Source organism: Pseudomonas sp. P4795, assembly GCF_048822895.1.
In the GTDB taxonomy this organism is placed as follows: domain Bacteria; phylum Pseudomonadota; class Gammaproteobacteria; order Pseudomonadales; family Pseudomonadaceae; genus Aquipseudomonas.
In genome coordinates this window covers 228,965-286,635 of the sequence record NZ_JBMFBT010000008.1, presented here as the reverse complement: position 1 = coordinate 286,635, position 57,671 = coordinate 228,965, and the positions used below count along the sequence as shown (strand labels likewise).

General features: G+C 56.1%; 47 protein-coding genes, 1 tRNA gene and 1 pseudogene (2 of these 49 running past the window's edge). 22 read left to right on the top strand and 27 right to left on the bottom strand.

Annotated features, from left to right (window positions below):
- Positions 1-1,284 carry the 5' portion of a phospholipase D-like domain-containing protein gene (locus tag ACOI8A_RS22740; RefSeq protein WP_420650963.1) on the bottom strand. The gene continues 906 nt to the left of window position 1, outside the view, so 1,284 of the gene's 2,190 nt are visible here — the first part of the coding sequence; it begins with the start codon at positions 1,282-1,284; its stop codon lies off the left edge, out of view.
- Between the two features lie 17 nt (positions 1,285-1,301).
- Positions 1,302-3,659: a type VI secretion system tip protein TssI/VgrG gene (tssI, locus tag ACOI8A_RS22735; RefSeq protein WP_420650962.1), complete on the bottom strand. Its 2,358-nt coding sequence runs from the start codon at positions 3,657-3,659 to the stop codon at positions 1,302-1,304.
- A gap of 517 nt (positions 3,660-4,176) precedes the next feature.
- On the opposite strand from tssI, the gene ACOI8A_RS22730 reads away from it, so the two are divergent.
- Entirely contained in the window at positions 4,177-5,268 is a 1,092-nt protein-coding gene (locus ACOI8A_RS22730; RefSeq protein ID WP_420651524.1) for a hypothetical protein, read from the top strand.
- A 1,295-nt stretch (positions 5,269-6,563) separates the two neighbouring features.
- Here ACOI8A_RS22730 and istB read toward each other — a convergent pair.
- From istB to ACOI8A_RS22715, 3 genes are all read right to left on the bottom strand, one after another.
- Entirely contained in the window at positions 6,564-7,313 is a 750-nt protein-coding gene (gene istB, locus ACOI8A_RS22725; RefSeq protein ID WP_420651523.1) for an IS21-like element helper ATPase IstB, read from the bottom strand.
- Positions 7,310-8,860, bottom strand: coding sequence for an IS21 family transposase (gene istA / locus ACOI8A_RS22720; protein ID WP_420651522.1), 1,551 nt, complete (start codon positions 8,858-8,860; stop codon positions 7,310-7,312). Before istA ends, istB begins: the two co-directional genes overlap by 4 nt.
- 240 nt (positions 8,861-9,100) lie before the next feature.
- Entirely contained in the window at positions 9,101-9,352 is a 252-nt protein-coding gene (locus tag ACOI8A_RS22715; RefSeq protein ID WP_420651521.1) for a hypothetical protein, read from the bottom strand.
- A 124-nt stretch (positions 9,353-9,476) separates the two neighbouring features.
- On the opposite strand from ACOI8A_RS22715, the gene ACOI8A_RS22710 reads away from it, so the two are divergent.
- Complete coding sequence (locus ACOI8A_RS22710) at positions 9,477-10,517, top strand: hypothetical protein (RefSeq protein WP_420651520.1); 1,041 nt, start codon at positions 9,477-9,479, stop codon at positions 10,515-10,517.
- A gap of 161 nt (positions 10,518-10,678) precedes the next feature.
- Here ACOI8A_RS22710 and ACOI8A_RS22705 read toward each other — a convergent pair whose 3' ends face one another.
- Positions 10,679-11,515 carry a DNA-binding protein gene (locus tag ACOI8A_RS22705; protein ID WP_420651519.1) on the bottom strand — a complete coding sequence of 279 codons (837 nt, stop codon included), beginning with the start codon at positions 11,513-11,515 and terminating at the stop codon, positions 10,679-10,681.
- Between the two features lie 78 nt (positions 11,516-11,593).
- Between ACOI8A_RS22705 and ACOI8A_RS22700 the strand changes: the two genes are divergently transcribed.
- The 3 genes from ACOI8A_RS22700 to ACOI8A_RS22690 all read left to right on the top strand — a co-directional run bounded on the left by ACOI8A_RS22700 (position 11,594) and on the right by ACOI8A_RS22690 (position 17,449).
- On the top strand, positions 11,594-12,742 hold the full coding sequence (locus ACOI8A_RS22700) for a site-specific integrase (protein ID WP_420651518.1): 1,149 nt from the start codon (positions 11,594-11,596) through the stop codon (positions 12,740-12,742).
- 385 nt (positions 12,743-13,127) lie between these two features.
- Positions 13,128-15,497: an AAA family ATPase gene (locus ACOI8A_RS22695; RefSeq protein ID WP_420651517.1), complete on the top strand. Its 2,370-nt coding sequence runs from the start codon at positions 13,128-13,130 to the stop codon at positions 15,495-15,497.
- Positions 15,494-17,449, top strand: a complete 1,956-nt coding sequence (locus ACOI8A_RS22690; RefSeq protein WP_420651516.1) for a UvrD-helicase domain-containing protein — start codon at positions 15,494-15,496, stop codon at positions 17,447-17,449. The genes ACOI8A_RS22695 and ACOI8A_RS22690 overlap by 4 nt, the downstream gene beginning before the upstream one ends.
- Before the next feature lie 276 nt (positions 17,450-17,725).
- On the opposite strand, the gene ACOI8A_RS22685 is transcribed toward ACOI8A_RS22690, so the two are convergent.
- Both ACOI8A_RS22685 and ACOI8A_RS22680 read right to left on the bottom strand, forming a co-directional pair.
- Positions 17,726-18,880: an ATP-binding protein gene (locus tag ACOI8A_RS22685; RefSeq protein ID WP_420651515.1), complete on the bottom strand. Its 1,155-nt coding sequence runs from the start codon at positions 18,878-18,880 to the stop codon at positions 17,726-17,728.
- 106 nt (positions 18,881-18,986) lie between these two features.
- Entirely contained in the window at positions 18,987-19,700 is a 714-nt protein-coding gene (locus ACOI8A_RS22680; RefSeq protein ID WP_420651514.1) for a hypothetical protein, read from the bottom strand.
- 470 nt (positions 19,701-20,170) lie between these two features.
- Here ACOI8A_RS22680 and ACOI8A_RS22675 point away from each other — a divergent pair, with 470 nt between their 5' ends.
- A complete protein-coding gene (locus tag ACOI8A_RS22675; protein WP_420650696.1) occupies positions 20,171-20,452 on the top strand; it encodes a helix-turn-helix domain-containing protein in 282 nt (93 codons plus the stop codon).
- A gap of 511 nt (positions 20,453-20,963) precedes the next feature.
- On the opposite strand, the gene ACOI8A_RS22670 is transcribed toward ACOI8A_RS22675, so the two are convergent.
- The 4 genes from ACOI8A_RS22670 to ACOI8A_RS22655 all read right to left on the bottom strand — a co-directional run bounded on the left by ACOI8A_RS22670 (position 20,964) and on the right by ACOI8A_RS22655 (position 25,863).
- Entirely contained in the window at positions 20,964-22,019 is a 1,056-nt protein-coding gene (locus tag ACOI8A_RS22670) for a hypothetical protein (protein ID WP_420650697.1), read from the bottom strand.
- Positions 22,019-22,657 carry a TniB family NTP-binding protein gene (locus ACOI8A_RS22665; RefSeq protein WP_420651532.1) on the bottom strand — a complete coding sequence of 213 codons (639 nt, stop codon included), beginning with the start codon at positions 22,655-22,657 and terminating at the stop codon, positions 22,019-22,021. The genes ACOI8A_RS22670 and ACOI8A_RS22665 overlap by 1 nt, the downstream gene beginning before the upstream one ends.
- A 220-nt stretch (positions 22,658-22,877) precedes the next feature.
- Positions 22,878-24,692, bottom strand: a complete 1,815-nt coding sequence (locus tag ACOI8A_RS22660) for a transposase (protein ID WP_420650698.1) — start codon at positions 24,690-24,692, stop codon at positions 22,878-22,880.
- A 508-nt stretch (positions 24,693-25,200) separates the two neighbouring features.
- Positions 25,201-25,863 carry a TetR/AcrR family transcriptional regulator gene (locus ACOI8A_RS22655; RefSeq protein ID WP_420650699.1) on the bottom strand — a complete coding sequence of 221 codons (663 nt, stop codon included), beginning with the start codon at positions 25,861-25,863 and terminating at the stop codon, positions 25,201-25,203.
- Positions 25,864-26,005: 142 nt separating this feature from the next.
- Between ACOI8A_RS22655 and phlG the strand changes: the two genes are divergently transcribed.
- Positions 26,006-26,884, top strand: coding sequence for a 2,4-diacetylphloroglucinol hydrolase (gene phlG, locus ACOI8A_RS22650; RefSeq protein ID WP_420650700.1), 879 nt, complete (start codon positions 26,006-26,008; stop codon positions 26,882-26,884).
- Positions 26,885-26,943: 59 nt separating this feature from the next.
- Here phlG and ACOI8A_RS22645 read toward each other — a convergent pair whose 3' ends face one another.
- A complete protein-coding gene (locus ACOI8A_RS22645; protein WP_420650701.1) occupies positions 26,944-27,540 on the bottom strand; it encodes a TetR/AcrR family transcriptional regulator in 597 nt (198 codons plus the stop codon).
- A 447-nt stretch (positions 27,541-27,987) separates the two neighbouring features.
- On the opposite strand from ACOI8A_RS22645, the gene ACOI8A_RS22640 reads away from it, so the two are divergent.
- From ACOI8A_RS22640 to ACOI8A_RS22615, 6 genes are all read left to right on the top strand, one after another.
- Positions 27,988-29,076: a hydroxymethylglutaryl-CoA synthase gene (locus ACOI8A_RS22640; RefSeq protein ID WP_420650702.1), complete on the top strand. Its 1,089-nt coding sequence runs from the start codon at positions 27,988-27,990 to the stop codon at positions 29,074-29,076.
- A 29-nt stretch (positions 29,077-29,105) separates the two neighbouring features.
- Complete coding sequence (locus tag ACOI8A_RS22635; RefSeq protein ID WP_277757822.1) at positions 29,106-30,302, top strand: thiolase family protein; 1,197 nt, start codon at positions 29,106-29,108, stop codon at positions 30,300-30,302.
- An 11-nt stretch (positions 30,303-30,313) separates the two neighbouring features.
- A complete protein-coding gene (locus ACOI8A_RS22630; RefSeq protein WP_420650703.1) occupies positions 30,314-30,754 on the top strand; it encodes a Zn-ribbon domain-containing OB-fold protein in 441 nt (146 codons plus the stop codon).
- A gap of 193 nt (positions 30,755-30,947) precedes the next feature.
- Positions 30,948-31,997: a type III polyketide synthase gene (locus ACOI8A_RS22625; protein WP_420650704.1), complete on the top strand. Its 1,050-nt coding sequence runs from the start codon at positions 30,948-30,950 to the stop codon at positions 31,995-31,997.
- Positions 31,998-32,129: 132 nt separating this feature from the next.
- On the top strand, positions 32,130-33,401 hold the full coding sequence (locus ACOI8A_RS22620; protein ID WP_420650705.1) for an MFS transporter: 1,272 nt from the start codon (positions 32,130-32,132) through the stop codon (positions 33,399-33,401).
- Between the two features lie 5 nt (positions 33,402-33,406).
- Positions 33,407-34,345 carry a fumarylacetoacetate hydrolase gene (locus ACOI8A_RS22615; protein WP_420650706.1) on the top strand — a complete coding sequence of 313 codons (939 nt, stop codon included), beginning with the start codon at positions 33,407-33,409 and terminating at the stop codon, positions 34,343-34,345.
- Positions 34,346-34,471: 126 nt separating this feature from the next.
- Here ACOI8A_RS22615 and ACOI8A_RS22610 read toward each other — a convergent pair whose 3' ends face one another.
- On the bottom strand, positions 34,472-35,080 hold the full coding sequence (locus ACOI8A_RS22610) for a dTMP kinase (protein ID WP_420650707.1): 609 nt from the start codon (positions 35,078-35,080) through the stop codon (positions 34,472-34,474).
- A gap of 183 nt (positions 35,081-35,263) precedes the next feature.
- Between ACOI8A_RS22610 and ACOI8A_RS22605 the strand changes: the two genes are divergently transcribed.
- Positions 35,264-36,559 carry an OprD family porin gene (locus tag ACOI8A_RS22605; protein WP_420650708.1) on the top strand — a complete coding sequence of 432 codons (1,296 nt, stop codon included), beginning with the start codon at positions 35,264-35,266 and terminating at the stop codon, positions 36,557-36,559.
- Between the two features lie 50 nt (positions 36,560-36,609).
- Here the strand turns inward: ACOI8A_RS22605 and ACOI8A_RS22600 are convergent.
- The 3 genes from ACOI8A_RS22600 to selA all read right to left on the bottom strand — a co-directional run bounded on the left by ACOI8A_RS22600 (position 36,610) and on the right by selA (position 40,034).
- Positions 36,610-36,705: transfer RNA gene (locus ACOI8A_RS22600), tRNA-Sec, on the bottom strand.
- 6 nt (positions 36,706-36,711) lie between these two features.
- Complete coding sequence (gene selB, locus ACOI8A_RS22595; protein WP_420650756.1) at positions 36,712-38,631, bottom strand: selenocysteine-specific translation elongation factor; 1,920 nt, start codon at positions 38,629-38,631, stop codon at positions 36,712-36,714.
- Positions 38,628-40,034, bottom strand: coding sequence for an L-seryl-tRNA(Sec) selenium transferase (gene selA, locus ACOI8A_RS22590; protein ID WP_420650709.1), 1,407 nt, complete (start codon positions 40,032-40,034; stop codon positions 38,628-38,630). The genes selB and selA overlap by 4 nt, the downstream gene beginning before the upstream one ends.
- A 367-nt stretch (positions 40,035-40,401) precedes the next feature.
- On the opposite strand from selA, the gene ACOI8A_RS22585 reads away from it, so the two are divergent.
- The gene (locus ACOI8A_RS22585; RefSeq protein ID WP_420650710.1) at positions 40,402-40,806 is read left to right on the top strand and encodes a hypothetical protein; all 405 of its coding nucleotides are present in this window, start codon (positions 40,402-40,404) and stop codon (positions 40,804-40,806) included.
- 160 nt (positions 40,807-40,966) lie between these two features.
- Here ACOI8A_RS22585 and ACOI8A_RS22580 read toward each other — a convergent pair whose 3' ends face one another.
- Both ACOI8A_RS22580 and ACOI8A_RS22575 read right to left on the bottom strand, forming a co-directional pair.
- On the bottom strand, positions 40,967-41,653 hold the full coding sequence (locus ACOI8A_RS22580; RefSeq protein ID WP_420650711.1) for a DUF3313 domain-containing protein: 687 nt from the start codon (positions 41,651-41,653) through the stop codon (positions 40,967-40,969).
- Positions 41,653-41,964, bottom strand: coding sequence for a hypothetical protein (locus ACOI8A_RS22575; protein WP_420650712.1), 312 nt, complete (start codon positions 41,962-41,964; stop codon positions 41,653-41,655). The genes ACOI8A_RS22580 and ACOI8A_RS22575 overlap by 1 nt, the downstream gene beginning before the upstream one ends.
- A 130-nt stretch (positions 41,965-42,094) precedes the next feature.
- On the opposite strand from ACOI8A_RS22575, the gene ACOI8A_RS22570 reads away from it, so the two are divergent.
- The 3 genes from ACOI8A_RS22570 to ACOI8A_RS22560 all read left to right on the top strand — a co-directional run bounded on the left by ACOI8A_RS22570 (position 42,095) and on the right by ACOI8A_RS22560 (position 44,768).
- Positions 42,095-42,838 carry a response regulator gene (locus ACOI8A_RS22570; protein ID WP_420650713.1) on the top strand — a complete coding sequence of 248 codons (744 nt, stop codon included), beginning with the start codon at positions 42,095-42,097 and terminating at the stop codon, positions 42,836-42,838.
- A complete protein-coding gene (locus ACOI8A_RS22565; RefSeq protein WP_420650714.1) occupies positions 42,835-44,169 on the top strand; it encodes an ATP-binding protein in 1,335 nt (444 codons plus the stop codon). The genes ACOI8A_RS22570 and ACOI8A_RS22565 overlap by 4 nt, the downstream gene beginning before the upstream one ends.
- Positions 44,170-44,402: 233 nt before the next feature.
- Positions 44,403-44,768: a hypothetical protein gene (locus tag ACOI8A_RS22560; protein WP_420650715.1), complete on the top strand. Its 366-nt coding sequence runs from the start codon at positions 44,403-44,405 to the stop codon at positions 44,766-44,768.
- Between the two features lie 43 nt (positions 44,769-44,811).
- Here the strand turns inward: ACOI8A_RS22560 and ACOI8A_RS22555 are convergent, their stop codons facing one another.
- Positions 44,812-45,696, bottom strand: a complete 885-nt coding sequence (locus ACOI8A_RS22555) for a LysR family transcriptional regulator (protein WP_420650716.1) — start codon at positions 45,694-45,696, stop codon at positions 44,812-44,814.
- A gap of 104 nt (positions 45,697-45,800) precedes the next feature.
- Here ACOI8A_RS22555 and ACOI8A_RS22550 point away from each other — a divergent pair, with 104 nt between their 5' ends.
- Positions 45,801-47,768 carry an alkyl/aryl-sulfatase gene (locus ACOI8A_RS22550; RefSeq protein ID WP_420650717.1) on the top strand — a complete coding sequence of 656 codons (1,968 nt, stop codon included), beginning with the start codon at positions 45,801-45,803 and terminating at the stop codon, positions 47,766-47,768.
- Between the two features lie 20 nt (positions 47,769-47,788).
- Here ACOI8A_RS22550 and fdhE read toward each other — a convergent pair whose 3' ends face one another.
- The 4 genes from fdhE to fdnG are packed head-to-tail and all read right to left on the bottom strand — an operon-like array spanning position 47,789 to position 53,376.
- Entirely contained in the window at positions 47,789-48,715 is a 927-nt protein-coding gene (gene fdhE, locus ACOI8A_RS22545) for a formate dehydrogenase accessory protein FdhE (RefSeq protein WP_420650718.1), read from the bottom strand.
- A 1-nt stretch (position 48,716) separates the two neighbouring features.
- Complete coding sequence (locus ACOI8A_RS22540; protein ID WP_420650719.1) at positions 48,717-49,364, bottom strand: formate dehydrogenase subunit gamma; 648 nt, start codon at positions 49,362-49,364, stop codon at positions 48,717-48,719.
- A complete protein-coding gene (gene fdxH / locus ACOI8A_RS22535; RefSeq protein ID WP_420650720.1) occupies positions 49,361-50,296 on the bottom strand; it encodes a formate dehydrogenase subunit beta in 936 nt (311 codons plus the stop codon). Before fdxH ends, ACOI8A_RS22540 begins: the two co-directional genes overlap by 4 nt.
- Before the next feature lie 14 nt (positions 50,297-50,310).
- A complete protein-coding gene (gene fdnG / locus ACOI8A_RS22530) occupies positions 50,311-53,376 on the bottom strand; it encodes a formate dehydrogenase-N subunit alpha (protein WP_420650721.1) in 3,066 nt (1,021 codons plus the stop codon).
- Positions 53,377-53,662: 286 nt separating this feature from the next.
- Between fdnG and ACOI8A_RS22525 the strand changes: the two genes are divergently transcribed.
- Both ACOI8A_RS22525 and ACOI8A_RS22520 read left to right on the top strand, forming a co-directional pair.
- Positions 53,663-54,805: a MalY/PatB family protein gene (locus tag ACOI8A_RS22525; RefSeq protein ID WP_420650722.1), complete on the top strand. Its 1,143-nt coding sequence runs from the start codon at positions 53,663-53,665 to the stop codon at positions 54,803-54,805.
- Positions 54,806-54,984: 179 nt separating this feature from the next.
- Positions 54,985-56,339, top strand: a pseudogene (locus ACOI8A_RS22520) (cation:proton antiporter).
- Here ACOI8A_RS22520 and ACOI8A_RS22515 read toward each other — a convergent pair.
- Positions 56,314-56,514 carry a hypothetical protein gene (locus ACOI8A_RS22515; protein WP_420650724.1) on the bottom strand — a complete coding sequence of 67 codons (201 nt, stop codon included), beginning with the start codon at positions 56,512-56,514 and terminating at the stop codon, positions 56,314-56,316. The pseudogene ACOI8A_RS22520 and the gene ACOI8A_RS22515 overlap by 26 nt on opposite strands.
- Here ACOI8A_RS22515 and ACOI8A_RS22510 point away from each other — a divergent pair.
- Positions 56,513-56,809 (top strand): hypothetical protein, encoded by a 297-nt coding sequence (locus ACOI8A_RS22510; RefSeq protein WP_420650725.1) that lies wholly within the window; start codon positions 56,513-56,515, stop codon positions 56,807-56,809. The genes ACOI8A_RS22515 and ACOI8A_RS22510 overlap by 2 nt on opposite strands.
- 54 nt (positions 56,810-56,863) lie before the next feature.
- Here ACOI8A_RS22510 and ACOI8A_RS22505 read toward each other — a convergent pair whose 3' ends face one another.
- A complete protein-coding gene (locus ACOI8A_RS22505; protein ID WP_420650726.1) occupies positions 56,864-57,400 on the bottom strand; it encodes a hypothetical protein in 537 nt (178 codons plus the stop codon).
- Positions 57,401-57,474: 74 nt separating this feature from the next.
- On the bottom strand, positions 57,475-57,671 hold the final stretch of the coding sequence (locus tag ACOI8A_RS22500) for a PAS domain S-box protein (protein ID WP_420650727.1). The gene runs 1,726 nt beyond the window's last position; 197 of the gene's 1,923 nt are visible here — the last part of the coding sequence; the start codon falls outside the window, past its right edge; its stop codon occupies positions 57,475-57,477.

The following is a 57,671-nucleotide window of genomic DNA, read 5'->3' as shown; positions in this document are numbered from 1 at the left end:
CACGTTGCCCAAAGCCTTGTGGTACAGCTCCAGAATCGAGGTCTCTGCACTTTCTTGCGGTTGCGTACGGCAAATCTGCGCCGTGGTTGAACCGGCGGCTTTGAAATTGTCCGGTTTGATGGCCTGGCGTTGATCGCGCAGGCCATCGGCAAACCATTTCTTAACCCAAAAGGTTTCCCGATCCCAGGCGGTGCTGAAGTTGTGGTTCAGGTCATGCAGGGCGGGGCCCTGTACTTTCATGGACAAATCCTGCCATGGACCGAAGCCTGGGCTACGCCGAGCGGCTTTGTCGTCATACAGGTGCGCGCTGGTATCCCAGTAATTGCGATGCATGTTGTGCCCCATGACGAAGCCAACCGCGTTCGCGGTGTCTTCATAGTCCACCAACACCATCTTCTGGTGGTGGCTGGCAAACAGGGTCAACAGCATCATGTGCGCAAAGTTTGTATCGGGTGCTTCCCCTTTCATCAGTCGATAAAGGGTCGCCAGACGTCCTTTTTCATTGCGCATCTGTGGCCCGCGTATGGCGGCATTCAAGGGTATTTCAGTGGAAAAATCTCGGGTGCGGAACTCAACGTTCTGCATCCGCCCATCGTGGACGCGGCTGAACCACTCCCGTGTATATTCCTCATCCTGCGGGGAATATTTGGGCGCCCCCGATCCTTTGAGTTTGTTGTAGCCTCCTTGCCCGCTCAGTTGTGCTTCGATGTCGGTCAGAATGTCCTGCAGCTCCTTTTCCCGCTTATCGTAGCGATAGCCGCTGGTGCCGTACTCAGGGATTTGACCGGCGCGAAGTTTGGTCAATTCATGTTGGTGAATTGTGCGGCGATACTCCAGTTGCTGGCGAGCCTGCACAGAGCTATCAGACGCTGCGCCCCCTCTAGCCATACCCGACCCCGCAGCAGTGCCTCCCGAGCCCGCCAGACCATCACCAATGATGGTGTTTTCAACAAAGTTGGCCAGCGGGTTCTTCCAGATCAGCACACGGGTCTTTACGCCATTGCGACCTCGAACATCCAGTAGCTCACCGATGCGATCGCTGCCGGGCTTGAAACGCATCGCTGGGTCGAATCCCCAGCTGATGATTTCGACACTCTTTGTCGCGGCCTGAATGGCATCGTAGACAGCACCAAACGCCTTATCACCGTTGATCAACGGGGTGATCTGGATGCCGGCTCGTGGTGGGTACAAGGCTTTGGCCGCGAACCAGTCCATGGTCAAGGCAGTGGACTTATGCTCTTTGGGCGTCAGCTGGATCACTTCTTTGCTGTAATCAGTCGTCATTCGATTGCTTCCTGCACTCAAAGGCTCGTCGGCTTGTTTGCTGGGTTCAAAGCGGCGCCGCGGTAATCTTCCGTTGAGCCCAAAGGTTCAAGTTGATCGGCTTGCGCGTGGTAGTCGCGATAGCCTTGACGCGCCAATTGCTGATTTTGTGAGCCTGCTTCGCCGCTGACTTCCTTAGGCTCGATCTCGAAGCGATGACCGTTCACCAGTTCAACTGCATAAGTCTGGGTGCCTGGGACGTGATCAAACTTGATCACGCCGTCTTCGCCGGTCAGGCCTTCCTGAATCACGGCGCCATCGGCGAACAGCGTATAGGGTTCATCTTCGTAACCAGGATGACCGGGCACAGCACTGATGGTTGCGCTGAGTTTGTGAATAACTTCCGGCGCCGGTTGCGACTCGCCACGCTCGGGGACTTCACCGGCTTTGTCAGAGGCGGCGGGTAGGGGCACCAGCGGCAAGAGCGCGGCATTTCCGGTCCCAACACCAGCCGCACCTCCGGCATTCAGCTTGATGACCGGCCCCACGACGGTAATGCCGCCCGCATCGAGCTTGATGAAGCTACCGCCGGCTTTCACGGTGAGTTCCATGCCTGCTTCGATGACCATTTTCTGCCCGGCCTTGAGATGAATTTCTTTGCCTGCCGCCATCAACTGCGCGGTGCCCAGTTTGATGTGTTGGTTTTGGCCTATCACCAAGTGGTCATCGGCTTTGACTTCAACCTTGCGATCCGCAATCGTGGTGCGATGTTCTTCAGCCTTCAACTCGGTGTAGGTGTTCTTCTCCACCGTGTCGTGGCGTTCATTGCCGACCCGAATTTTCTGATCATGCTCAATGTTTTCATCCCAATCGCGCTGGGCATGCAGGTAGATCTGTTCCGCGCCTTTCTTGTCTTCAATCCGTAGTTCGTTGTATCCGCCGCCGCCCGGTGAGCTGAGGGTTTTGAATACGGTGCGAGTTTTGTTGGCCGGCAGGTCGTAGGGAACCTGGTTTTCCTTGTGGTACAGGCAACCGGTCACCAGTGGCTGATCGGGGTCGCCTTCAAGAAAAGTGACCAGCACTTCCATGCCGATGCGCGGGATGGCGATGGCGCCGTAGCGGTCGCCGGCCCAGCTCGATGAGACGCGCATCCAGCAGCTGGTTTTGTCGTCGGCCAGGCCTTCGCGGTCCCAGTGGAATTGCACCTTGATGCGGCCGTATTGGTCGCAGTGGATTTCTTCACCTTTGGGGCCGGTGACGAGGGCGGTTTGGCTGCCGAGGACGCGGGGTTTTGGATGTTCCAGCGCCGGGCGGTAGAACACTGCCCATGGGGTGGCGAGGAAGCGGTTGCGGTAGCCCTGATGGAAATCGTCTTTGTTGCTTGTGGTGTCGCTGGTAACCGCCTCTTCCAGGACTTGCGGTTGTTTGCCTTCGTGGAAGATTTCGGTGAGCAGCCAGAGGTCGTTCCACTCTTGACGCGGGTGGTCGGAGAGCTCCAGGAAGTGGCCGCTGTTGAGAGTAGTCTGGTCGCCGTGGCCTTCGGCTTGCTGATAATCGGCGCGATGGCGTTCCAGCACCCGTTGGCTGAGGAATTTGCCCCGCGCACGGTCGATGAAGCGGCCCGGATAATCGTAATCCTCCAGGTCCGGCTCGGTGCTTTCGCCTTCAGGTTTGTAGGCAGATTCCAGTATCAGACGCGGCTTTTCAAAGTCGTAGTCGCGACGGGTCGTGCGGCTGGTGCGGGTTTCCAGGCGCAGCTTGAAGCCTTTGATGACCGGTTCGTCCGCGACCATACCGCTGCCTTGTACATAAGCTGTCGGCTGGCCGAGTTTCGGAAACACAGTCTGGTCGTCGCCGAAAATCAGCAGGTGGGCTTTTTCGCTGTGTTGGAAGTGGTAGTGAATCCCCTCCTCTTCGCACAAGCGTTGCACGAAGTGCAGATCCGTTTCGTCGTACTGCACGCAGTAGTCACGGTCCGGGCATGGTTGGCTCAGTTGGAAGCTGTAGGCGTTACTCCTGATGCCATGCTCGTCGAGGATCAGCGCGATGATCTTCGGCGCCGACATCTGCTGGTAGATGCGCTGGTTGGTGCGGTGCTTCAAGTAGCTCAGTTGCGGCACCAGCGTTAGGCGGTAGCGTGTCAGGCGTTTGCCAGCGTCGCCCTGGGCGATGCGATAGATCTGGCCGTGGATGCCGCTGCCGTTAGTGTCCAGTGCCAGGAACGCCTGTTTGTGCAGGAGCTTTTCCAGATCCAAGTCAGGATTTTCGCTGACCAGTTCCACATCGAATGCGTAGGGTTGGCTGATACCTTCGGTGCCGGTAAACGAAAGCACTTGAAGATCGTGCTCATCATCGATGGTCAGACCGAATTGAGCTTGGTTGGCAGGACTGAACATCTAGTGTCGCTCCTTGATGTGGTGTAGATCTTCCGTAAAAATCCAAGCTTACCTGTAACGCGTGGGGCTCAGTGCGAGCGGCAGTTTATGTGGTGCGCAATGATAGCGTGCTTGAACTGCGCAAGAAGTTGCGCAGTTGCCCGGAGAGAGCCAGCACGTGGGAGATTCAAAGAATTGAAACAAAATATTTCTTGGTTTCGTTAATTATCACGTACTCATCCATCGAGCGTCCGTTTCTGGCCCAGAGTGTGTAAAAACTCTTCGCCAAAGTTGAAGTATGCGCGTCTACGTTAAATCTGAAATTTATCGGCACGTCAGCAGATGTGGATTTAGTGTAGATGCGCCATTTCCAGGCCAGTTTTGAGTACCTGTCGCGCTTAAAAACGTTTTTACACACCCTCGGCCGACAACTGCCTTCCACCAACGGCAGCTTTGGATCGATGACTGTGCCCCGCCGCCTGCAGCAGTCGGGGACAAGCAATAACGCCGTATCATTATCTAGCAGAAGGAAACTGCCATGCCACGCACTCAGATGTCGCAGTTGTTCAATATCGATTCGTTGCTCGAGGAGCTTCGAGACGAAATGGTCACGGGCGAGACCCTGGATCTATTCGTCGCGTCACTCGCCTTTAAGAACTTCGATGGCTTTGCCCGGCGACTACCATTCATGCTTGAAAGCGTGACCTATAAAGCCGCGACTTGGCAGACGTTGGTGGAAGCTGCGCCCGCGAAGTTCAGGATCCGCCAGACTCAAGAAGAGGTGCTGGTCTTTACACAGACCGAACATTGCGGCTGCGTGCGAACCTATCGATATCGGCGTGCACATGGCGTCGGCGAACATGATTCGATAGGCACGGGCTGGTGCGCTGTATCGACCCCTGAGGCGTTTTACGCACAGCTCGACACGCCGGCAGCTGCGGCTGTGTTCTATGCCTGGCAGGCCTGGATGACTCGCACCACGGCAGAACAGGCTGCGATGGCTGAAGGACGCTTTGAGAACACCGCAGTCTCCCGATCGGTAATTTTTACTGGGGTGGGCAATTGTTTGGCTTGTAAGGCGCCTGCCGTCGCCAGCGCGCGCACTACTTTGAGCAACGCCATCGACAATGGTCTGCTGATTCAATTGCCCTTATGTGCTCAACACCTGCAGGCCGCACAAGAGTATCCGTGCGTCGCGCTTTTTCTAGAAACTTTGTTATCGATCTCGCTAGGACTGCCGGAGATCGAACGAAGGGAGACGATCCCGGATGAGCTGATCGTATCATTGCACGCCATGGTCGCCGAGGCTTTGGGCGGCACGGTTGGCACTGCGCTGAAACGCAAGCGCGGCTGGCACCTGCGCATCGCTCTATTGGATGGCTGGCATTGGTTGCTGCGCCTGAATACGCTAATGGACTACGCGTACATGTTGTACCCGCCGGGTGCAAGCAAGGAGATTTACCGTGCCGACTCGGCGCCCGATCATCCTGACTTGCCATTTTTTCCCGATCATGAACATGAGCGGCCCTCGAAAAAAAACGAGGAGATCGCACCAAGCTTTCTTTACGGCAACCCGCTGTTGGATCTGAAACGCTTGCAGCGCGTAGAAAAGGACCTACGCCGTGCCTGACGGCACCGAGACTATGTCGGAACTCGAGGAAACGCTCAAGGCTATCGGTTGGGCTCTGCTATCTAGAAGGTTCGGGGCGATTTTTATCGCCCGGATTTCTTAGTCGATTGGAGAAGTTTTCTACATCAACAGTGAGCCGGAATCCTTAGTCGTGGAACGTTACGAAGCCTCAAAGTAGCTCAAGGCATCATAGAGAGGCTGGATGCCGCTACGATCTGCCAAACGGAAGACGAGCGGTTTTCACCATGAGCGTGTTGAATAGCGCTACCGGTCTACTGGAACCATACAATGTATGCCCAGCGTTTTATCGCGAACGCCGCTTGCTTCGGATTCACGTCTCCAGCGCATATGCCGCACGCACTGGCGAAGGCTCTCCGGATACCCCGATCAACAAAAAGGGTTCAGCGCCTTCAAGGTCGCGAGGGATTCGCAAAGAAAGCCAAAGGGGCAATGCCCCAAGGAAGTGCAGAATTGGGGGAGGCCGCAAAAGTGAAGGGCCAGAAAGGCGAATCCCGCTCTAGGCGGGATTCTCAGCCGTCTGTTATATACGTTCGACGGGGCAGAACGCTGTTACCTGGCACTGGGCCATCTGACTTTCATCAGAAGCGGGGTGCGATCCGAAGATCCCTGTAGCCACCCTTTGGTTCACGCCTAGGCGCACATGAATAATGGTCAATCTATTATCACTATGTCAATCATGCTGTCACATCCTGGATTAGCTAGGTAACCGCCGGTCATCCTGAGCCCCCCGTTCAGAACTGCCTTGACCGCGTCCAGTCCATCGACAAACTGAGCTGATGGGATATGGCGATTGGACGGGCCTCGCGTCCGCCACCTTGATCGGGGTACCCCAAACCGCCCGGGGTGTGGTCAGGCAAGTTCAAGTATATATTTCTGCAATAGTCTCAGCATCAGGGCGCCAAATGAGCATCGACAAAACGACAGAATTGATTAGTACCCGCGGTGAAGAGAACGCAACCTATTACCCCGGGTTGGTGGTTGCTTTTGCTCATAGCTTATTGTCAGGAAGGTGCATACCAATGGCTGCGTTATCAATTTGGATGGCAGCGAGAAGGCGAGCCCCCAGAAATCACTTTTACCGGCATTGAAGGTGGGCCAGAGCCGTCCTGATAGAATTGGAACGACGGAGGAAGCGAACAGGCCTAGCATGGCAATGGGCTTTTCGGAAGTTGATAAGTCCTTCAGAACAATTGATTGCATCGCACTTGCCCACCCATTTGCATTCGACTTGACCATTTGCTTCCACGTTGCCCAGCCGAAGCTCGCGCCGGAATCTAAGGCGTGCGTCTACGACTTTTTACCCTGCGCATCGATTCGCCTTTTAGCTCAATGATGTGAGACTTGTGAACGATACGGTCAAGAATCGCATCGGCAATCGTTGGGTCGGAAAACAAGTCATACCATTTCTCTTTCGGGTACTGGCTAGTGATCAGCAACGATCCATTCTGGGACTGTTGGTCAATAACGTCGAGGAGAAAAGGGCCAAGCTGCGCGTCAATGCCACCGATACCCAGATCGTCGATAATCAGGAGCTCCGCGCGTATCAATTGCCGGCGAAGCTTCGGCATGGTGTGATCGGCATAAGAAAGAGAGATTTCTTCGAAAAGCTTGGTGGCAGTGCGATAGAGCGTTTGTCGCCCAAGACGGCAAGACTGGTTTCCAAGAGCACAAGCGAGCCAAGTTTTACCCGTGCCTGTGGCGCCGGTGACGATCACGTTCTGACGCCGCGCCAACCATTCACACTCTCCAAGGGCCATGACGGTGTTTCGGTCAATGCCACGTGTCGCTTTGAATTCAATGCTGTCCATAGTGGCTTCGCTTTCACGAAGCCTCGCCCCCTTCAGCAAACGTGCAATCTTTCTGCTTTCACGCTCGCTACTTTCGGCATCAACCATCAATCCGAGCCTTGTATCGAACGCTTCCTTTAGCAACGCTGGGCTTTCGAGTTGTCGCTCGTAAGCGACGGCCATGCCATGAAGGCCAAGAGTCATCAAATCCTGAATGGTGTTGAAAATTGGTTTCATAGCAACTCATCTCCGTTTGAGGCGTAGTACTCAGCGCCACGTATGTTGGCGTGTTCGACCAAGGGGGCTGCTCTTTGAAAGCTGGGACGCAGGTCAGATTCGTTCCGTATGATCGAACGTAATCGCTCTGAGCTGAGGATGTTTAGACTGTTGGCATACGTGCAGGCCGACTCCAAACGAGCGGGTGATATATCCCCTTTGCGAACGTCGCGCTTTAATGCAATCACAGCCCTTAAACCAGTTGCAAAGTCTCTGCGCCGAGCGAGGTTATCCTTCACATACCTGAGCGTTTCCTGGCCAATGCCTTCAGCCCAAGCCAGCAGTGCTTCGGGCTGAGAGTCTTGAAAATGACTATGATTCGGTGCCAAGTGTTCGCTCAGCGTACTGAAGCCGCGCTCTAGGTCTAATTTGTGAGAACTTATGATGCGCCGCTGGTGAACGATGTCGAGCCAGTCATCACGCACTCGTAAATCTACGAGAAGGTTCGCAAAGTGATAGGGCACCGAGTAGAAGTGCTTTTCAAACTCGACGTGATAGTCGCTGCCCACCCGAACCTGATAAACCCATTGGCTATAGCTATATCGCTGCTCAGGGAGCGGATTTAGGGCCGGATAATCAAGTTCAAGGAAGCGACTGGTTCTGCTCTTTGGGTAGGTCCGAGTGACTCGATCATTTAACTGATCAACCCAGAACATAATTTTTTCATTCAGCTCATCCAAGGAGAAAAAGGTGCTTGCTCTCAATCTTGCAAGAACAAACCTCTGTACTATCTGAACGGCAATTTCACCCAGCGACTTATCTTTTGGTTTGCGCGGTCTGGCAGGGTAAATTTGAAACCCGTAATGCTCCGAAAGCTCGGCGTAGGCACGATTCAAGACTACCTGATCCTTCGTATTTTTGGTTACCGCCGATTTCAAATTATCTGGCACTACGAACCGGGGAACACCATCGAAAAACTCTAGAGCTAAAACGTTGCATTTGAGCCAGTCCGGTGTAGTTTGACTTTCCACTGCCGTGGCAAAAATATATCCGGAGGCGCCGAGCGTGGCCACAAACACTTGAGTTCGGATAATCGTTCCAGTGTCCGGGTTTGTCACAGGCATTGTTCTGCCGCAAAAATCCACGAAACACTTGTCTCCAGGGATGTGGATCTGTCGCATGCTCAATTTTTGTTTATTGACCCACTCGCGATAGACCCGCGTAAACTGAGCGTAGGACACTCCCTCTGGCTCGGCAGTACGAAACTCTTGCCAGAGGAGTTCAAGGGTGACGTCAGGGAGCTTCAGCTGTTCGTGGACAGCGAGCCAGGACGGGTAGACCTTCCTTTGCGTGCCGACTTGAGATTGAATACGTAAGCATTCCGCCAGAGCTTTATCGTCAAGGTGCTTAAGCTCCTCCCAGTTTTGCCCGCAATGGGCTAACTGATCGCGAAGAGTGCGAACTGTGTTGTGGGAAACGTTGGTCAGCCGTCCGATTGCTCTGTTTGACAGCTTGGGGTCGCAAGCGAGACGTAGCACCTCGCGCTGCGTGTATGTTGGCAGCCTCATTGATTCTCCTCGCGACAGGCGTGGTTACGCCTCACAAATCGCGCCGTGTATAAATTGCAGACAAACGGAAGGTGGCCGGCTTGACGCCGAACGCGAGGGAACACAGAATGATAGGGCATAGGGCTCAAAACCTAACACCATCAAAAAAGCCTAGGGCTCCACCCCTGGGCTTTTTTGTGTCCCAAATCCACCGGCTAATTCTTAGCCTGGTCTCATGGCAATACTCCTCATCTGCTTAGATTACATAGCTTGCTGCCGAGCACAGCGCTGCGCTGCGATCCAGCATGCGACTTCCTTGGACAGGGCGAAGAAACCACGTCGATTGGGTACTTCAAAAAGAGGCACCTCAATTCTTCCCCGCTGTTTTGCTTTACGAAACGCATCGTAGGTCGTGTACCCCAGTTCTCGCCACAGCGCGCTGCCACCCACCATCAGGCCATACCGATCTTTGAGGTCGCTCTCTAATTCGGAAGCTAGGATTTGGATCTGCATGGGCTCATACATCGCACTAAATGTCCGGCTTGGTCACAGTTAATAGTAATAAACCGCCACCTTGCACTCCAGCCGTAAGACCTCTACATTTTTTACGGTACAAAGATTTGTCACGGATTTTCAAATGTCTGATTTTAAAAGACTTGCAGAAATATATTCGGACTTCGCAATGAGCTTGCGGAACGAAATTCCGGAAAATAGTAGTCCTAGGAGCGACACCGTCGAAATGCTCGCCGTAAACTATTGGTTTGAAGGTTTAAAGCAGAGGACAGGGCTCAAAACTGCTTACGCGCTAGAGCTTTATTTTGAGAAGGAATCCTTTCGAAGGAATAGCAACGGCACGATCGTGCATTACAGAAGCAAATGGGCAAGGTACGAGCAGAATCTGAACTCGCCCAAGGCCAAGACTTTAAGCAGGGTTGAGTTATTGGCACCAGGATCGACACGTGAGCTGAATCATCCGCTATGGACGTTGATCACACTACTCATTAAGAAAAAGAGAATCGATTTCGAAGGCTATTTGAGGACGCTGAGCATCGATATCCAGTTGGTTCTGTTCTGCGATGGCAGCGACATGTTTTGGGACAACTCACGACGAGTACCAACCAGTCAGATATTGCTCGATAAACTCGAACGCAGAGCGAGTCTTGATTCCTTGGCTGCACTGATCGCAATTGTTGTCGAAGCCGATCATTTGGGTCGGAGGTCTCTTGCTGTAAAGGCAGCAAGCTCGCTGCACAACGTTCTTCTAATGCTAGCGATTGAGCTCCAGGCGCGCAGGGTTGCCATTCGGCTGATCGATTGGTTGGCAGTGAACGTCCTATCTCTAGGCGTCCCTACGCACTTGCAGGTATGGATGACTAGCATCGACTACATCCACTCGTCAGCGCATCTAAACACTATGGTTTACCAACATCCGCAACGGCGCGGAACAAGCTTGCCCTGGAAGCAACGAACGAAACTGATGGCCAAACTGATTGCTGGGGATATGGGGTTTGACGTTATGCATGCCATGCGCCCGCAGTACGAGCTGAGGACGGATATAGGGGACATTGCTGATGATCTGGTTCAAGAGTTCAAGAAAATGTCCGCACTGAGGACTTGGGGCTGGAAGTGCATTATCGATGGCACGCCACAAGTGATGCCGCCTACCTCGTTGTTCTAGAAGTCGACGGCAGCTTGATCACTTCGATCAAAAAAACCACCTGACCAAAAAGGGACTTTCCGGGTGACGTAGATCTGCCATCGAACGGGTACGCGTGTGGTCAAGTGCAATGCAAACGCCTGGTCAGATCTAATGCAAACGACTGGTCAGCGCAAATGCAATCAGATGGTCAGGTGGGGTGCAATTTCCCAGCGTATCTGAATCAACTGCTGCTCCAGGGTGTCAGCCCGTGCCAGCTGTGCTGCGACACTCTGTTGTGCATGGCTGAGTTCGCTCTGCGCTGACTCCAGTTTTTGTTGCAGCTCGTCATGTTTTCGGCTGGCGGCTTTTAACTGGTTTACTACGGACTTCCCCTCTTCCCGGGCCCGATCAACCTCGCGATGAGCCCGATCCTCAACTCCACGCAAATAGTTCTCCTGCGTGATTCGCTCCTGCTCGGCCTTGATTCGCATCGAGTGGAGTTCGTGTTGGAGAGTTTGATTTTGCTGCTGGGCAGCATGCCGCTCACGCTGTAAGACATCACGCTGTTGCTGCAGCTCCTCGATCTGCGCCTGCCGCTGTATCAGCAGCAGATCCAGGTCAGCTAACCGCGATTCGGCCGCCTGACGCCCGGCCACGGCTTCTGAAACCTGTTGGCGCCCCGTTGCCAGATCCTGACGCGCTGTATCCTCAATTGCTGCGAGTCGCTCGCGCTCAGTGTCCAGTACCTGGCGCCGTTCCGCTAAGCCCTGTTCCGCCACCCTCTGCGCCAAGTGGATTGCCTGCTGCCATACAGCGACAAACGCCTGCGACACCTCGCCAGGCAATGCCGGCAGGCGGGTCTCGCCATTCAGGCGTTCGGCCAGGCGTGCCCACCATTGATCAAGCAAACCGCCAACTCGCGCAGGGCTGCCCCGCCCCAACTGCAGGCGTACGCGTTCGACTGTCGGCCGCTCGCCACGCGCCAGCACCGCATCTGCAGCAGCAAACACATCGTTTTCCGGCACCCCTACTGCCATGGCCCACCTCAGCGTATATTAGGTCTGATAATAGAATGTTATCCGACGTTATTTTTTGAATATTGGAATTACCATACGTTGAACGTATTAAATATTACAGATCAGTTGACACTGGTCGACGAAACGCCGCTGGACCCGCAATCCCTGGCGCTCCAAGCCCAGGAAGCCGCGGCGGCGTTTATCGCCGCCGGCACCGCGGCCAATACCGTGCGCAGTTATCGCAGCGCCCTTGCCTACTGGTCGGCGTGGCTGCAGTTGCGTTACGGCCAGGCGCTGGGCGACGCACAGCTCCCTGCCCCTGTGGCTTTGCAATTCGTCCTCGATCATCTTGCGCGGCCGTTGGCCGACGGCGGATGGGTACACCTGTTGCCGCCCGGCATCGACGCGGCGCTGGTCGCCGCTCGGATCAAGAGCAAGCTGGGGCCACTGGCGTTCAATACGGTGAGCCATCGCCTAGCCGTCTTGGGCAAATGGCATCGAATCAATCAGTGGGACAGTCCGACCGAAGCGCCGGCGCTAAAGACCTTGCTGCGCGAGGCACGCAAGGCCCAAGCACGCCAGGGCGTGAACGTGCGCAAGAAAACCGCGATTGTGCTCGAACCGCTGCAGGCGCTGCTCGCCACCTGCGACGACGGCGTGCGCGGCATTCGTGACCGCGCCCTGCTCCTACTGGCCTGGAGCGGTGGCGGCCGGCGACGTTCGGAAGTGGTGGGTCTGCAAGTCGGCGATGTGCGCCAACTGGATGCCGACACTTGGTTATATGCCTTGGGCGCGACCAAGACCGATACAGGTGGCGTACGCCGAGAGAAACCTCTGCGCGGGCCGGCCGCCGCTGCGCTGACCGCTTGGCTAACCGCGGCGCCGGCCGAGTCGGGCCCGCTGTTTCGCCGGCTGTATAAAGGCAATACGGTGGGACGCACAGGATTGTCGGCCGACCAGGTGGCGCGCATCGTTCAGCGCCGGGCGAAGTTGGCAGGCTTGGAGGGCGATTGGGCGGCGCACAGTTTGCGTTCAGGCTTCGTCACCGAGGCTGGGCGCCAAGGAGTGCCGCTCGGTGATGTGATGGCCATGACTGAACACCGTAGCATCGCCACAGTGATGGGGTACTTTCAGGCAGGGTCCCTTCTGAGAAGCAAAGCCACTACCCTGCTGAGTTCCCCCACCGACCATACAATCGAGCAATCCAAGCACGTTGAATTAACCGACGACGACAAACCGTCTCAATGACTGATAAAAGATAATTCGGCTAAATAGAACTGAGCTGCTAGCACTCCCGAGAGACACGCGGTGCCCTTGGGGGCCATAAAAGTCCTAGGCGGAGGCAATTCACAGTTCGCACATTTTGCGAGATACAGAACAACCTTGACGCTGCCTGTTGATGAATCCTCTGCTGGCCGCTCATGTCGCAACCGTCCACTGTCGTAGTTTCAACTGAGTATCTAGCATTGGCCACGTGTAATCCGGAGGAATTGCTTCGCGTTGATCACGCGTAGATGGTCAGCAAAATCTTCTGACAGTATGCTCATTTTTCCGATCTCTTAGCTTCCACGCTGGGAGTTGGCCAAACAATAAAAATAGCCGTCGACTAACGAGGCGGCCGCACGGAGGCGCTATGGCTACGCATGGGTTTACTTCTTCGTCTCACCTCGTGGATGCAACTGGCAGCGCCATACTCGCTGAGTCCACGTTACCCCCCCAGGAATCTCCTGCGCCTCCATGCGTCGCACCGATCCGATTAGCTTGTGTCGAGGTTTCCAACTTCCGCCGCCTTGCCAAAACCCGACTCGACCTTGACGAGATCACCACCATTCTGGTGGGCGCAAACAACAGCGGCAAAACCTCGCTGCTTACCGTTCTTCGAAACTTCCTGGGTGAATCGCCCGCCGTTCGCGCGTTCGACATCAGCCTTTCGCGGTGGGCGACAATTCGGGAATTAAGCCTGCTCTGGGAGGCGCTCGAAGACGACCCCATGACGAACTCCAGTGATAACGAGAAATGGCAGGAGCAGTATCAACAGCTACAGGGCTGCATGCCCGTTATCGACCTTTGGTTTGATGCACAAGAAGGTGCGTACAATCATGTCGCTCCCTTTATCACATCGCTGAAGTGGTCGGGTGGCGCGGTCGGAGTAAGGGTTCGACTCGAACCCGCAGCAAATGCTGAAGATCTACGTAAGCTGGCCTGGCGCTACCGCGAGGCACGCTCTCCCGTACGTGACTTGCCCAAGGACGGGCACGCCTGGCCCATCGATCTCCTTGACTACTGGCTTAGGCATTCCGCAGATCTTCGCCGTATCGCGGCTTATCGCCTAGACCCTATGAAGGGGCCACTTGCAGAAAAGAAGCGGTGTGACATGCAGGAGCTGCCAGTTGGTTCGCGACCTGTCGAGATACAATTCTTGCGCAAGCTAATCCGAGTAGATTTCATCCCGGCTCAACGAGGTCTCGGCGCAGAAGAAGACGAGGCAAGATCTGAATCGGCAAATACTCGTCCTGGTTTGTTCTCTAGTCAGCTCTTAAAATTCGCAAGACAGCACTTGAATGTTGCGCCATCGGGGCAAGGACATCGAGAAGACTTGGTCAAGGCGATCGCAAATGCTCAAGCCGATCTCGACAAATCGATATATAAAGCGCTCAAGCCAGCGATGGAGGATGTTGAAATCCTTGGTTATCCGGGCTTACATGATCCTCAACAATTTAACTTCCGCACCAGAATCCAGACCGCTGATCTTCTTGCCCATAGCACGGCGGTTCAATACCAGCTGGACGAGACCTGCGTCGACGAGTCTCTTCCAGAACACTCCATCGGTCTCGGCTATCAGAATTTGCAGTCGCTGAGCTTTATGCTTGTGTCATTTCGCGCCGCGCGCCTAAGCCCTCCCCACGGCGCCCCGGCGGCGGTGCATTTAGTGATGGTTGAAGAACCCGAGGCTCACTTACACGTTCAGGTTCAGCGCAACTTCTCCGCGAGCGCTTACGACTTGATTCGTCCAAAGGAAGTGGTGCATAGCAATCTTCGCAGCCAGTTACTTATCAGCACGCACTCTAGCCATATGGCACATGGAGATAGCTTTACGCGTCTAAGGTATGTGAAGCGTGTAGCAGCTACCGGCGCAGGGAAGAAGCCAAGCACGGAGGTCATCAATCTTGGAGACGCGTTCGGGGAGGACATTCAAACCCGGACATTCGCTGAACGCTATTTTCAAGTCCAACATACAGACCTCCTCTTTGCTGATGCGGCCATTTTTGTGGAGGGCACCGCTGAGCGGATGCTGGTACCGCTTTTTATCGAGCGCGATTTTCCCAAACTTGCCAAAAATTACGTGTCCTTTCTAGATATCGGAGGCAGCCACGCGCACCGCCTCCGACCATTGGTGGAGCGGTTAGGAATTCCGGCAATTGTTATCACTGATCTAGACCCAGTGATACCAACAATTAATGCAAAGGGGCGCGTAGTACGAGCGGCAGTGCACATTGCCGGTCAGGCAGAACTTGAATGCGGTAACGACACGTTGACATCTTGGCACCCCAAGTTAACCGAGTTCCAAGCTTACGGTAAGCCTACGCTCGCCGACCTGGAGTGGACCTCCGATTCGGGTTTCAAAGTCCGTTTCGCTTGGCAGCTCCCCATTGCGGCCGTAAGCAAGCAATGGCCCAGCTCGTTCGAGGACTCTCTCGTGCTGACCAACACTGACTGGTTTAAAGCTTTAGACCAGGAGACGGAGCCCACGACGGGAAAGAAAGTGGTTCATCACGGTACATTGGCAAAAGTGATTGGCATTGTGATCGACAACCCAGACCACGCTGCTCTGCTCGAGGAGCTCCACACAATGCTGCGTGGTAGGTTCAGCAAGGGTGACTTTGCGGCAACTTTGTTCGAACAGCTCAACGCTGGACAAGCTTTACAATGTCCAGCCTACATCGCTGATGCGCTTACGTGGTTAAGCGGCCAGCTTAACGTCGCGCAAGGAGAGAAACCTTGAGCGCATTAACGCAGCCTCTCGGAAACGAGCGCGATGCGCATATCGTTGAAGACATCTGCGGCTTCATCACAGCGGTTCCACCTCGCAGCTTCTTCTTATTTGCCGGCGCAGGTTCAGGGAAAACCAGAACGCTAGTTGAGGTGGTACGCCGAATTACAGGCGTAGTGGCCCACGAAGCGGGAAGCCAATATGCGCAGCAACTCCGCTCTCGGGGACAATCCGTCCGAGTCATCACCTTCACCAAGAATGCAACCGCGGTAGTCACCGGGCGACTCGGTGACAACTACCTGACCGCGGTGTCAACCATTCACTCCTTTTGCTGGGAGCTTATCAAAGGTTTCGACGAGGACATCAAAGATGCGTTGCTGTCACGCTGTCTCGGAAAACTTGAAGAAGCCAAAGCCTATGCATCTGGCAAGGCAAGAGGAGAGTCGGAAACCGATCGGAGAAAGTATGCTGAAATTGAGGCGCAGGCCGAGGTAATACGAAACACCGAGGAATTCATCTACCATCCGGACCGAAACACCTATGGACCAGCCGCTCTGTCGCACACAGAGGTTTTGGAGGCGACGGCTTGGCTTATCCGTGAGCGCCCGACGCTTCAGCGCATTTTAGAGGATCGGCATCCGTTAATACTCGTCGATGAGTCTCAGGATACGATGAAAAAAGTGTTGGACGCCCTGCTCGAGCTCTCGGAAAAACGTCCGGGTCACATCACGCTGGGATTGCTGGGTGACCATCGACAGCGCATCTATCCCGATGGTCACGACAACCACCCCTCACATGTACCTGAGGGGTGGGCTCGTCCGGCACTCCAGATGAACCATCGCAGTCAGCAGCGGATCGTCGACCTTATCAACAAAATTTGGGACGCGGATATCAAGGGTCGAACACAGCCCAAAACTGGCGTACCCCAGCATCCTCGCACGGAAAAAAACGGCGGCACCGTTCGTATTTTTGTTGGCGATACTAGCGTCACTACCGCCGAGAAAATCCGAATGGAAGCCGACTGTGCGCGGATAATGGCGGTGCAGTCAGCTAACGCCGCCTGGGAGGATAGTGCGCACGGATATAAAACGTTGGCGCTTGAACACAAATTGGCTGCCAAGCGAGGTAACTTTTTCGAAACGTATTACGCAATGGAGCTGCTTGATAAGGATGCCGCTACGCCAAAGAGCAACGGTGAGCGAACCGGTCCCTCCATGGTCAGGCCCCTCCTCGGACCGATGCTTGAACTTGCCGAATGCTTAAAACCGGATGGCTCAATTAACGAGTTTTTCACTATGGAGATTTTACGAAGCAACGCTTCACTAGCAAATTTGCCACAGCTCAGTACAGAACGTCAGTCCATGCTGGCTGATATTCATGCCTCAGTGATGAGGTTCTCGGTTGCCGCTTCCAAACCGGAAGCAACTGTTCGGCAGGTTTTGGAACCGGTCCTTGATGGCGCGATTTTTGAGGCGGATGCCCGCTTGGTAGAAGCTTATAAGGATGCTGCGCCGCCTCCCCCGGATCCTATGCCTAGAGCAAAGGAAAACAAGGAGGATCGCCGCAGGCGCGGATGGCACGCACTCTTCAATACCCCGTGGCAACAACTGGCCCGATATCGTGCGTATCTGGGAGGAGAAACCGAGCTCGCGACACATCAAGTTGTTAAGGGATCGGAGTTCAAACACGTAATGGTTGTCATGGACGATGAAGAAGCCGGCGGAACATTATTCTCCTACGACAAGCTTTTCGGTGCCGAAGATTTGAGTCCAGGTGACTTAAAAAACGTGGCCGAAGGTAATGAGACCGCAATTGACCGGACCCTACGACTGCTTTACGTCACCTGCAGTCGTGCAGAGGAAAGTCTGGCATTGGTACTTTGGGCTAAGGATCCCAACGCAGCACTTGTTGCAATCAAGCACACGGAATGGTTTTCCGCGAATGAAGTGGCAGTTATGGGTTAGTCATCATTCGTCGCCGGACTCGACGCTGGCAGCCTATCTAGCGTTTGCTAAGTGGATTGCGGCAGGCCTAATGCCGTGACAGTGCCGCATCCGGTCGAGGCAAACGCAGCGAACGGGCGCTCATTATGGCGAATGCCGCCAGGACAGTTAATTAAGAGTAAGTACCCGCATATTCTGAGCTCTGCGTCTTCCAGCGTGATGGCCAGGATTGTTTCGCACCAAAGTGCGCAGATCGGTCAAAAGTGTTCCGGTCTCCCCAGCGAAACTCATCATTGACTACGTTCCCTCGTCGTCTGGCAGTGCCCGCTCCATGAAGTCACAAAAAAACGGTATCGCGAAAGCCGTCTCCCCAATACTGGGGCTGCAGATGAGCCCTTTTGCCATCAGGCTATTGCGAACAGGTGTGACCGCTCGAACTTGACTCCCCTGGTGGTCGGCAATATTGGCCGTGAGGTGTGGCCCAGGGCCAAGGTCAGCCAGGGCCCGCAGGAACTTTTTTTCCATAGAAGTGAGGCGGGCAAAACGGCCTCGAAAAAAACCTTCGTCCAGAGTTGCGATGATTTGAGCCGAAGCCTTTTGTACATCAGCAACCGTGATGGGGCTCTCACAGGCCGTATCCCATGCGTGCTTGCACCACTCCTGCAGAAAATATGGATGGCATCGAGACTCTTCCACGATGAGAGCGACGGCCGCGGCCTCGAAGGCAATACCCAACTTCTCGGCTGGCTGGATTACGGCAAGAACGGCGTCCATGTCAGACAGTGCGCCGATGTCCGGAAAGTTAAACAGCCGCTCGGCGTAGGACTTGGCGTTGCCCGCACGCTTACGGAGGTGTGGCAGCCCGGCGCCGACTAACATTACTGGCAGGCGTGATTGTGTACAACGGTGCAGGGCGGCGATAAGCGCCCCCAATTGGGTCTCTTCCATAAGATGAAACTCGTCGATAAAGATCACGAGCACCGAACTAGCTGCTTTCGCAGCCAATCCGGCGAGCTCGAGCACTCTGCTCAAATCTCCGTGTAGATCGCCATTGCCGGCAAGTTCCCCTTCCCCCTTCCCTTCACCATCCGCATCAAATTCGAGGTCGACCGGTATGTCGGTGACTTGGCCCTTTAGCGCCTGTGCGAAACACCCCAGAGCGTGAGAGGCGCGCTGTGCGCTAGCTCTCGCGGCCTCTATGCAACTAAGACGCTGCAATACGACGTGCAGCTGGGTAGCCAGCATGGCGGGCAATGACAGCGTCTGAGGGTTCGCCAAAAGGAGGGTGTGAACGCCTACGCCTTCTGCGTCGAGACGCATTTGCTGAAGCAATACCGTTTTACCTACTCCCCAGTGGCCGACCATCAACACGCTCTTGCCTGACCGCCCAATACGCAATCGAGCAATGGTAACTACCACCCGATTAAGCAACGCATCTCGTCCCGCGAGCATGGGGGGAAACCCGCCGGCGCCGGCGACGTACGGGTTATTAACGGGATTCACTGAGCACCAAAAAAGCATACTGTCGCGGTGTGCAAATTAAAGCGTGCGGTCGAGTTCAACTACTACGCTCAGGGGACTCGTTTTCGTCACCATAATAGCCTTCTCCTTTATTACGTTCGTTTTTCCAGTAGCGGATAACCTCGGCGATACTTTCTCCATCATGCGACTCCAACTCCCAAGAATCGGAACGGCGCCAACCATCGAATATTTGCTCTTGCAGGGTGGATACAACTTCCGTGGGGTCCATGCGAGGATCAATCAATTCGTCATGTCCTTGGCCGCCATTTAACCATTTGTTTGTGCTGTACTCATTGGGCAGATGGCAAAATCGCCACCACCCGCGGTAGGTTTCTGAAGAGCGACGAGCGCAATCGACTCGGAAATCTGCCTCATCCTGCTCCGACCAGGCGCCTTTTTTAATCATAGATTCGCGATCTGCATCGCGATCCAAGAAAAAAATCTCATGCATCAAAGGATCATGTTTAGCCCAATCATAAAATTCGCAGTTAATGCCAGACTGTCCCCAGCGCAAAACCGTGCCTACCACCGCTGCCTTGGTGGTGCCAAACACCCATTCGTACTCGTTCAGAAAGCTCGGTTTTGTTGAGCTTTTACCCTCGCAAGCAAAGGTAAATTCGTCCCGATGCGTGCTCCAAAATTCTTCCAGCTCATTTAACGTTCGTAAGCGGACAAAAAACGTTCCACCCTCAAGGAGCGTGCGCTCAGGCAATTCAATGGAGACCGGTAATCGTGGCGATTTCGTTTTCATACACGTTTCATTTCAAAATGCCTCCAGCCTTCTTAGACCCAGACATCCACCTCGAACGGTCCACGTACTACATCTGACGACTATTTGTACGAGCGAGTTTTGCGCCTAGGCACAGAGGCCGCTGGAGTGAATCGTTGTGACAAGGTGTCTTCATCGACCGATTGTAAGACCGTGGGGAGTAGCCGAATCGAACAATATTGTGAGATCCGCGCTCTCATGGCGGTGCAGTAAGGTATTGCTTGGTTCCCAGGATGTCCTTCACGCACTGGTTGATTGCGATCAGATGTTTTACGTAATGGATAACGTATCAACCGCTGCTCACAGCGCCGGATGATGCTAACAAATTGAAATTTCACACATTTAACCTATTAAAAACCCCAAAATAGTGGAATTACCTTGAATTATACTGGATAGAGTATAGAATAAAACCTCGTTGCCCGGCTTTATCGTTCCTTTTGCGGGCAGTAATCATGCGACCGGAACTCAAGCGAGCAATTGGTATCTCCGTCAAGTCATATCGAGTGAAAAGGGACATTCCTCAGGAGAGCCTTGGTCCAAGCCAGCCCTACATCAGCAGCATTGAAGCAGGTAGAGGAAGCGCGTCGATTTCTAAGATTGAGCAGATGGCAGACGTGCTGGGGATTCATCCGGTTAGCATTATCTTGGCCGCATATCTCACATCAAGCGACGATGTCATCAAGGACAAATTGTTTGAAAGAATCCACGTAGAGCTAGCTGAAATTGGGCTTTAGCTGAAGGCGCAGCAACTGATCCCTGCTGTTGATGTGGGCGGTCACTTTGAGCCAGTGGAACAATAGATGCTAGCGTCTGCAATTGCTGGAATAACAACTGCTCGCCCATGGTCAGCTATGACAATGTACAGATGAGACCATGCCATACCGGTTGTAGCGCTAGCATGCAACTGCACGACGGTCCTGTACACCTTAACAGCGCTGGTCGGACGCGCGATCCCGCGAATATCCTTTGCGGCGGTTTACTCGAGTTCAAATGTCATCGTTGATCCCTCTAGAGCTAGTCGGCATGGTTTATTTTGTACGCCGGTGGTCCGACCTGAGAGTTGTTGAACTTGAGCCGCGTACTGTTCTCTATGAGCAGAGCAAGCGGGTGACGGAGACCGCCTGGATAGTCTGCTGTCAGGCCGCAACTGAGAGTGTGCACCTCAAGTGACTAGGATGGAACGTGCGTCTCGGATTTCAATTGTCTGGTGGGGTTCGCGTCCTTAGAAGCAGTTATTGATGCGCATCAAATCGGTTCACCTAGTCGCATGCCCGAGCATACACCAGCCTGCCGGTATCGGCCTTCTTGCCGAGTGAAAAAAGAATCCAATCGGGCCCATTTTTCCCTAGGAAATAGCCCCAGGTATTCATGAAGGTAGGCGTAATCCTCCCGACTAAGTCCCCCGAGGTAGATGATATTCTCAATTCCTGCAGTAGCAGGAAAGAAAACCTTGGCCACACCGCAATAGCGCTGGAAAATTGAAGCATATTTCAGGGAAGTAATCTCCAGCAATATTCCTAGCAGCATCATGCTTCCGAATCGGCTACGAGGCTCACTAATTTGAGGACAGAGAAATAAATTTTCTTTGTAGTTAATTAGATCAGAGTATTTTTTTACCCTCTCCTGATGAAAAAAAGTCCTCGCGATGCCTGAATCTCTACGCCGAGTTGGCAATTGCAAAAAAACACAGTACAACCGGCTAAATAGCCTGCCCTCTACCTCATCTATTTCACCCCCATCAGCCTTCTGACTAAGCCACCTTTTTATTTGGCTGTAACCAGCGATACGCAACCTTACAAAACGCTCGTCGCTCCAACTTGACGAAGCTATTTCCTGATTGCAGATCTGAACATAAGCATCCCATGCCTTGGAATAAGTTGGACGTACATTTAACATCACCAACTCAATGCTATGTGTTCTGCAGAAAACTGAATATGAACTGCACCATTCCTTGCGCCATGCGGGAATCTTCCCAATTCGAACATCATTACGTAGGCACTCCGGGCAAAACCAATATCGGTGCTCCCAACCGACTAGCCCCTCATCTCGAAATTGGAAATAAACCGATGTCAAATATTCGTCAATCTTTAAAATCTCACAGACTTTAAAAAAAAATGGTGTGTCGAATTCAAAATCTGGATCAGCAACCTTTATCAGATTTCCACTCCAAGTCCAAGCAGGGCGAGCAAAAAGGCTTTCGCGATCTGAGATACAGGTAAATTGACTATGGTAACAGCGAAACAACCAAGAACTGAAAATTTCGCCATCACAGGGATTAGGAAGATTGGGGAAACCTTTCATTAGTACCCCCAAGGGCTTTTTGCGGCCCACTTCAGGCACTGAATGTCGATACATTCTATTTTACGTCGAATGGCATACGAGGCTGCACATCTCAATAATTCAACTGTTTTATCCATGCGGCCTGCTGAAATCGTGATTATGGCTTTAGTCATTTCCTCCGAATATAATTTCGAAGGAAGTTTAAGTGGCATCAACTCTTCAATCTCGAAGAGAAACGATCGAAATTCTTCGCTTTCCTTCCAGTTTTCCAAGGGGAATTCAAAAAAACGCCTTTTGAACTCATCATTTGACGATAAAGCCAGTCGTGCAGCCACAGTACCAAATCCAAACATTTTTAATCCATAAGCGGGGCCAACAAGTTTCTTTAAGATCGACATATTTGCTCGCTGTTCCTGCTTGGATCGAAGCAGCGCGTCCTGAAGCTCATCAATGACGATTCCCCATATGCCCCGGAGTTTTATAGCTTCTCCCAATTCGTTGGGAACATCTACTTTTGGGCTTGCCCTTGTTAAAGAATCGAATGGAAGTTGTAGTGCTTTGGCTAATTCGCCACGCAGGCTTTTCTTAGTTGCAATCTGCGGATCCTCTGCCATATCAATAAACAACAATCCCTTACTGTTAACTACTCGGTGGTGTATTTGGGAAATTATTGCACTTTTCCCTGAGCCGCCCGGCCCAATTACTACAGGGCGGGAGCCGTCTGTCTTTGCGGCACCTGCAGCATATTATTCATCATTCTAAATATTGTTTCACTTGGCTGGTAGTTAACCCACACATCTTCTTGAATAATTGCAATTCGATTTTCGGCATCCCTATCCAGAAGATGCCGTCGATCCGCCCGGAGGTGCTGTGCGTCCATTAGGGTTGATTCTCGGATTTAAACTTGCTAGGGATTTCTGCATAGTTTGGTTTTGTTATTGGTATTCTTTTTTTTGTGTCCGCGTCACTTAAAGGATATGCGGCACCATAAGCATCTGCGGCAGCCCTCTGACGCCTAGCGCGCTTTGTAAGCTGTTCACTATTGGCTTCAATATTCTGTTTCTCCCTGTAGTGCGACGTTGCCTCATGGTAGTCTAACGATCCAGCACGTACCGCTGGCGCATGGATGCGGCTGGCACGGTATTCTTCATAAGTGAAATCTGGCAAAGTTAGATCGGATGAATTAATAGGATAAAAAACACCTTCGATTTTCACCCAAATTTGACGCATCGAAAACGGGTCATATTTTACGAGAACTTTTTTCATACCCACAAATGGACCAAGAAGAGGATCCCAGTAAAAACGGCGTTTAAATTCAATGCCGTCAGGCTTAATCGCACGCGTGTCTTCAGGCATAAAATGCAACTTGAATTGGTGTGAGTCTGTCACCTGTGGGGGATAAGGGGCGTTTCCACCTGGGGAAAAATAATTTAACCAGACCTTTTTAGGCGAACTTTTCAATTCGGAGTGAACTGTAGAATGGTATAGGGCAACCTCCCTAGCAAACCAAGCACAGAAATCGGAAAACGTCATTGTCGCTTTCTTTTCGCTATTTAAATTCCGTCTGGCTACTGCATTGGACATGGTGGTGCCTTTCAAGAAATGCACTTTGCTTGTCATCATTGTTCCAATAAATCGCTCAACATGGCCTCCGTAGTGTTTCTTCCCAATAGGTCGATACATTGCGTCAATTCCGAACAAATGGCATCCCGCTTGAAGCTTTACGCTTTTGAATTCAACAGCATTGTCCATATAGATAACAGCAGGAACGCCATAGAAGGGATAATCATCGACTTGCATCCCTAAACCTTTAACAAAATCGTCTTTGCGAAGAACTGCATGAGACAAAGCGCACGCAACCGAAACTGCTGAGGGGGCGTGTAGACTTAAATAATAGCCAAGCAAAACTCTGCTATACACATCAATGACAACAGTTAACCAAGGCCTTCCGATTAGCTTAATGCGATCATCTGCTAAAATTAATATATCTACCAACGTGTGATCAATCTCAACCCAAGCCAGCGGACTGGTTACTACGTGTTTGCCAGGACGAGGTTGATGTTTTTGATTTGCAGCATCTGTCCCTAGTTTGATTCTACTACGCTCATATTCCGTCAAAGTGGATTTGATTCTATTTGTTACTGCTCGTCGCGAAGGAACCGCCAGTCCGCCCTCGATACAATGCACCTCCACATCTTTCCACACCTTGCTAAAGGTTGCCCCTCTAGAGTTATAGGCGCTATCTATTGACGTTTTGATCACTTTTTCGATCTCAGGACTTAAAAATGTACAGCCTGCCTTCCTCCCCCGTTTATTAGGTAACATAGAAAGCGAACCAACATTTTCCTCATACGATTTTATCAGTTTGTATACATGATTTTTCGTAACACCTAACTGAGCGGCGGCTTGGTTAGAAGTTAGCGAGCCAAGCCTCAACTGTTCGATAGTTTGAAATCTTATAGCAGCCTTTTCTAATTCCTCCAGTGTTGCATTCGCCGCGAGCCTAGTCGCCAAGGGAACCATTCCTAATTTATCAGGCTGCGTGAGAAACTCTATTTCGATAAGTTTTACCATCGCTACTTCCCCGCTGCTGACGAACATAACTTCAACAGTGGCTAGATAAATAGCTCTTTGCACTACTGATACCTTCCCCTTAGCAACCACCTGCATTCCGGGTGCAATGTTGACATGCACTGGCAAATCCTCTTTCAGAGCGTGATTAAACCTCTATAGCCGAAAACGCAGTAGATTCAACCAGGTCCTTAAGTTTATTTTCATGTATACACAAATTAGCTAAATTATGTTTTGAACATAATTTCGCTAATCTCTATACATTTCACATGAGATTTACACGAAAGCACATGTCTAACGGCCGTTGCGGCTTCCCATTAATTTGCGTTATCGGACGTTACGAGTTGTAGTGGGAAGGTGGTAAAAAATGATACCAGCAGCGACAGAAGATTTTTTCTATCTTTTTTAAGAGGTTAATTTACATAAGTGATTGAATTTTTTATTTTTTATTTTTTATTTTTTATCTTTTTTTGTCAGCGGCCACAACACTCCAAATCGCCGAGCGCTGGAAAAATCGGCGCTCGTCGAGTTGTACCTATTGCTCTCTTCGCCTCACGGTTTTATTCATTTCCCGTGCTCCCGTACAGCCGCCATTGGATCTCGACGCGATGCGCAGCGCTAATCGCGTTCGCTATTGCGCCGACACGGCTTTGAGGCCCGCGAGAGCGTAAGTCATCATGTGCTCGATCAGCCCGGCGGGTTCCATTGCCAGACCCGGCAGCACGTTCTCGCTCAACGCTTCGTGGGCCAATAGCAGAAAAAGACAAGGCGCAAATACGCCCAGCGCACAATGCAGCGTGGTCGGGTGATCGTCCGGCAAGCCCAGGATCTGCCCAAGAATGCCGCGAAAGACCTTCGCTTTTGGATAGGCCTGCTGCTCCAGCACCGAGGGTAGCAAACTCGAAGGCGACAGCAATTCCCGGCTCAACACCTTGAGCGCCCAGGCATCTCGATGATTGCGCACGCGCTCGATCAGGACGGTGATGATCAAACGCAATTTGTCCTCAGCAGAGGCAGGGCTCTGGCTCAAGCTGAACAATATATCGATGCTGAGCAGACGGTCATGGGCTTCGAGCAGCACGGCACGGTACAGGCCCTCCTTGTTCTCGAAGTGATAATTGACCGACGCCACGTTCGAGTTGGAGTTCTCGCAGACCTGTTTGCTGGTGGTGTTGGCATATCCCAGATCGGCAAACAACTGCCCTGCTGTCTCCAGAATGTGCTGGCGGGTCACCCGGCCATCTTGTCGCTGAGCACGTAGAGAGGCTGCCTGATTTGGACCGGACACGAGCATGAACTCCTATTAACTCAAATTCAAATTTGACTTTTATTTTTATGAAGCTTAGCTTCAAATCACCTACATACCTCGATAGGTACGGATATTGGCGACGAATGTTGTCAGGTCCAAGGCCATTTAGCCAAAGGAAAACATCGCAATGGATGCGCGCGTAATGACCCCGTTCACTTACTTCTCTCTGCCGATGCAGAAGCAATTCCTGCGCAATCGCGAGGCGATCAAGGACAAGCCCTACGCCAAGTATTTCTCTGCGCAGATGAATGTCCCCCTTTCCGCCGTGTGCAAGATCCAGCAAGGACCACTGCCGCTGGAACAGACCATGACGCCGAGCATCGAGGACATCAATCGGTTGCTGGAGGCAGACTTCGTCAGCGAGGAATCGGGATACGCCCTGCTGCCCGGGCCAATGGCGTATGTCCAGAGCCGCAAGTTTTTCCCGGGCTCGACCGCAGCGATGCTGAAATGGTGGTTCATGTGGCACCCGCTGGAAGCCGAGCGCTATACCCTGTGGTTTCCTTATGCCCATGTCAGCAATCCCTGCGTCAATCACGAACGCCTCAAGCAGACGTCCCTGAGTTTCGAACAGCGTTTGTACGGCAACACCTTCTGCGCCTCGGAATATGTCGGCGATCGCCTGATGCACCTGCATATCCACTTCCAGGAGCCGGAAAAACTGGGCTTGCGTGCCGATCTGTATCGCGAGGCGAAAATCGACGGTAGTGTCAGCGCGTTGATGAGCCTGGCGGAACAACCCGAGGTGCCGGTGTCGCTGATGGTGCACCTGTTCAAAGAAACTCCGGAAGGCCTCTATCTCACCAGTCGCTACTGGGTCGGCAGTCATCCGTCGATGTCGCGTTTTCCTGGTGCCGAAAAGGCTGCCGCACTGATGGAGGCCAACGGTTTCGGCGAAGCGGAACTGGAAACCCTCGCCTACGAATTCGCCGTTCATGACCTGTGCGAATTCAACCATCTGGCCAGTTTCCTGCCACAGCTGTATCGAGAGTTCGGCACTGACTGAACCCGCAAAAAAATGTTCCCCCCAGCGCAAGGCTAAGGGGAACATCTCGAAAACCAGAATCACCCCTTCGAACTGATACCGTTTAGTAAAAGAGTCGTAAATTCCTCGATATCTTGCTCCATCTCCAACTGCTCGGTCAGCAACCGGTACCAGCAAAATCCAAAGATCATATCCAGCAAAAGTTCGCGATTGGTGTCCTTCGGTAACTCACCACTGCTGATGGCATTTTCCACCAACTTCTTCGGCATTTCCCTTCTGCGCTCCATGAATTGGTGCTTTAACTGAACCAATGTCACAGGGTCCAACTGAGCCTCCGCGATAACGCAGCGAAATGCTTCGCCGCAAATCGTTTCACGCCAGACTTTCCAGAGATTGTGCAGCAAAAAGTCGAGATCCGCTTTTAATGAGCCGAGATCAGGAAGCTTTCTGACCTGCTCGCTTTCATTCTCGTAGACTTCTGCGATCAATGCAGCCTTGTTGCTCCACCATCGATAAATCGTCGGTTTACTCGCTCCCGCCCGTCGGGCAACCGACTCAATACTGAGTCCCGAATAACCGCATTCCTTGAGGATCTCAATCGTCGAACTGATGATCGCCTTGTGCGTGTGGGGATTCCGTAGGGATCCGATGGAGCTGCGAGAGGGTGTACGAGCCACAGTAAATTCTCCAGGCAGGGTGCTTGACAAATACAATGCAAGGTATAGGATTTCCGAAAATCGCAACGAAACGGTCCGTTTCGTTTCGAGTGACGTAAACGCGCTGAGCATTGACTCCAATCAATTTGCTTCAGGCTTTTCTGGTTACTTTAGGGGTTTCCGACTGCTCAAGCAGGATGTCTGAGCAAGGAAGCGTCCTCTAGCACCATCAAGTCTGCAGTTTTAATTCTGAAACGATACGTTCCGTATCATAGCAGTGAGAGAGGCAAAGTGGCAGTATCAGCCCCCTTTTTTGGGTAACCGTCCGGAAACTCCAAACCGCTGATTTTGCTGGCTAAACGACAAAACCCCGATATGTGAGGCTTTAAAGATAGTTTTCCGTATGTTTCAGGATATACGGCGACGCAACACCCTTGTTTTCTGACAGCGAATGGAATCAAAAGGAAAATGAACGTGAAAAAAGCAGGAATAGTGAGCTACGGCACTGGCGTTCCCGTTTGTCGCTTGAAAGTCGAAGAAGTGATTAACGTCTGGAAGAACACCGATCTCCATCTCGTGCAAAACCAGTTGGGGGTGTCCGAAAGAGCAGTTCTTCAACCTGATGAAGATGTGATCACTCTCGGTGTATTGGCCGCCCAACGTGCACTGGATATGGCCCCCGGCAGTAGCGTCGAGGCTTTGTATCTGGGCACTTGCACCAACCCCTATGACTCCCGCGCCTCGGCCTCTGTCATCCTCGAAATGCTCGGTTGCGGCTATGACGCCTATTGCGCCGACGTCCAGTTCGCGGGCAAATCCGGCACTTCTGCGCTGCAGATTTGCCAGGCACTGGTCGCTTCCGGCATGACCGGCAGCGCCCTTGCAATCGGCGCCGACACGATCAATCGCAACACCGCCCCAGGTGATCTGACTGAATCCTATGCGGGCGCCGGTGCGGCAGCTTTATTGGTGGGCACGGAGAATGTCATCGCAGAATTCGATGGCAATTTCTCTTGTGCAGCCGATGTCGCCGACAACATTCGCCCGCAAGGCGATCGTTATATTCGCTCCGGGATGGGGCTTGGCTCGGACAAAAACAGCATCGGCCTGGAAGACCAGACTCGCCGGGCGGCGGAAGGCATTATGGCCAAATTGCGCACCTGCCCGCAGGACTACGACTATGTCGTGTTCCAGCAGAATCTGGTGTCCACGCCCTACTCCCTCGCCAAGCATCTGGGTTTCAATCCGAAACAGGTCGAGCCCGGCATCTACGCGAGCAGCGTTGGTGACACCGGTGCTGCCAGCCCCCTACTCGGTTTGATCAGCGTGCTCGACCAAGCGCGTCCCGGTCAAAAAATCCTGCTGGTGTCTTACGGTTTCGGTGCCGGCAGCGACGCAATCGCCTTGACGGTTACCCCTGCCATCGAGGCCTACCAAAAGCGCAACAAGCCACTGCGCGAATCGCTTGAAAACAAGCTGTACGTGGATTACGGCACTTCCATCAAATACGAGTTCAAGTATTTGCGACCTGACTACGCCCTCACCGCCTACCTCTGATTTCGCCTGTCTACGCAAGGAGCATGTACATGTGCGCACGTCGTGTTGCAATCGTTTCGGCCGCCTATACGCCGAAACCGGGAAGTTCCAGGGTCCGGCAGACGTTCAAGGAAATGATCGTCGAGTCGGCTTATAAAGCTATTAAAGACGCCAGGATGCATCCTCGGGAAATCCAGGGTGTGGCCTACGGTTATCACGGCGAGGGCATTTCGGAATATGGCGGTCTCGGCCCGACCATCTCCGACACGTTGGGCATCAGCCCGGCGCCGACGTTCATGAGCACCGCCAACTGCACCAGCAGTTCCGTGTCGTTCCAGATGGGCCATCAAATGATTGCCTCCGGGGAATACGACATTGTTCTGGTCGGCGGCTTCGAGAAGATGACCGACCACTTCAACTATGCCGAATACATCGGTTCCAGTACCGAATGTGAGTACGACTACTTCCTGGGTATTTCCCACACCGACGCTTTTGCCCTGGCGACGGCGGAATATTTTGAAAAGTTCGGTTATGCCGGGCGTGAAGCTGATGTGTTGGCGACCTTTGGCCGGCAGATGCGTATTTATGCGCACAACACCCCGAATGCCACGCGCTTCGGCCATGCGATTCCATCTATCGATACCCTGAAAAACAGCGAAGCCTTCGGCTCGATGCTGGCTTGGGGTGAAGCGAGCGGTTGCGCGATTCTGGTCGCCGAACACTTGGCTCACAAATACACCGACAAACCAGTATTCGTTCGCGGATGCGCCTATACAGGCGTTTCCCATTACTTCGGCACGCGTTTTCACAACCCGACCCTTCATCACCCCGGCCTGCCAAAAAATGTCGGCATGGCCGTCTCTGCCAACTCCATCGCTTGCGCTGAAATCGCCTATAAAAAGGCCGGCATCACCGCGAAGGATATCGATGTCGCGCAGGTCTACGACTTGCTCGGCGCGGGTCTGATCCAGATGGAATCGATGGGTGTCTGCAAACAGGGTCAGGCCGGCGATTTTGTCCTGGAGGGCGGCATCGGCATTGACGGTCCGCTGCCATTGAACACCGACGGCGGCAACATTGGCCGCGGTCATGCGTCCGGTTGTGACGGCATTCTGCACATCACCGAACTGTTCCGTCAGTTGCGCGGTGAATCCGACAACCAGGTCAAGGGCGCGCGCATCGGCGTGTCGCAAAACCTGGGAGGTTATGCCGCCCACAACTCAGTGATCGTTCTTTCCAACGACTAAGGAGCCGGACCATGTCTATGTACCCCGAACAGATTCATCGGATGACCACTGCCAGCATGCTTCGCGAATGGCGCGAACACGGCGGCAAATATCGTCTGGAAGGCAGTCAATGCGAAGACTGCAAGGAAATCTTTTTCCCACGTCGTACTGTTTGCGGCGCCTGCAACTCGCTCAACGTAAAACCGTACCGCTGCGCCCGCAGCGGCAAGATCGAAGTCATGGCTCACGCCGAGAATCCGATCCTTGCCGCCATGGGCTACGGCGAAACAGTGCCTCGCTGCATGGCGATGGTTCGTCTGGACGATGGCTTGGTGATCGCGTCGGAAATCGTTGACATCACTCATCCGGAACAACTGAAAACCGGCGCGCCGGTACGCATGGTCGTACGCAAACATGTGCGCGAAAGCAATCTGGCCTGGCAATACGCCTACAAGTTTGTATTGGACGTATAAATAAAACGGCCGGGCGTTAGTTTCTGACGCTCGACCGCTTGAATATTAAAACAAGAATTGCGTTGCTTATAAAAATCACTTATTAGCCAAAAGCATTTAACCCTTGGTCTTCCCGGGGGTAGCAAACTGCCGTTATTTAAACCGGGAATTACTCCCAAACTAATTATTGGCTATATATGGCCGAGGATTCATCATGTCGACTCTTTGTCTCCCGCACGTAATGTTCCCGAAGAACAAGATCACTCAGCAACAGATGATTGAGCATCTGGAGAGCTTGCACGGCGACCATCCGCGCATGGCTCTGGCCAAACGTATGATCCAGAATACCGAAGTCAACGAACGGCATTTGATCCTGCCGATCGAAGAGCTGGCGGTACACACCGGCTTCACTCACCGCAGCATCGTCTATGAGCGTGAAGCCCGCCAGATGTCCTCCGTTGCTGCCCGCCAAGCCATTGAAAACGCTGGCTTGACGACCAATGACATCCGTATGGTAGTGGTCACCTCGTGCACCGGTTTCATGATGCCATCGCTCACCGCACACCTGATCAACGATCTGGACTTGCCAACTTCTACCGTGCAGTTGCCGATCGCCCAGCTCGGTTGCGTCGCCGGTGCTGCAGCAATTAACCGGGCGAATGACTTCGCCAAACTGGATTCGCGTAATCATGTGTTGATTGTTTCGCTGGAGTTCTCGTCGCTGTGTTATCAGCCTGACGATACCAAGTTGCACGCGTTCATTTCCGCTGCACTTTTTGGCGATGCCGTATCTGCCTGCGTATTGCGCGCTGATGATCAAGCGTCAGGATTCAAGATTCGTTCCACCAACTCTTTCTTCCTGCCGAAGAGCGAGCACTACATCAAGTACGATGTAAAGGACACCGGCTTCCACTTTACGCTGGACAAAGCCGTCATGAACTCTATTAAAGATGTCGCGCCGATTATGGAGAAACTCAACTACGACACTCTTGAACAGAACTGTGCGCAGAACGATTTCTTCATCTTCCACACTGGCGGCCGCAAGATTCTTGACGAATTGGTCCTGCAGCTGGACCTTGCCTCGAACCGTGTTTCACAGTCGCGTAACAGCCTCGCCGAAGCCGGCAACATTGCCAGCGTTGTGGTTTTCGACGTGCTCAAGCGACAGTTCGAGTCGGGTCTTAACTCCGGCGATGTCGGCATGCTGGCAGCTTTCGGCCCAGGCTTCACCGCCGAAATGGCCGTGGGTGAATGGGTAGCCTGATTCCCGTGTTTTGCCGGGGCTACGTTTGAGTCTGCAAGAAACCTTGGCGGTCTGTACGACGCCACGGTTTCTCGACCTCCTTCGCAAACCCTTCATTGCACCTGATTAATGGTTTCACATGGAGGATGAACGATGATCAGAGACAATCTCGCTACGCCGCCCAAGCGGCAATATGAACGACGGATGGTTTTGCTGCTGTCCTTGAGTTTCGGCCTCGTCGGGCTCGATCGCTTTATCATTTTGCCGCTGTTTCCCGTGATCATGCGTGACTTGCAGCTGGATTATCAGGACCTCGGCATGCTCTCGGCAGCACTGGCCTTCGCCTGGGGTTTTTCAGCCCTGGGCGCGGGCTACGTGATTGATCGATTGGGTCGCAAGACCGTGCTGGTCCTTTCAATTGCAGTGCTGTCGCTGCTCTCGGGGATGTCGGCTCTGGCCGGAGGACTTTTCGGGCTGGTCGTCATCCGCGGGCTGATGGGTCTCTGCGAAGGTGCGTTCACACCGACCAGTATCATTGTCACCGATGAGGTTTCGCATCCGCAGCGCCGCGGACAGAATCTGGGGTTCCAGCAGGCGTTATTCCCGATTCTCGGACTGTGCCTGGGGCCATTGCTGGCTGCCAGCCTGTTGGAGCTGTTCGACTCGTGGCGCATGGTTTTCGCGATTATCTCGTTGCCCGGTCTACTGCTGGCCGGCTATTTGTGGAAAATCTATATACCGGCGCCCTTGCCGGCACAACAGCAACCAGCTTCAGGCAGGGTTTGGGCAAACTGGTTGAGTGCTTTCAAAAGCGGCAATGTCAGCCTGAACATCCTGATCATGTTCTGCATTCTTACTTGCCAGTTCGTACTGTGTGCAATGTTGCCCAGTTACCTCACGGACTACATGCACCTTGAAACGCTGTCGATGGCCTTCGTGATATCCGCCTTGGGTGTTGGTGGTTTTATCGGTCAGTTGATCATTCCGGCGATGTCGGACCGACTGGGACGCAAACCGGTGGTCATTGTTTCCTTCATGACCAGCGCAATGTTGGTGGGACTGTTAATCATCAGCCCGGCCATTACCGGGTTGCTATTTCTGCTGCTGTTTCTTTTGTCTTTCTTCAACTTCAGCCTGATCTGCATGACCGTCGGGCCGTTGACCAGCGAGTCGGTGCCACCTGCACTGCTTCCCACTGCTACCGGCATCGTCGTCGGGTTCGGCGAGATCCTTGGCGGTGGCGTGTCACCCGCCGTCGCCGGTTACGCCGCCATGCATTTCGGCCTGCCATCTATTTTGTACGTCGCATTGGCCGGGAGCATCGGCGGCCTGCTGTTGTCGCTGGGTCTGCGCGACAATCTGCACCCCCTCCCTGCCCTGTCAGCCGCGAACGCATTGCCGATCAGCCTACCGCTCAAGGATTAGAGATCATGGGACACTATTTGATGTTGCTCGACCTTCGCCAGCATGAACACCGAGGCATCGGTGTGTTCGACTTCCAGACGGGCCAGAACCTGCGCATGTTTCCCGAACAGGGCGGGCTGTATGAAACATTGCAGTATTGCAGTCGCTGGCATCGCGGCTGGGCCGAGCATCTCAAGCATCTGCCCGCCAGTGACAGCACCCAGGACATCGACCTGCAGCCACCACTCAAACCCGGCAATAATTTGCTCGCCCAGGTCAGCACGGTCAGCCTGACGATGTCGAAAAAGCAGGCGTGGAGTTACAAAGGCAACGGCAGTCTGCTCAAGACGCAGGGCGAAGCGCTCAACATCCCTTATCAGGCGCTGAGCATTGCCAGTGAACCGGGAATCGTGAGCATTTATATGGTCGACTCCTTCGGCAAACTGCACTTTGTCGGATTCACCATCGGTAACGAAGTGCACGATCCACTGCTCGGCAACCTCGACTCGCCGGACGCCAACCAGGCGTATCTTCGCGAATGCGCACTGGCTCCGGCAATGATTCTTGGAGAGTTGCAGTGTCGATTGTCGATCAACGCTCGTATCGAGCGTCAGGACAGGCAAATCTCCTATCGCGAGTACGATATTGATCTGAAGGAATGGCACTCACTGCGCAAATACACCCAAGCATTCCTCGAGCAACACGAACAGTTCCTGCAGCCAGGCATGGTTCACTACGTGTTTCATGGCCTGGGCCATCCTGACAGCGAACCCCCGCTGCAACACGGTGACTGGCTCGATCTCGATTGCCCGGAGCTGGAGTTGAGTCTGAGCAATCGCATCGTCGAAGAAGAGTTGTTGCATCTGTGCCCGCTTGATAAACGTACGCTTGGAGCGGGTCTGCCCGCGCGGGCGACGCAACTGCATCAGCGCTGCAACGACCCGAACTTGCTCAAGCGCAAATAACGCTGACAGATCGCTATCGGGCGCCAGTCCACCGGACTCGATCGCGGTTTGCAGGCGCGCCTCCAAGTCGGCATCGAGTGCCTGCTTGAGTGTCTGATTTTATGGCTGTGCGCCCCTGCCCCTGCATCAAAGGACTTTATAGATCTCGGAAATCACCTGCATCGTTGCGTCTTCGATCGTTCCTTCGTTGCGGCACAATATCCAGCCATGATCCGCAATCGCTTGCTCGAACGCTGCGGTGCTCGCGACCTGTTCTTCCAGCTTGTGCATCACGGTACTGCTCAGTCCACGCCGTCGTTCCGCTGCCCTTGCCCAGGAAATCTCAGGGGCGGTGACAACCCCGACATGCAGGTCTGGCACGCGCACGTTGCGATCGATGTTCAACTGCAGAGTTTCTGCAAACGGCACTATCCGGCGAAACGCGGCATCGGAGGGATACCAGCGATCGATCAGGATGATGCTGTCTGCTGGCTGCCTGGTCAGCACGTGCTCGGACATCCAGGCACGGCTATCTGCAAAGCGCTCACACACCCTCAATTCCAGATCCCGGGTTGGATGTCTGACGAATTGGTTAACGAGGGCCATCGTTTCCCCTCTGAAGGGATCGCTTTTTTTCTCGCAAAGCCGGATGACCTTTTTGTTCTCGGCCCTCAGTGCTTTGGTAACAGCCTCCAACAGCGTGGTTTTACCCGTGCCCTTGGGTCCATCCAGAGAAACAAACAGCTGACGATTCATGATTCAGGCATCAACAGAAATTGATCAACACTTTAACTTGATTTCTGGCTGGCGGGTTTCAGCGTCGAAGGCCACGACCGCTTACGAATATCGGCAATGGACATCACTCAGCACATCCGCTCAATCGTCGAACCATAATGTCTCCGACTATCAGCGCACTCCCCCACTGCTGGTCACGTCCTCATGAAGGTTTTTTCGCATTCACGCATCGCGCTGGCGCTGTTGGTTTCGGGGTTGACCCAAGCGGCGTCGGCCAGCGGCTTTCTCGACGATGCGCAAACCGCAATCCTCAGCCGCAACTTCTACCTGAACAACGACTACCGCTCGCCCTCGCCTACAGGCAAAAACTATAAACAGGAGTGGGCTCAGGGGTTTATCGGCAGTTTCGCATCCGGTTTCACCGAAGGAACTGTTGGATTCGGGGTGGACGCTCACGCCTTTTACGGATTGAAACTGGATGGCGGCAAAGGCCATTCCGGCACGGGACTGCTACCGCTAGACAGCGACGGGCGCAGCGAAAGTGAGTACTCCAGCGCCGGTGGCGCGCTCAAGATCAAGGCCTCGCGCACTACCCTCGCCTTCGGCGAAATGACCGTCGAAACGCCGGTATTCGACACCTCCGACAAACGCCTGCAACCCGAATACGCTACGGGTTTACTGCTCACCAGCCATGAAATCGACAATCTGAACCTGGTCGCGGGTCATTTCACTGCATTCAAAAATCAGGACAGTTCATCCGGTAAAGGCGATTTCTACGGCTATGGCGCCAATACCGAGGCCGGCGGCATCAGTTTCGTCGGCGCCGATCTGTTCAGCGACAGCCCGCTCGGCGGTGCGCTGTACGCCTCGGATCTGAGCGATACCTGGCACCAGTATTACGCCAACCTGCACTTCAAGCAGTCCGGCGTGCTGCTCGACGCCAACGTCTATCACACCCGCGATACCGGGCAGGCGCTGGCCGGCGCCATCGACAACACCGCGTTCAGTCTGTCCGGCAAATACACTTTTGGCGCGCAGGCCGTGCTGCTCGGCTGGCAGCGCATCGATGGCAACACGCCGTTCGATTTCGTTGGCGGCGACTCGATCTACCTCGCCAACTCGATCAAATACGCCGACTTCAACGGCGCCAACGAACGTTCCTGGCAGGCCCGTTACGATCTCGACTTCGGCGCATTGGGCATTCCCGGCCTGAAATTCATGACCCGCTACGTTTCCGGCAGCCACATCGATGGCACCCGCGCACCCAAGGGCGGCGCCTACAACCCGTTCGATGCCGACAGCGGTGACTACCAACCGCAGCAAGGCAACGGCGGCCGGCATTGGGAGCGCGATACTGATCTGCACTATGTTGTGCAGTCGGGGCCGGCGAAGGATCTGTCGGTGCAGCTGTCGCATGTTTCGCACCGTGCGAACAGTGCTCAGGCCGGCGATGACATTGATCGGGTGTATGTGGTGATTCAGTACCCGCTGGGGTTCTGAGTCAGAACAACTCGTCCAGCTGTTCGAATAACTCGCGCTTGACGGTGGATTGGCGGAAGGCAGCCGGAGTCGAACCTGCCCGGGAACGGATGCCGTCCCCAACCGGGTTTGAAGCCCGGCCGCGCCACCGGGCGCGATTGCCTTCCTTGAACTCAGTTGACCACGGCCGTTGCCAGCGCGCTGTCCAGGCGAATCTGCCGACGATCACCGATGCGCCGGGTCAGCCCCAGACGATCAAAGTATTCAAGAATCTGAATACTGCGCTTGCGCCCCAAGCCTAGCGCATCGCGGAACGCTGTGACCTGGATCTGCGGATTTTCTTCAGCCAGGCGCAGCAGCACCGCCGCCATTTGCCGCAGCGTGATATCGCTGAAGAAAAGATCGCGCACCACTTGATGCGTCAGGCCGAGCCGCGCCAGTTTGCGCAGGAGCAGACGCACAGTGGCGTCGTCCTGGCCTACGGCATGGGCCACATCGCGCACCCACGGCGGATCGAAACCGGCGTCTTCGAACAACGGTTGCAGTAGTTGCCAGAGGTTTTCGTCGTCGGCATTCAAGCGTACTTGATGATCGGGCAAGTGCAGCCACGGGCCGCTCGCACTGATCGAACCGGCAACCAGCAATTCGTCGAGCAGACTGATAAAAGTCGCGCGTTCCAGGTTCAAGCCGCTGAAACGCCGCAGGCGATCACGATCCGGCCCCATCTGATCGGGTTCCTGCTCATGCAGGCGCGCCAGTTGCTCCAGTAGCGTGAACTTGAGAATGCCCCAGCGCTGCGCATTGAACAGCGCCGGGCCTTGGCGGGTTTCGATCTGTCGCACGTTTTCTGGCAGTGTCCAACCGTCACGCGGACGATTGAATTGGCGCGCCAGCCGTTGCGGATCGAGGCCGCCGGGACTGTGTTCGAGCAAGCTCGGCAAGGCTTGTTCGAGATCAGCGGTGATCGCCAGCACTTTCAGCTGCGCTAGGCGTTCGGGGCTGCGGCGCTGGCGGGCCGGGGCGAATGGATCGAGGACCATGCCCCCGCCGAGGGTGCGTTGTGCGCTGTGGTCACGCAGGATCAGCCGGTCGCCCATCACTGCGTGGACCGGCGCGTTCGTCAGCAATTGCGCGAACATGCGCTCGCCGGGATTCAGGCGTGATCCTTCAAGCAACACCACGCGCGCGATCACGTCTTGTGTGCCGAGGTGCAGATGCACCGGTTGGAAGTGTTCGAAGTTGCGCGGCTCTTCAGGCAATAACTGGAACTCTATATCCAGCCTTTGGGTCGCCGCATGCAGCCATTCGGCGAGCAACCACTGGCCGCGATGAATGTGCATGAGTTCGAGACGCTCGGCGCTGATATTCAGTGCCACGCGTTGTCCGGCGACAGCCTGTTCGGCCGCTTGATTTTGCGCATGCAGCCCGCGCACCCGCACGGCTTTGCCTCCCGGCGCGAGCATGAGTTTTTCGCCCACGTTAACCGAGCCGGATAACGCCGTCCCCGTCACCACGATTCCCGCGCCGGCCGCACTGAACGCCCGGTCGATGGCCAAACGAAATCCGCCCGTCACACTTCGCGCAGCAGCTTCGTTCTGCGCCTGAAGCAAGGCCTCGCGTAACGCATCAACGCCCTCGCCCGTCATGCTCGAAACCGCGATCAGCGGCGCGTCGGCAAACGGTCCGGCAGCCAACAGATCCAGCACCTGGCGCTGCACCTCCTCCACCCTGCCCGCCTCGACCCGATCACACTTGGTAATCGCCACCAGTGCCCGCGGAATCCCGAGCAATTGCACAATCGCCAGATGCTCGCGCGTCTGCGGCATTACGCCGTCATCCGCCGCGACCACCAGCAACACCAGATCAATGCCCTGCGCGCCTGCGAGCATGTTGTGAGTGAGTTTTTCATGCCCCGGCACGTCGATAAATCCGCTCAGCCCCGCACCCGGCGCCAGCTCGGCGTAGAGATAACCGAGGTCGATGGTCATCCCGCGTTCGCGTTCTTGCGGGCGACGGTCGCCGGACTGCCCGGTCAGCGCTTGCAGCAGCGAGGTCTTGCCGTGGTCGATGTGCCCAGCCGTACCGACGATCACGTCTGTAGCTGCCCGAGTTGCGCGAGCCACGCCGGCTCATCATCGAGCTGACGCAGATCGAGCCACAACGCGTCATCGTCGATGCGCCCGAGCACCGGAATCGGCAATGCGCGCAACGCCGCTTCAAGATTCAACAGCCAGCGCCCGCGCAAGCGTTTCGACACATGCGGGCGCAAACACAGCGCCGCGCTCGGCAGCCGCGCCACCGGTTGGCTGCCGCTGCCGATCATGCCCAGTGCCGGGATTGCGCTGACATTCCACGATTCCCCTAACGCCTGCGCCATTGGCGGTTGCAGGCGCCGGGCTTGCTCGAGAATGTCCGCTTGCGCTCGGGTCAACAGGCGCAGACTCGGCAAGCGCTCGGCCAATCGATCCGGATCGCGATACAGCCCGAGCACCGTTTCCAGCGCGGCCAAGGTCAGCTTGTCGACCCGCAGCGCGCGTTTCAGCGGGTTTTTCTTGATCTTCGCGATCAGCTCTTTGCGCCCGACGATCACCCCGGCCTGCGGCCCGCCGAGCAATTTGTCGCCACTGAAAGTGACGATGTCTGCCCCGTCGTGCAATGCCTGACGCACCGTCGGTTCCGCCGGCAAACCCCAACGGGTCAAATCCAGCAGGCTGCCGCTGCCGAGGTCTTCAAGCAGCGGCAAACCGTGACTGTGCGCCAACTCGGCCAGTTCCGCGGTCGGCACCCGCGCAGTGAAACCTTCGATGCTGTAGTTGCTCGCATGCACGCGCATGATCAAACCGCTGCGCGAATTGATCGCCGCTGCATAGTCGCGCGCGTGGGTGCGATTGGTGGTGCCGACCTCATGCAAACGCACGCCGGCGCGGGCCATGATGTCGGGGATGCGGAATGCGCCGCCGATCTCGATCAACTCACCCCGGGAAATGATGCCTTCCTTGCGCGCGCCGAGGCTGTTCAGCGTGAGCAGCACGGCGGCGGCGTTGTTATTGACCACGGTCACGGCTTCGGCGCCGGTCAGTTCGCGGATCAAACCTTCGATCAGATCATCGCGGTCGCCGCGTTTACCGCTGGCCAGATCGAACTCGAGATTCAGCGGATAACGCGCGGCGATCTGCACCGCTTCGATGGCTTCCTCAGGCAACAAGGCGCGGCCGAGATTGGTGTGCAACACCGTGCCAGTCAGGTTGAACACCCGGCGCACGTTACTGCGCGTTTGCATCGCCAGGCGTTCGCCAACGCGTCCGGCCAGGACTTCGGGGCTGATTTCAATCGCCGTCAATTGACCTTGCTGCACGTCGGATCGAAGTTCATTGAGCAACTGACGCAAACACCCAAGCAACGCCTCGCGCCCATAACGCTCGGCCAGCGGCTGACACGCCGCGTGGCGCAATAAACTGTCGATGGAAGGTAAACGCGGCGCAACACTCACAGACATCAGGCACTCCCGAACATAACCGTCGTGGCACCAGACTCGCTGGCGCCCTGGCGCAGCTTCGCTTCGAAGATCTGCCTGATGATGTTAGTGGACGGCGGCGGCCTCTGCTTTGCTGCCTCGGCGATCGTCCTGCGTTAGAGCGCACCATCGTGTCGCGACCTCTCACTCAGGCTCCCTGCTCGATAAACGCGCTGGACCTAATGTCAGGTTGGGTTAACGAATATCAAAGGCGGTTTCATATTTCGGAATGATCTGAAGGACTGTCATTTCTGACAGTTGTTCGACGCGGTGATGCGACTCAGGATTGTCATCTGTGGCCGGTGGACATCGGCACGGGACAAAACGAACGAATAAAGGAGAGACATACATGAAAGTGGATATGGATATGGTAGTGGTAGTGGTGCCCCCAGCCAAATTTAAGCGGGCGCAAGTGGATGAGAAATTGAAACGAGTAGGATTATCCTCTCGTAATTGGAGGAGTTATGGCGGTCATTACGCAGATGTTGTGAAGACTACTGACGAATGCCGTAAAGAATGCGAGGCGATTATAGAGGCAAGTATTGCAGCGCTGAGTCGTGAAGGCGTTATTCGCGTCGATGAAAAGCCATCGGAGCAGCAGATCGCTGATATCAGATCTAAATCTAAAAACGATATCTTGATCACCTTTGACACGTCCGGGGCGTCTATCGAGGAAGTCGCACAGCGCCTGCTTCGGTATGAAGGTTTCAAGGAAATTCAGCGTCCCCACCGTATTGATCTGTACGAAGAATGAATATCCCCTGAAGGTAAGCTCCTCAATCACACACCGCACACTCGGAGAAAGGCTTCCGTTAGGCAAACTAACCACGCCAATCTCCGAATGCAACTTCGGTTGGTCGACATAACGCGCGGTCATTTGCACCGCTTCGATTGGCTTCCTCAGGCAACAGAAGTTAGCGGATGCCGACCACCCGTGCTTTGCGCACGGCGACATACGATTGACTCAGGTCCGTGGCCCAGCCATCGAGCACGCTTTTGACGTTGTCCGGCGTCATCACTTGTTTGTCGTTTTCCAGTGGCACGCCCAGGCCCGCACGCACTACCTCTGCAACGACCTCCCCGGTCGCACCGTCATGGAATGACACTTCGGTGGCTATTTCACTGTCCCGATCACGAATGCCGGTGGCTGTGCTTACGCCCGCCGCGACCAGCGTGACCGGCAGCCATTCATAAAAGCGCAGCCCTTGAGTGCTGGCCGCAACCTGGGTAATCGCCGGTCGCACAATCAGCGTGTACGGCCCGGGTTTCGACACCAGTGGCACCACTTTGCCCAGCGCCTGCTTGAGCGTGGCATCGTAGTAACAGGTCACGCCGGATAACGTGCTTTGTGGGATCCGCTCTGTAGGCTCAGCCCTCGGATAAAACTGGCTCGGTGCCAGGTAAACACTGGTGTAATGGCCGTTCGCCAATGCCGGACTGACCCAACTCAACACCTTCTGCCCCGAGGGCGTCTGTCCTTCCTTGAGTACGCTGTAATTGGACAGAAATCCCGTATGCGGCTCGACGGGGACTTTTTTACTGCTGCATGCCGACACGAGCGTGGCGGCGAACAACAGCGCCAGTGAGCGATGGCTACTCATCAATGTGTTTCCTTCTTGTGCGGGGTATTGTCGGAACACTCGATGCGCAACTGGCCGTGCGCCATGATCCAGTGGATGAATTCAACCGTCGAAATCGAGTGGATGTATTCCACCCATTGCGCGCCCTCCGCGCTGAAGCGCTCGAAGTAGCGACGCATGACCAGTTGGCTCTGATCGCTGGTCAGCCCGAGGCCGATCTCCTGGAAAAACATCGGCGTGTCGTGGCCCGGCGCGGTGGTGCGCTGGGTCAGAATCAGCGGACGCATGGCGCCGTGGGCGTTGGTGCCAAAGCCGCTATTCATGTACTTCATGTGAGCCTCCCTTGGATGGAATGCCCGCAGATTGCCCGAGGTTTTTTGCCCGGCGATGTCGCGTTGATGTCCGCACGGAAGGAATGTTGCAGGATTGAAATAAATGACCGGGGCGGCGAAATGCTTTTAGATGCGTTCTTTTCGGTTCCTGGATCGCGCCAACGTGAGCAGACTGCTGATCGTCGATGACGACGTGGAAATTCTCTCCCTGCTGAAGAAGTTCTTCGTGCAGCACGCCTATGAGGTCGACGTGGCCGCGCATGGCGAGGCGATGTGGGCGGCGATTGCGCAGGCCCGGCCGGACACGATCATTCTCGACCTGATGCTGCCCGGTGAAGGTGGTCTGAGCCTGTGCCAGAAGATTCGGGCGCAGATGGGCATCCCGATCATCATGCTCACGGCCATGGCCGAGTTGAGTGACCGGATTGTCGGTCTGGAGCTGGGGGCGGACGACTATTTGACCAAACCCTTCGCCCCGCAGGAGTTGCTGGCGCGCGTGCGTGCCTTGCAGCGCCGGGCCGCTGATCAGGCGCCTCGCAGTACCCAACCCTCACGGCCAATCATTGCTTTCGCCGGTTGGCATCTGGATATTACCTGCCGCGAACTGCGCTCGCCCGAAGACGTGATGATCCCTGTGTCGGCCGGCGAATTCGATCTGTTGCTGGTGTTTCTCGAGCACCCGCAACGCATCCTCACCCGCGAACAACTGATCGACCTGACGCACGGCCAGGGCCACGAGGCGTTTGATCGCAGCATCGATGTGCAGGTCAGTCGCTTGCGGCGCAAGATCGAACCCGACAGCAAACGCCCGGACTTGATCCGCACCGTGCGCAATGGAGGCTATATGTTTACCGCCAAGGTCAGCCGCTCGTGATCTTCCGCCTGTTGCGCCACGACAGCCTGCGGCGGCGGATCGCCTTGACGATTGTCGCGGCCATGCTCGCCTCGCTGATGCTCAACGCCATGTTCGTGCAGGTCGCAGGCATCTGGGCGCGTCCGCCCATCGAGCGCAGCGGCCTGCTGGAGCAGATCGCCGCCACCACCCGGGTCATCGAAGCGGCGCCCGCTGAGTTGCGCACGCAGTTGGCCAGTGCAGCCAGCAGCCCGACGCTGGTTGTGTTGTGGAAAGCCCATCGAGCGGATTTCAATCTGCCCGGCGCCGGCGCCCCGGTTGAAGCAGGCAAAGTACCGGCGTTGCGGCAGTTGCTCGGCGATAAGCGGCAGATCGACGCGTTCAACCCCGACGACTGGCCGCAAGGCAACCCGCAGGCGCACTACGTTGCGCTGGTGCGGCTGGCCGATGACAGCTGGTTATCGTTCACCCCGCCGCAACGCAGCTGGGGCCTGAGCTTTAACCTGCGGATTGCCGTGATCATCGGCCTCGGGCTGGTCGCCACGTTGCTGGTGGCCTGGATTGCCACGCGGCAACTGGCCAACCCGTTGCAGCGTTTTGCGCACGCCGCACGCCGGTTTGGCGGCGATATCAAGGCACCGCCGATCCACATCGAAGGCCCGCACGAGATCCGTCAGGCAATCATCGCCTTCAATACGATGCAGGCGCAGATCCAGCATTTCATCGCCGAGCGCACGCACATGCTCGCCTCCATCTCCCACGATTTGCGCGCGCCGTTGACGCGCATGCGCCTGCGCAGCGAGTTCATGGAAGACCTCGATTACCAGCGCAAGATGATTCGCGACATCGAAGAGATGCAATCGATGATCAACGCTGCACTCGCTTTTTTTCGCGAAGACACGCACCTCGAGCCATGCACCGCGTTCGATCTGTCGGAACTGCTGCAAACCATCATCGACGACTACCGCGACCAGAATATCGCCATCGACTTCAGCGGCCCGCCACATCTGGTGTACTACGGCCGGCCGCTGGGCATCAAACGGGTGATCGTCAACCTGCTGGAAAACGCCGTGAAATACGGGACGCAACCACGCACGGTTCTCAGTCGTGACGGCCATTCGATCTGCATTGAAGTCAGCGACGCCGGGCCGGGGATTCCCGAGGAGTTTTTGCAGCGAGTGTTCGATCCGTTCTTTCGCCTGGAGACCTCGCGCAATCGTGACACTGGGGGTGTCGGACTCGGTCTGTCGGCTGCCCGCGCGATTGTGCGCGAACAGGGTGGCGAGCTGACGTTGCGTAATCGCTCGAGCGCGGGGTTAGTGGCGCGAGTGGAGTTGCCCGGCGAGGATTGAGGTCATCTCGGCAGCGACAGACGCGTAATCGGGTTCGAGATTGAACAGGGGTTTCAAATGCCGTATTGATCTAAAAGACTGGTATTTCTGACAGTAGCCGAGACGTGTTGCAGGGATCACGATCGACATGTGCGGGGTGATTGTCGTTGTGGCAGCCCCGGCGTAGCGAAAGCAAGGAATGCCGCGCGCATGAGTGGGCGCAGGCGCTTATTACCATTTTGAGGAGCTATCTCATGGCATTCGTTTTCATCTTCCCCAAAGGAACGCAGGCGGAGCTGACAGCCCGTTTAAAGGTGGCCTGCTTCGACGTGCCCACACTTCGCGACTACGGGGAAGGCTTATTCACGACAATCCCCGGCCAGGAGCAGCGAAAACTTGAAATGTGGGTAATACGTCCAGACAAGCAAAATACTCCAAAGTCAGGTGTCTGGATCTTTCGAGGCAGTTTTCTGGATGCAGAGGCTGTATTCTCCTCCCCAGAAGTGATGCAAGCTCTGCAGCGCGGCCAGATTGTGCTCGGTGAAATCAAAGATGATGAGTTGGATGCGTGGGTACCAAAGGCGAAACGTTACGCCCCCCCCGCCCCAATAGGGTACTGAGACGTTATCGGGTTCGCCGGATAGCCTCCCTCCACCGTTGCCCCTACCCGATACCAGGGGCAACGCCCCCCTCCATCTCGACAACAATCGCCTCAATCACACACCGCGCACTAGGCGAAAGGCTTCTGTTCGGCAAACTAACCACGCCAATCTCCGAGTGCAGCTGCGGCTTATCGACAATCCGCAGTTCGACCAACCTGCCCGCCTCTACATCCTCAAGTACCGCACCATGAATCACGCCAAGCATCGTATCGGTGCGCATCGCCACGGACTTCAACAACGCCACATCGTCGCACTCGACCATGATCGGCAGCGCTTCGGTCTTTACCACGGCCGGCAGGCGTGTGGTCGCGACGCCGTAGCTCGGCAACTCACTCATCGTCACTTCGCGCCCGGCCAGCGGATGCTGCGGTCGCACGAAGAATCCCGCCGAGACCTGGCCCAATTGTCGAATCAGCAAATCCTTATCAGCCGAGAAGTTGCGGATATCGGCGACGAAGAATTCGATCGCCTCGGTGCGCAGTCGCGCTTCGAGAATCTGCCAGTTGTTCACCTCTACCCGCAACGAAACCTGCGGATGCTGCAGACGTAATTGCGGCAGCACTTGGTGCATCAACATCGCCGCCGGAAACGGTCCTACGCCGAAGGCGATGCTGCCCAATTGGCTGTCGCCATACAGCGCCATGTCGCGCTCAAGCGAGCGTGCATCGAACAGCAAGTGTCGCGCACGCTGAATCAGAAACTCCCCCGCCGGCGTCGGTCGCACGTCTCCGCTGTCGCGATCAAACAGGCGCTGGCCGGTCTGGTTTTCCAGCGCCTGAATGCTGCGGCTCAAGGCCGGCTGGCTGAGATGCACGCGCTCGGCAGCGCGGCCGAAATGGCGTTCTTCGGCGAGGGCTAACAGATGATTGAGACGTTTCAGATCCATGGCGTCGATGCTAGCCACGCATTGTCTGGATGTAAACAATGCATTGGCCACATCACACCTGCCGTCCTACGCTGGGCCGCACTCGACCACAGAGACCAACAATAATGAGATCGACCCGCCCTGCCCTCATCGCATTGACGCTGCTTGCACTCGGCGGCTGCGACAACCACAAAGTCAGCGTGGCCAATGGCGATGCCACACCCGCGACCGCAGCAGTGATCGAAGCTTCGGTCAAAGGCCTGGACCTGACCGATACCAAGGATTTCGACGACGCCAAACGTGGTTTCATCGCCCGCCCGACCGGGAAAATCCTCGGCTCGGACGGCAGCGTCCTGATCGATTTCGATGCGTTCACCTTCGTCGCCGGCAAGGCCCCGCCCACGGTCAATCCAAGCCTGTGGCGCCATGCGATGCTCAATGCGCAGATCGGCCTGTTCAAAGTCACTGACGGTATTTATCAACTGCGCGGTTTCGACATCGCCAACATGACCCTGATCGAAGGCCAGACCGGCTGGATCGTGGTCGATCCGCTGACCTCCAGGGAAACCGCCGCCGCTGCGCTGGCCTTCGCTCGCGAGCAACTCGGCGACAAACCGGTGACCGCGATCATCTTCACCCATGACCATGCCGACCATTTCGGCGGTGTGCTCGGCGTCACCTCGGTTGAAGACGCGGCGCAACGCAAGCTGCCAATCGTCGCCCCGGCCGGCTTCATGGAAGAAGCCACCAGCGAAAACGTGCTGGCCGGCCCGGCGATGTCGCGCCGTTCGATGTACCAGTTCGGCAAAAACCTCGTGCCGGGTGCTAAAGGCATGGTCGATACCGGGCTGGGCAAAACCGTCGCTTACGGCAGCATCGGCATTCTTGCGCCGACGCAGATCATCGATCAGCCGACTCAGGAGCTGGTGCTCGACGGCGTGAGCATGATTTTCCACAACATGCCCGGTGCCGAAGCGCCGGCGGAGCTGACCTTTTCCGTACCCGCGCGCAAGGCCTATGGCGGCGCGGAGATTCTCGCGCAGACCATGCACAACTTGCTGCCGATCCGTGGCGCCAAGGTGCGCGACGCGCTGCTCTGGTCGAATTACACGCAAACCGCGCTGGATCAACTGGGCGACACCGAAGTGTATTTCGGCCAACACAACTGGCCAATCTGGGGCAATGAGCGCATTCGTGAATTCATCACTAAACACCGCGACGTCTACAAATACATGCACGACCAGACTGTGCGCCTGATGAACTCCGGCTACACGCCCAACGAGATCGCCGAGCAGATCCAGTTGCCCGACTCGCTGGCCTCGTACTTCGGCACCCGTGGTTATTACGGCGACCTGCGGCACAACGTCAAAGCGATCTATCAGCTGTACCTCGGCGCCTACGATGGCAACCCGGCGAACCTCAATCCCCTGGCACCGAAAGACGCCGCCAAGCGCTACGTTGCATTGATGGGCGGCACGGCCAAGGTGGTTCAGGCAGCCCAAGTGGCCTACGACAACGGCGATTACCGCTGGGTCGCTGAATTGCTCAATCAAGCGGTGCTGGACGCGCCCGACGACAAATCCGCCAAGGAATTGCTGGCGCGTGCCTACGAGCAAATGGGCTATCAGGCGGAATCGGCGACCTGGCGCAACAGCTACCTGACGGCCGCCGATGAGTTACGCAACGGCCCGCCCAGCCAAGGCGTGCGCCGTTCGGATCTGCTCGAATTGATGAAACAAACGCCGACCGAGCGCTTCCTCGAAGCCATGGCCGCCAGTCTCGACGGGCCAGCGGCTGCGGGTAAAAACCTGACGTTGAACCTGGTGCTGACCGACACCCACGAATCCTTCGTGCTGTGGATCGAGAACGCCGTGCTGCACTACCGCCAAGCCGCGCCGGTGGCGGATGCCAATGCGACGCTGACGGTGACCAAGAATCTGTTCGTGCAACTGCTCGGTGGCAGCGCCGGGCTGAAAGAGGCGCTGACATCCGACGAGTTGCGGGTGGACGGCAGCAAAATCGATCTGGTGCGCTTTCTCGGTTTGCTGGAAAAAGCGCCGGGGAATTTCTCGATCGTTACCTCGCAACGCTGATCAACCTGTGGCACCCGGATTCATTCATCTCCGGGTGCCAGCAACAGATTCGGCGCCAGTCGCTGATAACCGTCCTGCGACAGGCGCATGTCCAGCAACAGGCTACTCAGATCCGCCGACAGCGCTTCCGCTTCGGCGTCATTTTCCAGATACAGCAATTTCAGATAGCTGTTGCAACCGGGACACAACTCCGCGCGCAACGGCGCGTGATTGGCCGCGTGGCGATCGTCCTCAAGGCTCAGGTAATTCAGGCCTTTGCTCTGCTCGCAATACACACACTTGACCCGCACCACATGCCATTCGCAGGCGCACAGCGAACACACCAGATAGCGCAAACCGTTATGTTTGCCGCGATGGCGAATTACCCCGGCCATTGCCGGTGATCCGCAGGCCGGGCATTGGCTGAGGCTGTCGCCGGGGGTCAGTTGCAGGTTGGGTACGCTGAGCAGCCAATGGCTCCAGGCGACTTGCAGCGCCGCGCCGAGAAACGGCACCAGTGCCGCCGGCAGCAGTGAATATTGACCGCTGACCAGCGCCACGGCCCAGGCACGCAGTTGTCCGACGCTGGCCACGCGCAAACTGGTCAGCGCGTCAATCACCGCTGGTTGCTGCGGCGCGACGTAGCGTTGCAGCAAGGCGTCGAGGTAAAGCTGCCAACCGTCTTCGCGGATCAAGGTGTCGGCAGCGAACGGCGGCATGCCGTGTTGTCGGCACACTTCGAGGCGTTGTTCGTCGACAGGTTCTGTGGCCGGTGGATCATCGAAGATCTGCTGTTGCACGCGGCATAACCCGGCAATCAGCAGCAGATAATCGGCCAGCGGATGACCCTGCGCCAATTGCTCCAGCCGCTGCGCACGCAAGGTGAACAGATTGCGCGGGGGCAGATACAGAAACGGCGGCGAAGTGGCTGCCGCTTCGATTTCTCCAGGCTCAAGAATGGTTGGCATGTCAGCCCTTTTTCGGGTCTTTATCAATCGGCTCGCGAGTCACTTCGCGATACCACAGTGCATGGTGCTTCCTCGCCCAGGCGCGACTGACCCAGCCATGCAACATCGCGTCAATCGAACCCTTGATCCAGATCCCGGCGTATATGTGCACGATGATGCTCAACACCAGCACAAACCCCGCCAGCGCATGCAGCAACATCGCCCAGCGGATCGTGGCGATGCCAAAGTACTCGCTGAAATACGCGCGCCAGATCACCAGCCCGCTGAACAGCAAACCCAGCATGCACAGCAGTAAAGTCCAGAACAGCAGCTTCTGCCCGGCGTTGTACTTGCCCACCGGTGGCACGCTTTGTTCGTCGTTGACCATGACCCGATTGATGCGGCGCAACCAGGTACGGTCGTTGGCGATGAAAAAATTCGCGCGCCAGAACTGCAGCACCAATCCGAGAAACAGCACAAACATCGCCACGCCCATGAACGGATGCAGTATCCGCGTCCACGGCCCGCCGCCGAACAGGTTGCTCAGCCAGAACAACGAAGGATGAAACAACGCCAGCCCCGACAGCCCGGCCATGAAAAACAGGATCGCCACCAGCCAGTGATTGGTGCGCTGGTTGGCGGTGTAACGCAGGATCGTCTTGTTGCTCATGGCCGGTCTTCCCCGCGTGGGTCGAAGGTGTGCACCGCCGGGTCGACGACATGCACCGAGGTGTCGGGCGGCGTCGGATGCTCATCTTCCTCGACGCGGTTCGGCCCGATGCGCACGTAATGGAAGAACCCGGCCAGCACCGCCGCGCCCATCGCCAGCAGGGCGAGCGGTTTGCTGATGCCTTTCCACAGGCCCACCAGCGGACTGATCGCCGGGTCGTTGGGCAGCGCGGCGTAGATTGACGGCGTGTCGGCGTGGTGCAGAACGTACATCACATGCGTGCCGCCGACGCCTGCCGGGTCATACAGGCCGGCATTCTCGAAGCCACGGCTTTTCAGATCGACAATGCGTTCGGCGGCGTGGGTTTTCATGTCTTCTTTAGTGCCGAACACGATGGCTCCGGTCGGGCAGGTTTTCACGCAGGCCGGCTCCAGCCCCACCGCGACCCGGTCCGAACACAAGGTGCATTTATAGGCTTTGTGATCCTTCTGCGAAATGCGCGGAATGTTGAACGGGCAACCGGTGATGCAATAGCCGCAGCCGATGCAGTGATCCTGATCGAAATCGACGATGCCGTTGGCGTGCTTGATGATTGCGCCGGGACTCGGGCACGCCGCCAGACAACCGGGTTCGGCGCAATGCATGCAGCCGTCCTTGCGGATCAGCCATTCGAGGTTGCCGGCGTCGGTTTCGTGCTCGGTGAAGCGCATCAAGGTCCAGGTTTCGGCGCTCAAATCCTGCGGGTTGTCGTAGGTGCCGTGGTTGTGGCCGATCTCGTCGCGCAGCTCGTTCCATTCCGAGCACGCGACCTGACAGGCCTTGCAGCCGATGCATTTGGTGGTGTCGATCAGCTTGGCGACTTCCTCCAGATTGCGCACCGAGGGTGCTGGTGTGGTGGTGGCCGAGCGGGCAATGATGTCTTGGCTGGCCATCTAAAGATTCTCCATTAGAGCTTCTCCACGTTAACCAGGAATGACTTGGATTCCGGGGTCTGCGAGTTGCCATCGCCGAGGAACGGCACCAGGGTGTTGGTCAGATAACCGTGGCGTGTCAGGCCGGTGAAACCCCAGTGCAGCGGAATGCCGATCTGGTGCACCACTTGATTGTTGACCTGCAGCGGCCGAATCCTTTTGGTCACCACGGCCACCGCTTCGATGAAGCCGCGCTTGCTGCTGACCCTTACCCGGTCGCCGGCAACGATGCCTTTCTCCTTGGCCAGCACTTCGCCGATCTCGACGAATTGCTCGGGCTGGGCAATCGCGTTCAACTCGCAGTGCTTGCTCCAGAAGTGGAAATGCTCGGTCAGGCGATAACTGGTGGCCGCGTATGGGTAATCCTTGGCCACGCCGAGGCTGTCCCACACCGAATCGAAGATGCGTGCCGCCGGGTTGCTGGTGGCGTTCTTGTTGTTCGGGTGCAACGGGTTGATGCCGATCGGCGTCTCGAACGGCTCGTAATGCTCGGGGAATGGCCCTTCGTTCATCTTGTCGACGGCGAAGAATCGCGCCACGCCTTCGGGGTTCATGATGAACGGGTTCATCCCGGCTTCCGGCGGTACGTCGGCCTTGTAGTCCGGCACATCGGTGCCGCCCCAGGACTTGCCGTTCCACCACACCAGACGTTTTTTCGGGTCCCACGGTTTGCCGGCGACATCGGCCGAAGCGCGGTTGTAGAGAATCCGTCGATTGGCCGGCCACGCCCACGCCCAGCCTTGATGCTGATGCATGCCGTACGGGTCGTTATTGTCACGCCGGGCCATCTGATTACCGGCCTCGGTCCAGCTGCCGCAGAAAATCCAGCAACCGGACGCGGTGCTGCCGTCATCCTTGAGCTGCGAGAACGCCGCGAGTTGTGCATTGCCCTTGATCGCCGCGCCGGTGGCATCGGTGAAATCGGTGGTGGCGTAGCCGTTGATCTCCTTGGCGATTTCTTCCGGCGACGGTTCGTTCTGAAGTTTGTACGGCCACGCCAGTTTCAGAATCGGCTCGGGATAAGCGCCGCCCTTGGCCTGATAACGCTCGCGCAGGCGCAGGAACAGTTCGGTCATGATGCGCACGTCGGTGCGCGCCTCGCCGGGGCCGTCGGCGCCTTTCCAGTGCCATTGCAGCCAGCGACTGCTGTTGACCAGCGAGCCGTCCTCTTCGGCGAAACAGGTAGTCGGCAGGCGAATCACTTCGGTCTGAATATCGGCGCTGTTGACGTCGTTGTACGGTCCGACGTTTTCCCAGAACTGCGAGGTTTCGGTGGCCAGCGGATCCATCACCACCAGCCATTTGAGCTTGGCCAGCGCCGCCATCACGCGGTTTTTGTCCGGCAACGCGGCAATCGGGTTGAAGCCCTGGCAGATGTAGCCGTTGACCTTGCCCTGCCCCATCAAGTCGAAGACTTTGAGGATGTCGTAGTTGGGAATGTCGAGTTTCGGTAAGTAGTTGTAGCCCCACTGGTTTTCCGCCGTGGCGTTGGCGCCGTACCAGGCTTTCATCAGGCTGACGTGGAACTTGCTGTAGTTCTGCCAATAGGACAACTGTCCCGGCCGCAGCGGCATTTGCGTGCGTTTATTGATGAACGCGGCGAAGTCCTGCTCGCTATCCTGCGGCAAGGTCAGATAACCCGGAAGCGCGTTGGACAGCAGGCCGAGGTCGGTCAGGCCCTGAATGTTCGAGTGCCCGCGCAACGCATTGACACCGCCGCCGGGCATGCCGACATTACCCAGCAGAAGTTGCACCATCGCCGCACTGCGGATGATCTGCGAACCGATCGAATGCTGAGTCCAGCCCAGCGCATAGAGAATGGTCATGGTCTTGCCCGGTGTCGAGCAAGTGGCGATTTCCTCCCAGATTTTCTGCATCGCGTCGACCGGCATGCCGCAGATCTGGCTCGCCAGCTCGATGTTGTAGCGGCTGTAATGCTGCTTCATCAATTGATAGACGCACCGCGGGTCTTGCAGCGTCGGGTCGACTGTGACGAAGCCGTCCTCGCCCAGTTCATAGCCCCAGGTGGATTTGTCGACGTAGGTCCGTTTGGCCGCGTCGTAACCGGTGAACAGTCCGTCCTCGAAGCCGAATCCGGGTCTGACCAAAAACGAAACGTCGGTGTAGTTGCGCACGTATTCGTGCTGGATCTTGTCCTCGGTCAGCAGGTAATTGATCAGCCCGCCCATGAACGCGATGTCGCTGCCGGTGCGGATCGGCGCGTAGTAGTCGGCCACGGATGCGGTGCGGGTGAATCTGGGGTCGACCACGATCAGCCGCGCGGCGTTGTGCGCCTTGGCCTCGGTCACCCATTTGAAGCCGCACGGATGCGCTTCTGCTGCGTTGCCGCCCATCACCAGGATCAGATTCGCGTTGGCGATATCGGTCCAGGTATTGGTCATGGCACCACGGCCGTACGTCGGGGCAAGACTTGCCACCGTCGGGCCGTGTCAGACGCGCGCCTGGTTATCGAACGCCAGCATGCCGAGGCTGCGCACCACTTTGTGGGTGATGTAACCCGCCTCGTTGGACGCCGCCGAGGCCGCGAGGAACCCGGTGGTGACCCAGCGATTGACCGTTTGGCCTTTTTCGTTCTGCTCGATGAAGTTGGCGTCGCGGTCGGCCTTCATCAGGTCGGCCACGCGATCCAGCGCTTCATCCCAGCCGATTCGCGTCCACTCAGTACTGCCGGGCTTGCGCACTTGCGGGTACTGCAAGCGGCCGGGGCTGTGAATGAAGTCGAGCAGGCCCGCGCCTTTCGGGCACAGGGTGCCGCGATTGACCGGGTGATCGGAATCGCCTTCGATATGAATGATGTTTTGCGCAACGTTCTTCGCGGCATCGCCCTGGCTGTACATGATCAAGCCGCAACCGACCGAGCAATACGGGCAGGTGTTGCGGGTTTCACGGGTGTGGGCAAGCTTGAAGTGGCGCACCTGCTCGGCGAAGGCCGGCGTCGGGGCCATGCCCAACGCGCCCAAGCTCGAGCCTGCAAGGCCGATACCGGCGACCTTGAAGAACTGACGACGGCTGAGATCCATCGTGCACTCCTGATCAGGTGGAACCCGGTACTTGGCCGGGTTTGTTTTGAACACTTCTTAACCTTAGCCAACGCCCCGTTGGTCTGTATGAATACCGACCGTCGGCCACCACAAAGTCACAATCCAACACAAATCCCCTGTAGGAGCTGTCGAGTAAAACGAGGCTGCGATCTTTTGATCTGGTTTTTCGAAGCCAAAGTCAAAAGATCGCAGCCTTCGGCAGCTCCTACAGGGGTTCCGGGCTTATCATGGCGGCCACTAATGACTTGCCTCTCCGAGACCGCGCATGACTTTCGATTTTGATCAGGTATTCGACCGCCACGACACCGGCAGCACCAAGTGGAGCCGCTATTCGGCTGACGTGCTGCCAATGTGGGTCGCTGACATGGATTTCGCCGCGCCGCCAGTGGTCATCGAGGCGCTGCAAAAGCGCCTGCTGCATCCGCTGGTGGGTTACAGCGTGCCGCAGCAGAATCTGCGCGAGGCCATCGTCGCCGATCTGTGGGCCAAGTTTGCCTGGCGCGTGCAGCCGCAGGAATTGGTGTTCCTGCCCGGCGTCGAAGCAGGTTTCAACATGGCGCTTAAAGCCTTGGTGCAACCGCAACAGAACGTCGTGGTACAGACCCCGAACTACCCGCCACTGCGCCACGCGCCGGGGAACTGGGGGATGAACAAGGTTGAGCTGGAATTTGACGCGCAGGCTGACGGCACCTACGCCACGCCGCTGAATGCATTGCGTGAATCACTGACTGGCGGCGGCGCGCTGTTGCTGAGCAATCCGCACAACCCCATCGGCAAGGTGTTTGATCGTGCAGAGCTGCAAGCCGTGGCGGACATCTGCATGGCGCAGGACGCGTGGATCATCTCCGACGAAATCCACGCCGAGCTGTGTTACGACGGTCGTGTGCATGTTCCGACCGCGTCACTGAGTCCTGAGATCGCCCGGCGCACGATTACGCTGATGTCGGCGAGCAAGGCTTACAACATTGCCGGCCTCAAGACCTCGTTCATGATTATTCAGGACGCTGCCGTACGTGAGCGGGTCAACCACGCGCGTTGCGGCATGGTCGACAGTGTCAATCCGTTGGGCATGGAAGCTACCCGCGTGGCCTACAGCGAAGGTGGCCCGTGGCTGCAAGCGCTCAAGCAGTATCTGCAAGCCAACCGTGATTATCTGGTCGACGCGGTGCGCAGTCGCCTGCCGGGCGTGACCGTCAATGTGCCGCAGGGCACTTATCTGGCGTGGCTCGACTGCTCGGCGCTGGGGCTGGACGATCCGCAGAAGTTTTTCCTCGAACAGGCGCGAGTCGGCCTCAGCCCGGGTCTGGATTTCGGCGATCACGGCCAGCAATTCGTGCGCCTGAACTTCGGCTGCCCGCGCGCGCTGCTCGAAGAAGGCATTGCGCGGATGGAGCGCAGCCTCAAATAAACCACTTACCCTGTGGAAGCGGGCCTGCCCGCGATGACGTAATTCCAGTCGATATAGATGTTGGCTGACCTGACGCTATCGCGGGCAAGCCCGCTCCCACATTGAATGTGTCGCACATCCAATCGAACTCACGGCAAACGTAGCGGGTCAACCGCCCATACCTGTCATGAGGCTGTGCCATGAGTTTCATCATTTGGGTCGCTGTGCTCGGCGCAGTGCTGCTGACCCTGGCGCTGACCTCCTCGTATCTGCGCTGGATGCCGGTCACCACTTCGGCGGTGTGTTTGCTGTTGGGCGTGGGTATCGGCCCCAGTGGTCTGGATCTGCTGAAACTGTCGCTGGACGACGCCTCTCTGTGGATGGAGCACCTGACCGAAGTCGCGGTGCTGTTTTCGCTGTTTGTCTGCGGACTCAAGCTGCGTTTGCCACTGCGCGACAAGCGCTGGCGGATTGCGTTCGGGCTGGCCGGGCCGGTGATGGTGTTGACCATCATCGGCGTGTGCCTGTTGCTGCATTTCGGCTTGCGTCTGGATTGGGGGCCGTCGGTGTTGATCGGCGCGATGCTGGCCCCGACCGATCCGGTGCTGGCGGCGCTGGTATCGGTCAACGATGCGCGAGACGAGGACAGCGTTCGCTTCGGTCTGTCCGGCGAGGCGGGTCTGAATGACGGCATCGCCTTCCCGTTTGTAATTCTGGGTCTGCTGCTGTTGCACAGCGATGGCATGGCCGGCGAGTGGACCGACTGGGTTTTGCGCAGTGTGCTGTGGGCAGTGCCGGCCGGACTGCTCACCGGTTACTGGATGGGCCGCGGTATTGGACGCCTGACTCTGTCGCTGCGAATTCACAACGACGACAGCACGCTCAGCCCGAATGACTATCTGGCGCTGGCATTGATCGCTCTGGCTTACGTGGTCGCCGAGGCCATTGGCGGTTACGGCTTTCTGTCGGTGTTTGCTGCGGGATTGGGTCTGCGCCAGGAGGAAGTCAAATCCACGGGTGTCGGCCAACTGCCCGCCGAGCATCTGGTGCAGCCGGTGGTCGGTCATCAGAACGTCGAGCCGCAGCACGCGGTGCATGGCAATACCGAGCAACTGGAAGACAGCCAGGTCGCTGCGGGCATCATGATGAGCGACATGCTCGCGTTTGGCAGTCTGGTCGAGCGCGCAATGGAAGTGTTTCTGGTGACGTTACTCGGCGTGGTGCTGCTGGCGCATTGGGACTGGCGAGCGCTGCTGGTCGGCGGCGTGCTGTTCTGCGTGATTCGTCCGCTATGTGTCGCGGTGATGCCGTGGGGAACGTTGCTGGCGGGACGGCAACGCTTGTTGATTGGCTGGTTCGGTATTCGCGGGATCGGCAGTCTGTTCTATCTGTTCTATGCCTTGAATCATGGGCTGAGCGACTCGCTGGCCACGTTATGCACCGACCTGACCTTGTCAGTGGTGGCACTGCCATTTTGCTGCATGGCATCAGCACCCAGCCGATTCTTGCCCGCTACGAGCAGCGTAAAATCAGAAAAGCCGATTCTTTGCGCTGAATCCTCGGCGCTTAACCATCGAATTTTCTTCTGCAAAAAAATGGATCCCGCCGCGTTTGACGCCGGTCACAGCTATAACTCCTCGCCAAACATGTTCGGCGAAGTCCGGCAGGTTCGGTTCCCCTGCGGCATCCAGCCCGATCCAAGGAATCCCGAAGAAGAAGGTCACGGTCATGAAAGAATGCTCGACTCCCGCACAGATCAAGGCTTGCAGAACCCTCGCCCTCGAGCGTAACCAGCAATTGTTCGAAGAAGCGCAGACGCTGAATCGACAGGCCCACGAGCTGCTGGAAGGACATGATCTGGATTTCAGGAAGTTTGATCACTATCAGGCGTTGCGCCGTAAGGCTGACATGAAGTTTGAGGATGCCATCGAGCATTTGTGCGTACTTAACGCAGACTTCCCGCCTGTGCCGATGTCGACCCAGAACTCGCAAGGCTTGCGCCGCGAGCTTGAATCGCACGTTTGATCCGTGCAACAAAAAGCCCGGCCAAAATTGGCCGGGCTTTTTGTTGCGCGTCTTTCAGCTGCCGGGATTGGTCACCTGAATATAGAAAGAGTAAGTCCCGAGCAGCACCCAGAACGTGGCGAAGATCCACGGCGTACGCACCGAGAACAGCAGTGATTTGCGATAGCCCTTGTGGCTCGACTCCATTTCGGCGAACAGCGGCGATTCGTCGTACGCCAGCCCCATCAACGGTTCGGCGCGCAGCAATTCGCTTTGTTTGTAATGCCAGTGATCAATGATGTCGTACGCCGCACGAATGCCCGGCCAGGCGTTGAGTGAACTGAGCAGGCCGAGCAACGCGAGAAACGGCGGCACGACGATGGTGAACAACTTGCCCCATTCCGGATTGAGATTGGCCATGCATGACGCGAAGGCAATCACCAGAAATGATTGCGCGGCCAGATAGGCGTCGGTGCGGTTAGCCAGAATGGTGGTTTCGTACTGAATTTCCCGGCGGTAGAAATCCAGGCGTTCCTTGGGCGAGCCGAACATCTTGGCGTCGTGTTCGGTCAGGGTTTCTTCAGCGGTGGGTTCGGTCAGGATGCGAGGCACGGGAGACACGCTCAAAGGGACAAAGCGTTTCGATGTCTGCGGTCGCGCACAAGTTCAGCCGGATCGGGCTGGGGTCATTTCATCGATTGGGCGATGATTTGCACCAGATTGAGTTGATTGAACGGTTTCGGCAAACGTGGCAAGCCCGCCGCGAAGCCTTCCAGGCGTTCGGCGTAACCGGTAGCGAGGATGATCGGCAGATCCGGTTTGAGCAGACGCACGGCATGCGCCAGTTGCGCTCCGGTCATCTGCGGCATGGCCATGTCGGTGA

Excerpts from the sequence above, each read along its gene's own strand:
- tssI (WP_420650962.1), bottom strand. The coding sequence starts at position 3,659 with ATGTTCAGTCCTGCCAACCAAGCTCAATTCGGTCTGACCATCGATGAT.
- ACOI8A_RS22730 (WP_420651524.1), top strand. The coding sequence starts at position 4,177 with ATGCCACGCACTCAGATGTCGCAGTTGTTCAATATCGATTCGTTGCTC.
- istB (WP_420651523.1), bottom strand. The coding sequence starts at position 7,313 with ATGAAACCAATTTTCAACACCATTCAGGATTTGATGACTCTTGGCCTT.
- istA (WP_420651522.1), bottom strand. The coding sequence starts at position 8,860 with ATGAGGCTGCCAACATACACGCAGCGCGAGGTGCTACGTCTCGCTTGC.
- ACOI8A_RS22715 (WP_420651521.1), bottom strand. The coding sequence starts at position 9,352 with ATGCAGATCCAAATCCTAGCTTCCGAATTAGAGAGCGACCTCAAAGAT.
- ACOI8A_RS22710 (WP_420651520.1), top strand. The coding sequence starts at position 9,477 with ATGTCTGATTTTAAAAGACTTGCAGAAATATATTCGGACTTCGCAATG.
- ACOI8A_RS22705 (WP_420651519.1), bottom strand. The coding sequence starts at position 11,515 with ATGGCAGTAGGGGTGCCGGAAAACGATGTGTTTGCTGCTGCAGATGCG.
- ACOI8A_RS22695 (WP_420651517.1), top strand. The coding sequence starts at position 13,128 with ATGGCTACGCATGGGTTTACTTCTTCGTCTCACCTCGTGGATGCAACT.
- ACOI8A_RS22685 (WP_420651515.1), bottom strand. The coding sequence starts at position 18,880 with ATGCTCGCGGGACGAGATGCGTTGCTTAATCGGGTGGTAGTTACCATT.
- ACOI8A_RS22680 (WP_420651514.1), bottom strand. The coding sequence starts at position 19,700 with ATGAAAACGAAATCGCCACGATTACCGGTCTCCATTGAATTGCCTGAG.
- ACOI8A_RS22675 (WP_420650696.1), top strand. The coding sequence starts at position 20,171 with ATGCGACCGGAACTCAAGCGAGCAATTGGTATCTCCGTCAAGTCATAT.
- ACOI8A_RS22670 (WP_420650697.1), bottom strand. The coding sequence starts at position 22,019 with ATGAAAGGTTTCCCCAATCTTCCTAATCCCTGTGATGGCGAAATTTTC.
- ACOI8A_RS22655 (WP_420650699.1), bottom strand. The coding sequence starts at position 25,863 with ATGCTCGTGTCCGGTCCAAATCAGGCAGCCTCTCTACGTGCTCAGCGA.
- phlG (WP_420650700.1), top strand. The coding sequence starts at position 26,006 with ATGGATGCGCGCGTAATGACCCCGTTCACTTACTTCTCTCTGCCGATG.
- ACOI8A_RS22640 (WP_420650702.1), top strand. The coding sequence starts at position 27,988 with ATGAACGTGAAAAAAGCAGGAATAGTGAGCTACGGCACTGGCGTTCCC.
- ACOI8A_RS22635 (WP_277757822.1), top strand. The coding sequence starts at position 29,106 with ATGTGCGCACGTCGTGTTGCAATCGTTTCGGCCGCCTATACGCCGAAA.
- ACOI8A_RS22630 (WP_420650703.1), top strand. The coding sequence starts at position 30,314 with ATGTCTATGTACCCCGAACAGATTCATCGGATGACCACTGCCAGCATG.
- ACOI8A_RS22625 (WP_420650704.1), top strand. The coding sequence starts at position 30,948 with ATGTCGACTCTTTGTCTCCCGCACGTAATGTTCCCGAAGAACAAGATC.
- ACOI8A_RS22620 (WP_420650705.1), top strand. The coding sequence starts at position 32,130 with ATGATCAGAGACAATCTCGCTACGCCGCCCAAGCGGCAATATGAACGA.
- ACOI8A_RS22615 (WP_420650706.1), top strand. The coding sequence starts at position 33,407 with ATGGGACACTATTTGATGTTGCTCGACCTTCGCCAGCATGAACACCGA.
- ACOI8A_RS22610 (WP_420650707.1), bottom strand. The coding sequence starts at position 35,080 with ATGAATCGTCAGCTGTTTGTTTCTCTGGATGGACCCAAGGGCACGGGT.
- ACOI8A_RS22605 (WP_420650708.1), top strand. The coding sequence starts at position 35,264 with ATGAAGGTTTTTTCGCATTCACGCATCGCGCTGGCGCTGTTGGTTTCG.
- selA (WP_420650709.1), bottom strand. The coding sequence starts at position 40,034 with ATGTCTGTGAGTGTTGCGCCGCGTTTACCTTCCATCGACAGTTTATTG.
- ACOI8A_RS22585 (WP_420650710.1), top strand. The coding sequence starts at position 40,402 with ATGAAAGTGGATATGGATATGGTAGTGGTAGTGGTGCCCCCAGCCAAA.
- ACOI8A_RS22580 (WP_420650711.1), bottom strand. The coding sequence starts at position 41,653 with ATGAGTAGCCATCGCTCACTGGCGCTGTTGTTCGCCGCCACGCTCGTG.
- ACOI8A_RS22575 (WP_420650712.1), bottom strand. The coding sequence starts at position 41,964 with ATGAAGTACATGAATAGCGGCTTTGGCACCAACGCCCACGGCGCCATG.
- ACOI8A_RS22570 (WP_420650713.1), top strand. The coding sequence starts at position 42,095 with ATGCGTTCTTTTCGGTTCCTGGATCGCGCCAACGTGAGCAGACTGCTG.
- ACOI8A_RS22560 (WP_420650715.1), top strand. The coding sequence starts at position 44,403 with ATGGCATTCGTTTTCATCTTCCCCAAAGGAACGCAGGCGGAGCTGACA.
- ACOI8A_RS22555 (WP_420650716.1), bottom strand. The coding sequence starts at position 45,696 with ATGGATCTGAAACGTCTCAATCATCTGTTAGCCCTCGCCGAAGAACGC.
- ACOI8A_RS22550 (WP_420650717.1), top strand. The coding sequence starts at position 45,801 with ATGAGATCGACCCGCCCTGCCCTCATCGCATTGACGCTGCTTGCACTC.
- fdhE (WP_420650718.1), bottom strand. The coding sequence starts at position 48,715 with ATGCCAACCATTCTTGAGCCTGGAGAAATCGAAGCGGCAGCCACTTCG.
- ACOI8A_RS22540 (WP_420650719.1), bottom strand. The coding sequence starts at position 49,364 with ATGAGCAACAAGACGATCCTGCGTTACACCGCCAACCAGCGCACCAAT.
- fdxH (WP_420650720.1), bottom strand. The coding sequence starts at position 50,296 with ATGGCCAGCCAAGACATCATTGCCCGCTCGGCCACCACCACACCAGCA.
- ACOI8A_RS22525 (WP_420650722.1), top strand. The coding sequence starts at position 53,663 with ATGACTTTCGATTTTGATCAGGTATTCGACCGCCACGACACCGGCAGC.
- ACOI8A_RS22510 (WP_420650725.1), top strand. The coding sequence starts at position 56,513 with ATGAAAGAATGCTCGACTCCCGCACAGATCAAGGCTTGCAGAACCCTC.
- ACOI8A_RS22515 (WP_420650724.1), bottom strand. The coding sequence starts at position 56,514 with ATGACCGTGACCTTCTTCTTCGGGATTCCTTGGATCGGGCTGGATGCC.